Here is a 57671-nt window from a genome sequence, read left to right on the forward strand (position 1 = left end):
AGCAGCGCGTTCAGCCCAGAGTCGGTCTTCCGCATTGACCACTACCTGGGCAAAGAGACCGTCCAGAACATCATGGCGTTCCGGTTCGCCAACCAGATCTTCGAGCCAATTTGGAATAACCACTACGTCTCACATGTCCAGATCACCATGGCAGAAGACATTGGCATCGCTGGTCGTGCCGGTTACTACGATGGCATCGGAGCCGGCCGTGATGTCATCCAGAACCATTTACTGCAACTCATGGCGCTGACCGCTATGGAGGAGCCGACGAGTTTTGGCGCCGAGCAGTTGCGTGCGGAAAAAACCAAGGTTTTAGCCGCGATTCAACCCCCGGACGATATGTCCGTCCAGACCTGCCGCGGCCAATATGTGGCTGGCCGCCAGGGAGGCGAAAGGGTGCTCGGCTACCGGGAGGAAGACGGCGTCGATCCTCACTCCCGCACCGAAACCTATGCCGCTGTGCGGCTGAGCGTCGACAATCGACGCTGGGCCGGAGTCCCGTTCTACCTACGCACCGCCAAGCGGATGCCGCGACGAGTTACCGAGGTCGCCCTGAACCTGCAGCGCGCCCCGCACTTACCCTTCTCAGACACTGCAGCCCTCGGCACCAACGCCCTCGTGCTGCGTATTCAGCCCGATGAGGGAGTCACGCTGAGATTCGGCGCCAAAGTGCCAGGCACCCAGATGGAACTTCGCGATGTCACGATGGACTTCGCGTATGGGTCCTCCTTCACCGAGGCCAGCCCGGAAGCCTACGAGAGGCTCATCCTCGACGTTCTCCTAGGCGACCCGCCGCTGTTCCCCCAACATGAAGAAGTCGAATTGGCCTGGCAGATCCTTGACCCGGTGCTGGATTTCTGGGCCGAGTCCGACACTCCCCCCTGCGAATATCCGGCCGGTAGCTGGGGACCGTCAGAGGCTGACGAGATGATCGCCCGCGATGGGTTCGTCTGGCGCAGGCCTTGAGGAGGAGACATGATCATCACTCTTAACGACACCACCGCCTCGAAGATTGGTGCAGCCATCGTTGAGGCGCGTCGCACCGTCGGTTCTGGGTCAGGGTTGGTCCATACCCTCATCTGCATCTGCGACTCCTCCCACTTCGATGCCGCCTTCGAGGCAGCCAGGGATGCCGCCCGCCAACACCCGTCACGCCTCCTCATGGTCGTGACGACGCGTTCCCGAAAGGACAAGCTCGACGCAGAGGTGCACGCCGGCGAAGGCACTCCCGGAGATATCATCGTGCTGCGGTTGTCTGGGGCCATGGCGAAGCGTCCTGCCTCGGTTATCCTCCCGCTACTACTGTCGGACTCCCCCGTCATTGCATGGTGGCCTTTTACCGGCCCCGACAACCTCGCCGCCGACCCCATCGGGGCCCTCGCGGACCGCCGCATCACCGATTCGGCAGCTGACAAGGATCCATGCAAAGCCCTCATACACCGTGCAGCTCACCTCACCGAGGGCGACTCTGACCTGTGCTGGGCTCGCACCACCGGTTGGAGAGCCCTGGCCGCAGCGGCGTTGGACCAGCATCCAGCGACCGTCAAGTCCGCTCGAGTGGAGTCAGCCGCCAATAACGCGCCGGCGATGCTGCTGGCAGCCTGGCTAAGATTGCGCCTTCATGTCCCGGTCGAACAGGTAACAACCGACGCGCCCGGCATCTGTGCGATCGTCATGTCGACCTCAGGTGGTGACATCGAAATTCGTCGCCGCAGTGGCAGATATGCCGTCTACCGGATCCCGGGAGAACCGGCGCGCGGAGTGGCCCTGGACCGCCGCGAGGTACAGATGCTTATTGGTGAGGAGCTTCGTCGACTTGGCCCCGACAAGGTCTTCACTACTGTCATGACTGAAATCCACGACGGAGCGGGACACATCTGGTCGATGAATAATGGGGGTGAGTCATGACGAACCGACGCCTCATGCGGTACCAATCCGCCCAAGGGTTGGCCGAGGGGGTTGCTCACCGACTAGTCCAGACGATCGTCAGAGTTCAGGCCGCGCAAGAACGCATCGACCTGTGTCTGACCGGTGGGAGGATCGCAAACATCGTCTATGCCGCAATGGGAGACGTCCCCGAATGTGCCAAGATTCGCCCAGACCAGTTACACGTCTGGTGGGGTGACGACCGATTCGTCCCTACCGGCCATCCGGACCGCAATTCCCTGCAAGCCCTACCCCTATTGTCGTCAGCCATCCGCCTAGACCCTTCAAAAACCCATGTCATGCCCGCAGCCGACGGCAAAGCTGATCCCGACGAGGCTGCCTATTCTTACGCCCAGGAGCTCGGCGACGTCGTCTTCGACATCTGTTTGCTGGGGATGGGGACCGACGGTCACGTCGCCTCCCTCTTCCCAGGCCATCCGTCTTTCAATCCCACGGCGGGCGCACTGGCCGTTGGTGTCACGGATGCTCCCAAACCTCCTCCAGATCGTCTCTCAGTTACGATGCCGGTCATCAACAGATCGAAAAGAGTCTGGTTTCTCGTCAGTGGGTCCGAAAAAGCCGAGGCTGTCGAAAAGGTTTTTGCCGGCGACGAGTCGTTGCCGGCTACCTGGGCCAACGGCACTATTGAGACGAGTTGGATGGTCGACCATGACGCCTCGATCGGTCTGCCGAGGTACAACTGCTCGCTGTGAGGGGCGATGACTAGGCCTGCACGACGGTCGTGGCCCTCTTCTCCCACACGGCCAAGAGCTCGCAGACCAGACGTGGCGGCTAGTATCAACGACGACAGGCCGCTGAGACCAGTAGGAGGACCCCCGAAAGATGGTCACCAACAAGACGACCGCTAGCACTTCGAAACGCGCTGCGCTGCGCGCCCAACAAGAGGTTGAAGAGGCAGCCAAGAAGCGTCGCCGCATCGTTAGCGTCGTCATCGGTGTCATCGTCATCGCGGCCATCACTGTGGGCGTCGTTCTGGGGGTGAACCACAAGTCAAACAGCAGCTCGCCCGCTCAACAGATCACCCCACCTTCAGCCACCAAAGACGGTGTTTATACCCTCAATCCAGGCAAAGCGAAGAAGGGCGCCCCGACCGTCACGGTGTTCCAGGACTACCAGTGCCCCGCATGCAAGGGCGTCGAGGATGCGCTCGGCAAGCAGTTCAATGAGTTGTCGGCAAAGGGTGACATCAAGTTGCAATACCGCACCATGACATTCCTCGACCATAAACTGGCCAACGACGCCTCCAGCCGCGCCGCGATGGCCGCTGCCGCCGCTGACGTCGTCGGTAGATACGGGCCTTACCATGACGTCATCTACGCTCACCAGGCCGCCAAGGAGGGGGTCGGCTACACCGACGACCAGCTACGCAAGTCCTTCGCCGCGCAGGCCGGCATTACTGGCGACAAACTCACCAAGTTCCAGCACATTTACGACACCAGGCAGACCGAGCAGTTCGTCCAAAATGCCAGTGACCAGGGTCTACAAGCGATGCAGAAACTTGGCGCCGAAGCCACCCCGGCCTACGCCGTCAATGGCAAGCCGTGGGACGGCTGGGGGCAGCTCAGCAGCAGCACAACCTCCGACGAGCTGCTCAAGGCTATCGTGTCAGCTCAGTGAGGTCAGACGAGCGGGTGTCTGATCGTCACGGTCATCAGCTACGGGTCGTCCGCGTCGTGGATGACATATCAATTATCACGGGGGGGATCCAATTAGGATGGCAGATATGGACTCTCAACCATCGTCGCGCTCCTCCACAGTGCGCGACTGGGTGGGCCTGGCGGCCCGGATCATCCTCGGTGGCACTCTTCTCGTTGCGGGAATCCGCAAGGCCACCGACATAGACTCCACGATCTGGTCAGTGCGTACCTACCAGATCGTGCCATGGGACCTCGCCCCCATCGTCGGTTGGACGATGCCGGTCCTCGAGATCGTCGTCGGGCTAATGCTCATCTTGGGCATCGCAACGCGCTGGTCTGGTCTCCTCGGCACCCTGGCTATGGTTGTCTTCATCATCGGGATTTCCTCGGTGTGGGGACGCCACATCTCGCTGGACTGCGGCTGCTTCGGCAATGGCGGGCCAGTTGACCGAAATTGGCGCCTCACCCAGCGCACGTATGCCCTGGACATTCTGCGTGATCTCGGCCTCGCTTTGTGCGGGATATGGCTAGCTATCCGGCCCCGCTCGACGCTGTCTATGGATCACTGGATTACTAGCTGAAACATGAGTGGTCGGCCGGTTCGGTTGTCCGACCGGCTACGATCATGTGCGACACATCATCGATGGCACAGGGGGACTTCAACCGATGGCTGCTAAAAAGGCAACTGCGACCACCTCTAGACGGGCTGCCCTGCGCGCCCAACAAGAGGCGCAAGAATCGGCCAAGAAGCGTCGCCGGATCATCGGCGTTATAGCAGGCGTTGTCATCATCGCAGTGGTAGTCATCGCAGTCGTCCTCGGGCTGAACCACAAGTCCGACGACGTGCCGACCACCGGTCAGATCACTCCCCCTTCGGCTACCAAGGACGGCGTCTACACCCTCAATCCTGACAAGGTGAAGGGCGGAGCCCCTACAGTCACGGTGTTCCAGGACTACCAGTGTCCCGCATGCAAGGGTGCTGAAGATGTGCTCGGTAAGCCTCTCAATGAGCTGTCAGCCGAGGGCAAGATTAAGTTGGAGTATCACACCCTCACCTTCTTAGATCGTAATCTGCGTGACGACGCCTCCACTCGCGCCGCGATGGCCGCTGCTGCCGCCGATGTCGTGGGTAAATTCCAGGCCTACCATGACGTCGTTTACCGCCACCAGCCTCAAGAAGAGGGCGCGGGTTACACCGATGAGCAACTGCGCAAGGAGTTCGCCTCTGAGGCCGGTATTACCGGAAGTAACCTCACTAAGTTCCAGCGCATCTACGACAACAAGCAGACTGAACAGTTCGTCAAAAACGGCAACGACAAGGGGCTACAGGAATTGCAAAAGTTCGGTACTGCCGGCACTCCAGCCTTCCTCGTCAACGGAAAGTCGTGGGAGGGCTGGCAGGACTTCACCCAATCCGCTCCTACCGCCGACAAGCTACTCCAGGCCATTAAGAATGCCCACTGACATAGGGGCATCGATTTCCCATAATCCATCGTGACGAGGTTCCTCGTCACTACTATCCCGGGCGACTGGCGAACAATACTCGTCTGGCGACCTGTCCGAGTCGAACACTAGAATTTGGAATATGACCTCACAGACCTTTGTCCCCTCATCCGCCACGCCTCCGACGCGCGGTGTCGTACCCGATAAACCAGCCCTCGAAGGCCTGGAGGAGAAGTGGGGCGCGGTTTGGGAGGACGAGCAGCTATACGCCTTCGACGCTACCGCGGTTAACTCGCGCGAGCAGGTGTTTTCCATCGATACCCCGCCGCCTACCGTCTCGGGCCACCTGCACCCCGGACACGTCTTCTCCTACACCCATACCGACACTGTCGCGCGCTATCAGCGGATGCGTGGCAAGAAGGTCTTTTACCCGATGGGTTGGGACGACAACGGTCTTCCGACTGAGCGCCGCGTGCAGAACTACTACGGCGTGCGCTGCGATCCCTCACTGCCCTACGACCCTGACTTCACCCCGCCGAGCAAACCCGACCCCAAGCGTCAGGTGCCAATTAGCCGTCGCAACTTCGTCGAGCTCTGCGTCGAGCTAACCGCCGTTGACGAGAAGGCCTTCCAGGACTTGTGGCGCTCTGTTGGCCTGTCCGTGGACTGGAACCAGCTCTACACGACGATCTCGCCAGAGTCACAGCGAATCGCCCAGCTGGCCTTCCTCCGCAACCACGCCCGTGGCGAGGCGTACCTGTCTGACGCCCCCACTCTGTGGGACGTCACCTTCTCTACCGCCGTTGCGCAGGCCGAGCTCGAAGCTCGCGACTACCCCGGTGCCTACCATCGCCTCGGTTTCCACCGTCCCGGCGGTGAGGACGTCTTCATCGAAACCACCCGACCCGAGCTGCTAGCCGCTTGCTGCGCCCTCATCGCTCACCCTGACGACGAGCGCTATCAGCACCTGTTCGGCACCACCGTCACCACCCCGCTGTACGGGGTTGAGGTGCCGGTGTTGGCCCACTCGGCTGCCGAGATGGACAAAGGCGCCGGCATCGCCATGTGCTGTACCTTCGGTGATCTCACCGACGTCGCATGGTGGCGTGAGCTGCAACTGCCCACCCGCACCATCATCGGTCGCGACGGACGGATCCTTTCTGAGACCCCGCAGTGGATCATCGACGCCGGATCCGCCGAGATGTACGAGGCGATCGCGGGTAAGACGACCTTCACCGCCCGCAAACTCGTCGTTGAGGCCCTCGTGGCGTCCGGCGAGATGGATGGTGAGCCCAAACCCACCCAGCGCAAGGCCAATTTCTATGAAAAAGGCGACAAACCGCTGGAAATCATCGGCACCCGGCAGTGGTACATCCGCAACGGTGGCCGTGACGATGAGCTGCGCGACGCCTTGCTAGAGCGCGGCCGAGAACTCGAGTGGGTTCCTGAGCACATGCGTCACCGCTACGAGAACTGGGTCGAGGGGCTCAACGGCGACTGGCTCATCAGTCGTCAGCGCTTCTTCGGCGTCCCATTCCCGGTGTGGTACCCGCTAGACGCCGACGGCGAACCCGAGTATGACCACCCGCTGCTACCTGACGAATCCGCCCTCCCGGTGGATCCGGCCTCCCAGCCACCGTCCGGATACCAGGAGTCCCAGCGCGGTGTCGCCGGCGGATTCATTGGCGACCCGGACGTCATGGACACCTGGGCCACGTCCTCGCTGACTCCCCAAATCGTCACCGGTTGGGAGCGCGACGCCGACCTGTTCGCCAAGACCTTCCCCATGGATTTCGCCCCCGAAGCCCACGACATCATCCGCACCTGGGTGTTTTCCCGCGTGGTGCGGGCACATCTGGAAAACGGTGTGCTGCCGTGGAAGCGAGCCGCGATCTCGGGATTTGTCACCGACCCCGACCGCAAAAAAATGTCGAAGTCGAAGGGCAACACCGTCGTCCCGACCGAAATCATTGAGCAGTTCGGCGCTGACGCGGTGCGTTGGCGTGCCGCCATGGCTCGTCCGGGTATGGACTCCCCCTTCGACAAGGCTCAGATGAAGGTCGGACGCCGTCTGGCGATGAAGATCCTCAACGCGTCAAAGTTCGTCCTCGGTTTTGGTGCCGGCGGTCAGGTCTGCGACATCACCAACCCCGCTGATCTGTCGATGCTAGCCGGGCTGCGCCAGCTCATCGTTGAGGCCACCGAGGCATTCGACAAGTTCAACTACACCGCCGCCCTAGAGGCCTCTGAGCAGTTCTTCTGGACTTTCTGCGACGATTACCTCGAGTTGATCAAGGAGCGCGCCTACAACTCCGAGGGGGCCGACGAAGCAGGTGCGTTAAGCGCCCGGACTGCACTACGTCTAGCCCTTGACGTTATGCTTCGGCTGTTTGCCCCGTTCCTGCCTTTCGTCACCGAAGAGGTCTGGAGTTGGTGGAAGACAGGGTCAGTACACACCTCTTCCTGGCCAACCGCCGACGAGGTGCCAGCCACCGGCGACGTCGACCTCATGATCGACGTCTCGACTGCCTTGGTCGAGCTGCGCGGCGTGAAATCGACCCACAAGGTTCCGATGCGCACCCCGATCCTCTCGGCCCGTATCAGCGCCCCGAAGTCGATCATCGCGAACCTCAAGGCCGTTGAGTCCGACTTGGCCAAGGTGTCGAAGACCGAGCAGTTCACGTGGTCCGAGGGCGGGGAGGCCCTGACCCTTGATGCCGAGTTGGGAGAGCCTCCAGCCAAGCGTAAGAAGTGAGGCAATCACAACCTCCTGATCCATTTCGGAGCCAGTGAGCATCCCGGAACCAGCACAAAGGGGTCGACCGCAGCGACGGTCGGCCCCTTTCTCGTGGCGAGGTCGTCCTGTTCACGATTACATCAAGCGTTCACAAGGTCTGCACATCTCCTTGCAGCGCCCCGGCAATACTCCATAGCCTCTCCTCAACCTGTAACAACGGACTCCAGCCAAGTGGAGTCCCGAGGAAGGACAATGATGTCGCGAACCCCACGGGGCAGGTCCATCGGTGCGCTCGCCGTGTCAGCAGGCACGATGTTCGCATTGGTCGCGCCGATGGCCCCTGCACATGCCAAAACCGGATACCACCGAATCGACCAAGCAGCGATCACCGCGATTGCCGCTGACTCAGCCACCTCCACCGATCCGATTTCCAACGCCTTGGACGGCCATCCCGATACGATCTGGCGTCCCAAGTGGCACAGCGGAAGGGATCCGTTACCTCACTGGATCGTATTCAAGCTGGGCGATAAGGCCATGAATCTGGGCAAAGTGGAGATCACGCCCAGATCCAGCTCGAACAGATCAGGTCGCATACACAACTATGAGCTGTATGCGGCCGACACCAAGACCTGCAATAACGCCGCATTCTCTTCAGCAAAGCCAGTTGCAACGGGCTCCTACGACGTCTCCGACACGTCGGTACGCACAATCACCTTCGCTGCGACCAAGGCCACCTGCGTCAAGGTGAAGATGAATTCTCCCTGGGGAGGCGACGGGCCGGACAAAGAAGCCTCCTCGATGGCGGAGTTCAACGCCTTCACGGTCGATGGGTCGGACCCATCCCCGAACCTTACGTCGTCGAGGCCCCCAACCCCGGAGGTCCCAAGCGACGCCATCAGCCTGTCCGACGGCGCTGTGACAGTCAGAGTCCGTCGTGACTTCCCGCAGGTAATCGACTACACCGTCGGCCACGCGCACCTGGCCGGACGCATCGGCTCCCCGTTAACGAAGGTCAGGATCAACGGCACTGACCGCGTCGCCACTGTCTCCGCCCCCAAGACGACGGACACCTCCGCATCCTGGAAGCTCACCTTCCACGACCTGCCCGGGGTGGAACTCACCACACACGTCGAGATCGCCGATGGTGTCATGACATGGTCGATCCCACACATCGTCGACACAGCCAACCATCGCGTCAACACCGTGTCGGTGCCTGGCCTCGCCCTCGCCTCGGTCACCTCAACTGATCCGAAAGCGCAACTGAGCAGTGCAAACATCGTCGTCGACCGCAACAAAAGCGGCGATCTCTTCCAGCCCCTAGCTACTACTGACGTCTCGCGGGGCACCTCCTGGGTCGCTATGGCGAACGATTCCACACTTGCCGCCGGGTTCGAGGACAACGCAACCCAGGACGGCCTGGTCGGCTCTGCCGCCACAGTTGCCCGTTTCATCCACTCCATCTCCCAAGTCGGGGGCACCAAGGTTGGAGCTATCGAACCGGCGACCTGGGTCCACCGCGGCAAAGGGTCTGCCACCCCCTGTCCCTCCGACTCGCTCGGCAACAAGGCTGTATGCCAGTTGCCCGGCGGTGCCACCGTCAAGGACGGCATTGGCCCGGACCCCGATACCCCATACGTCCGGGTGAAAATCGTCGCTGACGCCAATGGCGACGGCAAGGTTGACTGGCAAGACGCAGCCGTCGCCACCCGGGGCGTCACCATGAAGCCGACCGGCTCGGGGGACGTGGCGAACAAGGTCGTTACCCATATTCCGTTTAACATCGTCTCCCAGGCGACTCATCCATTCCTTCGTACCTTGGATGATGTCAAGCACATCTCTTTGGCGACCGACGGGCTCGGCCAGCAGGCCCTGCTCAAGGGTTACCAGGCCGAAGGCCACGACTCGGCACACCCCGATTACGGCGGCAACGTCTCCCACCGTGCCGGCGGGATGAAGGATCTCGAGAAGCTCACTGAGTCGGGCAAGCGGTGGAACACCGATTTCGGCATTCACGTTAACCTCGTGGAGTCCTATCCTGAGGCGAATCACTTCGGCGACAACATCCTCGTCAAGCCGTACCAGAAGGCGTGGGACTGGATGGAGCAGTCCTACCGAATGGATTACGCCAAGGATCTTGGGTCTGGTCAGCTCTTCGCTCGGCTCAACTAGCTGAGAAAAGAGCTGGGAGCCAAGTCCAACCTCGACTGGTTGTACTTCGATACCAACTACCCTGCCGGTTGGCAGAACGACCGGATCGCCAACGCTCTGAACGCCGAAGGCTGGAAGATCGGTTCGGAATGGTCGTCAACCTATCCGCGCTATAACCAGTGGTCGCACTGGGCCAATGACGAGAACTACGGCACCGGCAACAAGGGATACAGTTCCCGGATCATTCGGTTCATCAACAATTCCCGCCGCGACACCTGGAATCCTGATCCGATCCTCGGCAACTCCAATGTCGTCGAGTATGAGGGTTGGACGAGCCACAACGACTACAACGCATTCATCGCGAATGTGTGGCAACGCAACCTACCTACCAAGTTTTTGCAGCGTTCGGACATCATGTCCTGGCAAGACGGCCGTATCGCTTTCGCGAACGGAACCGTGGCAACCTCGTCGAAGAAGTCCATCTCAGGTCATGAGATTCCCACCGCAAGGACCATCACCTTCGACGGTGCCACGGTCTTTAAGGAAGGCGGGGCCTACCTGCTGCCTTGGTCCAACGGTGGCGGAGACCGCCTGTACTACTGGAATCCGGGCAATGGCTCCGCAACCTGGAAACTCACAAATTCCTGGGCGACACAGAAGTCGGTGACTCTGTTCATGCTCACCGACACCGGTCGCGTCAAGGTTGCCGATATCCCCGTCACCAACGGATCCATCAGGATTCCAGCAACCAAAGCCAGGACTGCCTACGTCCTCTACCCAACGTCCAAGGTGCCTGCTGCTAAAACCCCGAATTGGGGAGAGGGAAGCCACTTCGTCAATCCAGGTTTCTACTCCGGTGACACCACTGGCTGGAATGCCCATGGAGACGTGTCGGTCAAGCACAACGACCGTGGCAACTTCCACCTCGAGTTCGGCAAGGCACAGTCGCAGATCTCCCAAATCCTCAATCTGCCTGCTGGTGACCACTCCCTGTGGGCGTGGGTCCAGATAGATCCGACCAAGACCCGTCCGGTGGGACTTGCCGTCGACGGCACCGGAGTCACCCCCATCGACCATCAGAAGGGATGCGGGGGCCACGCGGAATCCGCTATCACATCCACGACAGCCATCAACGCCACCGCTTCCGACGAGTATTTCGGCACCTACCACCAGCGGCTGCGAATTGCCTTCCACTCTGACGGCAGACCAGTCACCGTTACCTTGAAGGCGCTGGCCGGGAACGCTGTCGTCAGCGCCGATGACTTCCGAGTCGTTAGCACTGCCACACCCAAGGATCCCCACACCTGCCACCGTTCTCTTCCAAGACTTCGAGGACGTCGACACCGGATACTGGCCCTTTGTTACGGCAAGCGCAGGCATGGACGGAGATGCCCGAACCCAGTTGTCCCGCCGCCATGAGCCCTACACCCAGAAGGGTTGGAACGGTCGGGCCATGGACTCGGTTCTCAGTGGTGACTGCTCGTTGAAGATGCACGAAGAGCGCAACGGGATCGTGCTGCGCACCACCACCGCGTCCGCCCCTCTAACCGGGGATGGGACCCGATACCGCATCTCCTTCGACTACCAGGCTGACAAACCCGGGTACTCGTTCGTCACAGGTCACGACAAGGTCAGTGGAAAGTCCGTCAAAGAAGTCATCGCCGAGTCCCATGCCATGGGAGTCGCCACCTCGACAACCTCGTTCTCCACCGACATCGTCGTGAAGGACCAGCCCACCTGGGTCGGATTCACCCACCAAGGTGACGGTGACATGTCGATCGACAACCTGCGCATCGAGAAGCTCGATCCAAGACCAGCCTCCGCCGTCTCCACGCCGGCCGCGGTATTCCCGGATACCTGCACGCCGACTCCCAAACCGATCCGACCGGGGCAGCCCTCGACGACGCCGGGCTCCCCCGAGATCCCAGGAACGGGCAAACGCCCCAACCACCCTCATGCTTTGCCTCGTACTGGAGGGCTTGGCCGCAGCAATTCGAAGGCCGTAGCGCCAACAGTTGCGGGGGTTATTGCCCATCAAGGCCAGTAATGATCGGTTGAGGGTCCACACCATTTCGTGGGCCTCGCTCGAGAAAGGATCAGCCCCCGCGCTTGTGAGGCAGGGGCTGATCCTTGGCCATGTCCCGGTGGCCGTGATGAGGCAGGCTCAGCACCGACCAAATGCCGGACCGGGCAGTTCTGGCGGGGTGGCTGCTGGTTTCTCGTCGAGCTGTTGCAGGCACTCGGCAATCGCCGCGTCGAGCTGAACGTCGTTATCGGACTGCCAATCCTCCGGAGACACCGTCACGACGATGTCCGGATCGACGCCGTGGTTCTCCACACCCCAGCCATAGCTGCCATACCAGCCGGCGTACCGCGGCTGGGTCACTGAGGTGCCATCAACGAGGTCAAACCTGCCGTCGATTCCGACGACACCGCCCCACGACCTCTCGCCAATGACCTTGGCGTACCCCATCGCCTGGGTGGCGGCCGCGACGATGTCACCATCGGAGCCAGCCCACTGGTTAGTAATCATGACGATCGGGCCGCGCACAGCGTTCTGCGGATAGGTATCCGCAGTGGCATACCACCTGCTGTAATCCCACCCGACGACCCTGCGAGCTAGCCTCTCGACAACCAGCTGCGAGGTGTGACCACCATGATTGAACCTCACGTCAGCAATAACGCCCTCGTGGCGGGTGGCCTCACCGATCTGGCGGTGTAACTCGGCCCAACCATCGCAGACCATATCCGGTACATGCAGGTAGCCGAGTCGTCCGCCCGAATGTTCCTCAACATAGCGGCGACGCGACGCCACCCAGTCGTGGTAGCGCAGCGGAGCCTCGTCAGCCATGGGCACGACGGCTACCTGACGCACATCCTCGCCGCGACGTACCGTCAGCTCAACAACCCGTCCCGCTGATCCTTCCAGGAGCTCACCGAGGCAGCCATCGACGCCGACTTTCCGACCGTCTACCGCAACGACGACGTCCCCATCAGCCACCGCGACTCCAGCTGCCCGCAGCGGCGACCATGCGCGAGGATCCGACGACTCGCCAGGAATAACCCGGATGACCTTAGCCCCGCCAGCCTCGCTGCTGACGTCGGCACCTAGCAGACCAGCGCGCATATCCGGATCCCCAGTGACGCCGGGGGCCGACACGTAGGAGTGCGAGGTGTTGAGCTCAGCAACGGTCTCCCAGAGGATGTCGTGGAGGTCGTCTGCGACGTGGCACAGCTCAACGAGGGGACGGTAGCGGGCCAGGACGGCGTCCCAGTCGACCCCGTTCATGTCCTCGCGCCAATAGTGGCTCGCCATAAGGCGCCCGTTCTCATCAAACATCTGACGCCACTCAGCACGCGGATTGATGGTGCGACGCAGCCGCGTCAGGTCGACGCGGATGCATGCGGGATCGTCGTCATCAACCCTGTGAGATGAGGGGACGACGATAATGTCATCGCGATGGCGCACCACGAGACGCTCCCCATCGCCCGAAACGGAGAAGGTGTCGACGCGTTCACACAGCTTGTCGAGATGACGGGCGGACAAGTTGTAGTGCCACAAGGTGTCGCTAGGCGCTTCCCCGGTAACACCCGCGCGCGTAGCACCGAGCTCGCCACCGCGATCAGCCATCTCGATCCACACCAGGCCATCTTTGACGGCTGCCAGATCGCGGTAGGAACCCGACGATACCGGGAACGGCACCATCCTCTCCTCGAATCCGTCGGCAGCAAGATGGCAAACAACATCTAGACTCGCCTCAGCTTCGCCATTACCAGCCTCTGCGGTGGCCTTGGCTGGAGCGTCCTGCACTTCACTGATTCGCCATCCCTGGGAGGACGGGCCGAACGGAGATGCCTCGGTCGCGCTGAGTGGAACCAGCCACGGACGCTGCGTGTGGCCGAAGGACAGGTCGAAGGTCTGACCGTCATAATTCGGGTCAAAGGTGCGCGCTGAAAGCATGGCGAGGTACTTGCCATCGGCAGTGAAGACCGGGCACGAGTCGTCAAAGGTGCCGCGGGTGAGCTCAAAGGACTCCCTCATGCCCTGCTCATCCCAGCATCGGATTTGACCGATCATGGCCTCGCCAGTAGCCATCGGGGATCGCCACACTAAATAGCGGGAATCGGGAGACCATGCCAGCCCATTCGCCTCGCCTTCCGGAGACGTTCCAACCTCGCGGATGGCCCCGTCGGCAATGGTGACGATCAGGATGCGGCCGTCATGGCTAATGAGGGCAACCTTCTTGCCGTCGGGGGCTGGTGCGATATGCAGCACGCGACCAATCTGCCCCTGGGCAATACGCCGAATCTCACCAGTGCCATCAAGGTTGGCGACCTCGAGGCAGTCTTCTCCGTCGACGTCGCTGGCCCACACTCCTTGGCCGGACTGGCCAAGAACGCGCGGCTCACGGATGCGAACGCCGTCGGCTGCCGAGAGAGCTCGCGCGGGGCCGCAGCGATGGGTGAGGAAGTATGCGGCCCCTCGCCACTCAAGCAACGATCCGTCGCCACCATGATCCGAGACGACCGCTTCCAGGCGATCCGTAGGATCCAGCGGTACGCGCGGCGGGGCTCCGATACCGAGGTCAATCTCCAGACGTTCTGGCTCTGCGTCAAGGCCAGTCATCGTCCACAGCGCACCGTGGGCGTGATAAACGATCGTCGCACCGTCAGTACGCGGGTCACGAACGTAGCCCTGCTCGGGGCCATGGTGGGTGTGCTGGCGCAAATCATGTCCTCGCCCATCCACCGACCAAAGTTGGGCCTGCGCCTGTGGACAGTTGTCGTCACTCATGTCGGAGCTGAACAGCAGCCGTCCGTCGATCCAACCAACTCCGTATCGTCCGGCTGCAGCGTAGCGACCGTCGTGATCGTCATTGCCGTCACGCAGCAGGCGTAGGAATTTCTCGGCACCGGCGGGACGCAGCCAGATCTGGCCAGCGGTACCACCGCGGTAACGCTTCCACCGCGAGCAGTCGCCGGAATTCGGGGTGACAACGGCGACGGCTCCGTCTGGATTGACGGCCAGGTTCATCCCCGGTCCGTACCCAAGACGCTCGACCTGGCCGTTGAGGGAGACGGTGTACAACCATGCCAAGCCAACGTCGTTGGTCTGGTGCGGGGATGAGAACACCACGTGCTCGTCGTCCTGCCAGCCGACGACGAGGTTACGCGCTGCCCCTAGCCAGGTGAGTCGGCACTGATCTCCCGTAGCCAGGTCGATGACGAATACCTCGGGCCGCTGGCCCAGGTAGGAGGTCCATGCAATCTTGGTGCCGTCGGGGCTAAAGCGAGGATTGCGGACCATAACGTGATCGTTGGTGAGACGACTCGCTCGTCCTCCGGTGACGGGAACCAACCACACATCGTCGTCAGCGGTGAACACCACGAGGTCGCCGTGAACGTCGGGGTATCGCAGGTATCCAGTTGCCATGGGTGTCAGGGTACCGCTGTCACGGGGACCAGCAGTGTCGCGGGGACCAACAGGAGGAGCCAACGGCGGGCATACGAAGACCCACCACAGCGAGACTCGTCAGGATGACCATTGCCGCTGGAGCAGCGCACATCCGTGGCGATCTTGCAGAGCCGAGCGCACAAGCTACTCGCCGAAGACCTTGACGAGCACTGGTCTCAGGCAGATAGTCGGCCTCGGCCATGAAAAGCCGGCGAGGAGAGGTACTGACACTTCCCTTCCCCGGTGATGGCCTCCTGGGTTACCACGACTCGGGAAACATCATCGCGGGAGGGGACGTCGAACATGACGCCCATGAGAGTCTCCTCAATGATGGCCCGCAGTCCGCGTGCACCGGTCCCTCGTGCGACCGCTTTATCGGCGATCGCATTCAAAGCTTCCTCGGTAAAGGTCAATTCCACCCCGTCCAGCTCAAAGAGCTTTTCAAATTGGCGGGTCAGAGCGTTGCGAGGCTCGGTCAGAATACGGACCAGGGCTTTGCGGTCTAGCGGATGAACGGTCGTAACCATAGGCAGGCGTCCAATGAACTCTGGAATAAGCCCGAACTGGTGAAGGTCCTCTGGGCGAACCAGGCTGAGCGCTTCGGGCCCTTCAACGACCTCGCGCACACCCGGATCATTGTTGAATCCCAACGGACGGGTGCCGATCCGCTTGGTGATGATGTCCTCCAAGCCGGCGAAAGCGCCACCCACGATGAACAGAATGTTGGTGGTATCGATCTGGATGAAGTCCTGCTGCGGGTGTTTGCGTCCCCCCTGGGGCGGTACTGAGGCCACTGTCCCCTCAAGAATTTTCAGCAGGGCCTGCTGGACGCCCTCACCAGAGACGTCACGAGTGATCGACGGGTTCTCCGATTTGCGAGCCACCTTGTCAATCTCGTCGATGTAAACGATTCCCCGCTCAGCCCGCTTGACATCGAAGTCAGCCGCCTGCAGCAGCTTGAGCAGGATATTCTCGACGTCTTCACCCACGTAACCAGCCTCGGTCAGCGCGGTAGCGTCAGCCATTGCGAAGGGGACGTTAAGCTGACGGGCCATGGTCTGGGCTAGATAGGTCTTGCCGCAGCCGGTCGGCCCAAGCATGAGGATGTTCGACTTACCGAGCTCTACCCCGTCGTCTTCGGCGCGACGGGCGTGCGGCACGTCGACCTTGGACTGGATGCGCTTGTAATGGTTGTAGACAGCCACCGAGAGGGTCCGCTTGGCCTCCTCCTGGCCGATCACCCAAGTGTCAAGAAATTCGCACAACTCGCGCGGACGGGGAAGATCCTCGACACCACCGACCTCTTCAGAGGAAGAAAACTCCTCTTCGATGATCTCGTTGCACAGCTCGATGCACTCGTCACAGATGTAGACCCCGGGGCCAGCGATGAGCTTCTTGACCTGCTTCTGGCTTTTGCCGCAGAAGGAACATTTGAACAGGTCTCCGCTCTCACCAATTCGCGCCATCCGGCTTCCTCCTACTCGGCATGCTCGTGTCGATCCGTCTTCTCCGTGACGATCGTCCTCCCGAGGTGTGCGCCGTCCACCCTAGCCGTGGACGGTACCTATTTGGGACGTCGTCGTCACCCGTGTCGGGTGACGACGACCAACCCTGCAGTAACCCTCGAGGGTCACCAGAAGACAACCTCGTCAAACCTCACAGCGAGGTCAAAATGTCGTCGATGAGGCCATACTCCTTCGCGCCTTGAGCAGTCAAGTACTTGTCGCGATCAATGTCCCTGGAAATCTGCTCGACGCTCTGACCAGTCGCTGTAGCAAGCATGTTCTCCATGAGCTTGCGGATGCGCTGAATCTCGTCGTCCAAGATCTCAATATCGGTGGCCTGGCCATATGTGGCCTGGCCCATCGCCGGCTGATGGATCAGGACGGTCGAGTTCGGCAAGGACAGACGCTGCCCCTTCGCACCGGCGGCCAGCAGCACGGCCGCAGCCGATGCCGCCATGCCCAGACAGATCGTCTGAACGTCGGGACGCACATAGTTCATGGTGTCGTAGATCGCCGTCATAGCGGTGAACGAACCACCAGGCGAGTTGATGTACATGCTGATCTGACGATCCGCATCCATCGACTGTAAGCACAGCAGCTGAGCCATCACGGCGTTGGCGATGTCGTCAGTTACCGGAGTGCCAAGGAAGATGATGCGATCCTCGAACAGCTTGGTGTACGGGTCGACGCGACGTACACCGTAGGAGGTGCGCTCCTCCCATTGCGGGATGTAGTAGTCGTTGCGCGGACCTGCCGGGGCTAGCCCGCCGGGAGCAGCCTGCTCGGCCTGCTCGGCGTTCATGGCGGCCAACCGATTCTTGTCAAAGGCGTTGAATCCCATGGTCACCTCACTGATTGGGAGCGTCGCCACGCAGCTGCGACGCATTGCTGTAGACGTGGTCAATGAGACCGTACTCGAGAGCTTCCTGAGCGGTGAACCAGTGGTCCCGGTCGGAATCTTCGAGAATCTGTTCAAGGGTGTGGCCAGAGTGCTCGGCGTTGAGCTGAGACAGCTCACGCTTGGTGTCCTTAAGCATCTTGGCATTGATGGCGATCTCAGTAGCAGTACCACCAACACCGCCGAGAGGCTGGTGCATGAGGATCTTGGCGTGCGGCAGAGCGTACCTCTTGCCGGGGGTACCGGCGGTCAGCAAGAACTGGCCCATCGACGCTGCCATGCCCATCGTCACCGTCGCAACATCGTTAGAGATCCACTGCATAGTGTCGTAGATCGCCATTCCCCCGGTGACCGAGCCACCTGGGGAGTTGATGTAGAGGTAAATATCGGCCTCGGGATCCTCAGCGTTGAGCAGCAACATCTGGGCGCACAGCGCATTCGCGTTCTCGTCTTTGACCTCGGAACCGAGGAAGACGATGCGGTTGCGTAGTAGCGACTGGTAGACGTTGTCGGTCATCCCGGCACCGCCGGCCTCGGGGCCGGCCATGGCGGGCATGCCCTGGGAAGTGATCGAAGTATTATGACTCACGAATCAGAATTTACCTTGCGGACACGACAGTTACAGCGCCTTTCGCGGTCAGCACTCCCCGAACACCATCGGCATGCTAGCCCTCAGGGCTGTCCTCAAGCCCTTCGGTGGGCCGAGAAGAGATCAGCGCATTGACCCATCGAGCACCAGGGTCGTGATCGATGAGGGTGGCCTTGACGAGCAAGGAGCACGGCAAAGCGATCAGAGTCCCCAACGCCCCAAAAACCCAGCCCCACAAGAGCAGAGAAACGAAAGACATGGTTGGTGTCAGCCCCACAGCATCGCCAGCAAACTTCGGCTGGATGATCGATTGGATGACGAAGTTCAGCACCGAGTAGGAGACGACGACAGCCACTGCTGCCACCCAGCCGTCATCGAAGAGGGCTAACAGGGCTGGCGGGATCACACCGATAATGAAGCCAATATTCGGGATGTAATTTGTCAAAAAGCTGAATAGTGCCCATACTCCGGCAAGCGGAACGCCGATGATAAGCAAAGCGGCCCAGTCAAAAAGAGCGACGATAAGGCCGAATACTGTCGTCACCAACCAGTACTTACGAATCCCAGTAGCGAAGGACTCCAAAGCTAAAACGACATCTGGCTTACGGCTTCCGGCCATCCGCAGCCGATCATGCATCTGTGGGGTATCCATGACCATAAAGATCATGCCGGTGAGGATGACGATAATCATCGTCACGACGCTGGTGGTATCAGAGGCCACCGACGTCACGACCGACATCACTTGCTGAGGATCGATCTTTTTAAGCTTGTCAGCGATGACTTCCTGGGAATACCCAAGCTGGGTCGACCAGTGCAGCAGTTGCGAATAGATCTTCTCCATTTGCGGGATGTAACTTTGCAACTGATTAATCATGGCTGCCACCGACCACACCATTCCTATGACGCCAGCCGCCAACACAACGATGACGGCAGTGCCAGCTGTGGTGGCCGAGATCCACCGCGGACACTTGTGCTTCACGAGCCAGGTGTGGATCGGATAGGCAGTGATGAGAAGGTTCAAACCGAAAAACAACGGCGCGATAACGCTCGAGAGCTCGTGCAGGAAACTCAGCCCCAGCCACGCTGCAGCCAGCGTAAGCAAAACAATGGTGAGCTTCGGCAAATCATGCTTACTGGTGGCTGCCGCAGTCTTTTCTTGATCATTTGGCTGGGCTTGAAGCCCGGATTCATCTGCTTGTCTCGCGCTCGTTGCGCCATGGGTGGGCTGATCCTCAGCCTCCAATTCACCACGCTCAACCGCACGGGCCACCGCAATATCGTCAGCCACCATTTGCCGTACATCGTGCAACCGACGAGTGGCTGGGACAACAGAGATCCGGCGTCGAGGTCGTGTAGGGCGCTTGTTCATCGAACTTCCTCGGAATTGACGTGGGACCGGCGCCGTGCGGAAACCCGCACGACGCCGGCCATCAACGGATCATGTCGATCCTACGGGACGTGTAGCCCCGGATCATCACTCGGACTTATCGTCCTTGGCAGCCGTCTTCTTCTTGGCGGCAGGCTTCTTAGTGGAATTCTTCTTGGTGGTCGTCTTCTTAGCAGCAGACTTCTTGGCGGGAGCTTTCTCCTCAGCCTTAGGCTCCTCAGCTGGAGCCTCGGTAGCTTCGTTGTCAGCCTCCTCGGCGGAGCCCTCAGCCGCAGTCTCCTTCTCAGGCTGCTCGTCGGCGATGGTGCCGTCAGGCTGGATGCGGTCAAGCTCGAGGGCATTGCCCTTCGAATCGGTGACGGTAGCAGCACCCACCATGGCGGCCAAAGCCTTGCCACGACGGATCTCCTGCATCCAATCGGGCAGGTGATTGTGCTGCATCATGTGCTGAGCCTCCTCCTCAGGGGAGGTACCGTTTTGCTGGGCCTTACGGAACAGCAACTCGGTCAACTCGTTCTGCTCAACACCGATCTCGTCGTCATCGGCCATCTTGTCGAGGACGATCTGAGCTTTCAGGGCGTCCAAGGAACGCTTTTCGATTTCGGCCCAGAAATCGTCAGCGTTGTCCACCTCCTCCTCGGAGTCCTCGAGATACTCCTCAACGGTCATGCCGGCCTGGGACAATTGCTGATTGACCTGCTGACGACGGGCCTCGAGCTCAGAGTCGATGAGCTTGGTCGGCAGCTCGATGTCGATCTTGGAGATAACTTCCTCCAACACCTTGTCGCGGGCGTCCGCAGCCTGGTCGAGGCGAGCCATGTTTTCCAGAGCAGTGCGCAGGTCGGCACGCATCTCATCGACGGTGTCGAACTGACTGACCAACTGGGCGAAGTCGTCGTCAACCGCCGGGAGCTCCTGCTCACAGACCTTGGTGACGGTGACCTTAATGTCGGCATCCTGGCCGCGCAACGGGCCACCGACGAGGGTGGAGTGGAACTGTGCGGACTCACCTGCCTTGAGGCCAGTAACGGCCTCATCAAGGCCTTCCAGCATGCCCTCGGAACCGACCTTGTAGGTAACGCCGGAAGCAGTGGCGTCTTCGAGAGCCTCTCCGTCGCGGGTTCCAGCCAGGTCAATAGTGACGAGGTCATCCTTGGCGGCAGCGCGCTCGACCTCCGTATTGGTAGCGAAACGCTGGCGCAAGGTCTCGACGCGCTCATCAACGTCCTCATCGGGCACCTCAACGGCAGGCACCTCAACGGAGATCGCGGACACGTCGGGCAGATCAAAGTCAGGGCGGACGTCCACCTCTGCGGTGAACTCGACGACCTCGCCATCCTCCAGCTTGGTCACCTCGATCTCGGGCTGACCCAGAGGAACGACCGTGTTCTCCTCAATGGCCTTGCCGTAGGCAGTCGGGAGGGCGTCGTTAATGGCCTCCTGAAGGACGACTCCGCGGCCGAAACGCTGATCGATGACCGGAGCGGGCACCTTTCCCTTGCGGAAGCCGGGAACGTTCACCTGGGCGGCGATGTCCTTGTAGGCCTTGTCAAGGCTGGGCTTCAGTTCATCGAAGGGCATCTCGATCGTGAGCTTCACACGGTTGGTGCTGAGCTTCTCAAGGGTGCTGGGCACGAAGTTTCTCCTGTGGTTCCGATTCTGTCGTCCCCGTGGAGGGGAACACACATTCCCCGTAATTCTAGCGATGCAGTAGCCCCCGAGCCAGTGGCAGGTTCCCACCAGCCGGCGACAGCCACCCAAATCCGGGCATGTGGCGTCGCTTGCTGCCGATCCACAAGACATAGCTTAGGTTAAGCTACCCTTATATCTCCTGGGGTTGAGTAACAGGATCCATCGACGCAACAGCTGATTAAGAGGGGAACAGATATGAGAACTCTAAGGCTCGCCGTAGTGCTCACCGCCGGAGCGCTGGCGCTGTCGGCCTGTGGAAACAGTGCGAACAAGGACGGAAAAGATACGTCAGCAAGCTCCGCACAGGTGAAGATCGTGGCCACGACCACCCAAATCTGCGACTACGTCACCCAGATCGCCACTGACACCTCACCCAACGCGACTTTGACCCTCAACAAGACCGACCCCGCAGGAAAGAAGACCACTGTCGGAGCCGCCGAGGACAAGGCGAAGTCGACTATCAACCTCACCTGCCTGCTAGCGCCCAATGCCTCAGCCCACGAACACGAAATGACCCCCGCCCAGTCCAAAGCCCTGGCCAACGCTGATCTCATGCTTGTTTCCGGAGTCGATCTGGAGCACTTCCTTGACGACGCCGTCAAGTCAACTGGGTTCAAGGGAACTATGGGCGTGACGTCAGGCATCCTGTCCTCGAAGGACGTTGATGACATCACCAAGGTTAAGGAAGCTGAGACGTCGCTGCCCTACAAAGTGGATCGCGGCATCACGAAGGTCAACATCGCCAAGTGGCCCTTCCCGCCCGAACAGGGCGAAAGCGAGCCCGAGTTCCGCTTCGACCCGCATGTGTGGACCAGCCCACGCAACGCCAGCGTCCAGGTGCGCAACATCGGTTCTTTCCTCGATAAGGCATCCCCAGCCAACAAGGGACTATTCGACAAGCATGTCTCGGCTTACTCCAAGACCATCGACGACCTTGACGCGTGGGCCAAGAAGTCCCTCGACAGCGTGCCCGTCAACCATCGCGTGCTGTTCAGCTCCCATGACGCCTTCGGATACTTCGCCAAAAATTACGATGTGAAGTTCATCGGTGCGGCTATGAGCGACTTCAACAACCAGCAGGATGCCACCGCCGACAAGATTGCCGAGAGCGCCGCCGAGGTCAAGAAGTCCGGTGCCCGCGCGATATTCGCCGAGAACTCCAACAACTCCAAATCGATCGAGGCAGTCGCTAAGGCCGCCGGCGTCAAGGCCATCGTCGGTGACGACGCCCTCTATGGCGACTCCTTGGGTCCCGATGGTTCTGAGGGCGCCACCTACGTCGGCTCAATCGTCCACAACGTCACCAACCTGGTGAAGGCTTGGGACGGCACAGTGGCCAAGCTGCCTGGTTCCTTGAAGACCGCGACGAAGTGAGCCATGACCCCGGTCAAAGCACAACGTCCAGACGCCGTCACCTTCATCGACGCCTCATTCGGATATCGCAGAAAACCGGTACTCACCGACGTCAATGCGACCCTTCCAGCGGGCCAGGCCATGGCCCTGCTGGGCCCGAATGGGTCAGGAAAGACAACCCTACTGAGAGGCATCCTCGGAGCCGTTCAACAACTCGACGGCACGGTGGACGTCGACCGTAGCTCCATTGGTTATGTCCCACAGTCCGCGGATCTCGACCTCACCTTCCCCGTCACGGCCAGCCGCGTCGTCGAAATGGGGCTCTACCGAGAGGTGGGATCGTTTGGTCGGATCGGTCGCACCCGACGTCGTCGAGTCACCGACGCCTTGGAACGAGTCGGTATGGCCGACAAGGCCAAACGGCGATTTGGCGAATTGTCTGGTGGTCAGCGTCAGCGGGTGCTCGTGGCTCGCGCCCTTGTCGCTCATCCGACTTTGGTACTTCTTGACGAGCCCTTCAACGGGCTAGATGACCCGACCCGTCGACTGTTGCTGCGCATCATTGCTGAAATCAAGTCAGAAGGAATCGCTGTTATATCCTCCACTCACGATCTTGCGCTAGCTCGCGAGACCTGCGAAATGGTCATGCTGCTGGCCGGACATCAGATCGCCGTTGGCCCGCTAAACCAAGTGCTCACCGACGAAAATCTAAGGCTGGCCTACGGTGGGGACGTCACCGAGACGCAAACCGGCCCCGTCACTTTGACAAGCGTAACCTCATGAATTTCGCCGCGCTTATCGAAACTCTTCGGCAATCCTTAGAGCCCGTACCCGGATTCCAAGATATCGCATCAGCACCGTACATGTTTCGACCATTTATCGTCCTGATAGTACTAGGGGTCGCCGGCGGCGTGGTGAGCGTCATAGTCAATCTAAGGAAACTGGAATTCAACTCCGAGGCCACCGTCCATTCGGTATTTCCTGGGATTGTCCTCGGCGCATTCATTGGAGGTATTGATTCCATCATCCCCGGAGCTTCCCTAGTAGGAATTCTGGTTGCCTTCGCCTTGACCCAGGTAGGTCGGTCCGGCCGGGGCTCAGATGAAGCTGGAACAGCCGTCGTCTTGACCTCCTTCTTCTCCATCGGCATGGTGATCTCGCTGCGAGTAGCCGATATGTCGGGGCAATTGGAGGCCCTCATGTTTGGACGCCTTCTCGACGTCACTGACCCTCGCATGACGCAGACCTGCCTGGTGTGTCTGGTCGCCCTGCTCGTCGTGCTGCCGACATGGCGGCGTCAGATCTTTCTGGCCTTCGACCGAGATGGGGCTCGCAGCGCTGGGATGGGCGGATTCTGGGACGATTTCGCGGTCAATGCAGCCCTAGTGGCGGTGACGATCGCCGGTTCGACGGCAGTCGGGACTCTACTCATAATCGGCTATCTCGTCGTCCCAGGAGCTGCGGCTCGGTTATTATGCCGCTCAGTGCGCGCCATGGTGCCGGTAGCCATCTTCGTCGGAGTCGCGGGCGGCTGGCTTGGTTTATGGATTGCTAATCTCGACGCTCCCCGCCCCATATCGCCGCAGGCCAGTGTGGCATTAAGCGTGGTCGGACTGTTCTTCGCATGTTTGGCCGTTCGGGGAGTGCGATCCCTCGTCGCAAAGGTGGTTTCCTGAGATGTGGGATATCGTTCGTCTACCGCTGTTTGAAATCATAGTCGTGGGGGCATTATGTGGACTCTCAGGCGTTTTCGGTGTGCTCCGGAGAAGGGTGTTCTTTGCCGAGTCGATCACCCATTCCACTTTTCCTGGTGCTGTCCTCGGTGTGGTCATCGCAGGAATGTTCACTACTGACCAGAAAATGCTATCCATCTGGTTATTCATCGCGGCCTTCGCCATCTGCATTCCCATGACGGTGCTAATGCGATCCTTGACGAGAATCCCGGAACTATCAGGACAGGCAGCTGCCGGCATCGTCCTCACGTTAGGGTTCGGTCTGGGGTATTTCTTCGACCGTTGGTTCGCACCCCTACCTCTGCACGTGGATGGATTCCTCACCGGATCCCTCTTGCATGTCAACACAACCGACTTGACGGTGGCGTCCGTGGTGCTGGCCGGGGTGTTATTAGTGACTGCTGGACGGGGCCGTCACATGATCTTCCGCTGCTTCGACGCCGACGGATGCCAGGCATCCGGAATCCGGGGGGATCTGATAGACGCCATCATCTTGACGATTATCCTCGTGTCAGTCGTCGTCATCATCCCGGCAATCGGCAATATCTTGTCTATCGCCCTAGTGGCAGCCCCGGCGGCGGGACTCAAACGCCTCGTCAATACACCGACAGGTTTACTCATCGCTGCCCCAATCGCGGGAGTAACGATCGGCGTAGCGGGGCTATTCTTTGCCGTCCTCGCCAATCTGTCGGTTGGTGGCACTATCGCGGTGCTGGCCGGAATATTCCACCTCATCTGTCGCAACATCTCATGGGCACAACAATGGTTCATGAGACGATCCATGAAACATGGCCTTACATGAGTCAGGGCGATCGTTGACACGTGAAAGCCAGACTCGTGAGAAATGGAGCGGATGACGGGAATCGAACCCGCGTAGCCAGTTTGGAAGACTGGGGCTCTACCATTGAGCTACATCCGCACATCCGCGAAGGGACCTCAATAGGATACACGGATCGGCCAGCGACGTCACATCCGCGACGGCATGATGTGCCACAGGTGCCCCGAGCCCGCTCTTCAACCCCCCCAATATCAACCTTTCGGACCATGTCCACATCTAATTCCCGTGATGTGATGACACCATGACACCGTTGAAGAAGCTTGCAACCTGCGCAACCACCTGGCTAGTCATCGGCCTGCTTGGCGGAGTGTTCTACCGCGAGTTCACCAAGGCCCACGACTTCACCGGCTGGACCCAGCTCAAGGTGGTGCACACCCATAGCCTGGCGCTGGGCTTCATGCTCACCCTCATTGTCCTTCTGCTGGAACGAGCTTTCACTCTTTCTCAACACCGTGGCGCCTTCGCTACCTATTTCTGGGGATTCAACCTTGGCTTACTGCTGACGATTGCAATGCTCGTCATGCACGGCGTGATGCAGGTAAACGGGCACACGGAGGCATCGCCGGCAATGTCCGGTATTGCAGGTCTCGGACACATCGGCCTGTCTGTCGGTCTCGTCGGCCTCATGGTGGCCCTGTTCAAATCACTTCCAACGGGCAAAAATCGGGATCAACTCACGACCGACCGCTAACCCTTGAGAACATGGCGATCGCTCGTCACATAGCGTAGATATGTCGATATTTCACGATGGGGTCCGGCGGTATCCACCGGACCCGTTGTGTCACTCAGCGAGCCGATCATCGTGGCTAGATTCACCCTGGTGAAGCGAAGTTACTGAGGCGCCGGCTACATCGACAGGCCTGTTGGCGTGCCCATAGACGTTGTCCTTGACCCATTCCGGCGGTAGCTCGCTGCCCTTAACAGCTTCGAGGACAAGATCGACTTTCAGCTGATTACCGGTGATCCTGCCGTGGCACACCAAAGCGGTACCTGCGTCCTCGCACGCTTCGACGACGGGAAGAAAGTGCTGGCTCATTTGGGTCGACAACAGGCCCACCATTACGCCGCCTACCTTGACGCCTACGACCGTCCTCTCTGTCGTCTTGAGCTTCTTGATAAACGATTTCAGCTCAGCTACCACTGGCACAGAGTGCTCGCCGGCAAGCAGACCCAACAAAGCCTCGGTGTGGTTCTCCTCACCGGTGACTTGCACCTTACGGCCCTGTGGCAGGATGGCTACTGGCCCACTGGGCATTCCGACAGGAACCTTCACCTCATCGGGCAGCGGAAACTTAACACTCACACCGGCTTTAAACCCGTTTTTGCGCGTCATCCAAATCGAGGCCGGAACCAACAAACATTGGTGCGAGGAGTGAAGCTCCTCGACCACATGACGGTATGATTCTCTCGCTTCATCCGGAACCATTCCGACCTGCACATCATCAATGAAGACGGCTAGTTTGTGGTTCGGAGTAAGCCTCACTTGCGCATCGAGGTCATCGAGCCGCACCTTTTCGCGTTTACCATCCTCGCCGCAAGAGACACAGACCCGAGTGATACCAGCCTTGAACTTCTTAGTCGCGGCAAGTTTGTAGTTACGCACACAGGGTCCCCACGGTTTAACTGGCGTCTGCGTACGCGCCGTAGAGGACCGCGTACGCATCATAGCGGACACTGACGATAAGAGCTGTGGGTGAGCTGACGGCCGCATCGAAGATATGGCCTTACTCGTATCTGGGTGAGCGAGTGCCTCGCGGAGGGCGCTATTAGTCGGGATCTCAACGTATGCATCAAGAGCATTGATAACGCGTCCGTGAACATCCATCGATGTCACGCCTAGAGAGTCCCACGCTGGGGCGATATCGGCGGCAGCCCATACAGACACATAACCGATATGCCTTCCATTCACACTAACCTTGAGCGCATTCTTATGCGTGGCTATTCTGCGGCTCACGTTCAACGCATAGCACCGTAGAACCAACAGCGGACTTCGGAACCTTGTAATAGCACATTCCGAAAACGTCGTAACGGGTGACCCCATCCCCGACGTTAAGCACCATGGAGGATCCCGAAGACACTACCCTTGCATTAACCTTCGCGGCAGGTAGCGCCCTGTGCTTAGCGCAGACAGCGATAATCGCCAGCCAAGACCCTACGGCCATCCATATTCCCGCGCGTGGGATCCAGAACATAGCGGCGACGATGAGCACGCACCACCACGGGTGGGAAGCAATGAAATCCCTCATTATGTTCGCGTGGTTGCTCATGCTTCATCCCATTCACCGGTGGTCTGGTCTTCTTCGCCTGCCTCATCTTGCTCGCCGAAGCGGATGCTTGTGGAAGGCGTCATGACGTGTGCAGCCCGTCTGTCCTCAGCCGCAGCGGAAGCAGAACGGATCGAAGCCACACCCACCCGCCGTGAATTCTTCTGAGCTCCAGTTTGCGGGGTGTCACTGCTCCTTTCCAGAACCAGTGACACGACGGGTCTTGCTAAAGCGTCCTGCCGAAGGCACACCATCTCTGGCGGTGAAGGCCACTCACCCCTACCGACCCTGACTCTGGCCGTTGCCCGGACTGTCGTGGGTGGAGGACTGGCCTCACTAAAGAAATCTGACAGATCGCTCATGACTCCGATTCTCACCCTCGGCTACAATGGCGACAGGTCCCTTGTAAACACTACTGCCCACAAACTACACGAAAGCCCCTCATACAAGGCGCTTCGCAGTCGTTAGACCCGGAATCAAACAGCGCTTACAACAAGTTCTGCATCGTGCGTTCCTCGGCAGCGATGCTTGCTTAGGCAGACAACCACACAACTGCGAATCCCCATTCTCGTGATGGCTCATTGGCCGAGCGGCGGGGTTTCCACTAAGCTATCGGTGTTCTCGTTGCGGTGAGCGTAGCGGAACGGGGCGTAGCGTAGTGGCTAGCGCGCCTGCTTTGGGAGCAGGAGATCGCAGGTTCGAGTCCTGTCGCCCCGACCACCTAGTCAAGGCCACTTTGACGGCATCACTGCTTGTCAGGTGGCCTTTTTCTGTGCCCGGATAATGTATGCGGAGGCGGTCCGAGGCGATCGATAGTCACCCCAAGCGACTGTACCGAGTACAGCTGTGGCTAGGGATTTTGTCGAGGCTGTCCTATGTGATCTGTACTGAATACGACTAGGCAGCGTTGGTTGGTACGTACGTCACGGTCCCGCGGTCCTGCTTAGTCGCGTCACCTCACCACCGAACGGATGGCATCAGCGATTGCCTGTGGTCTGTCCAGCATCATGAGGTGGTGCGAGTTTTCCACCACGACCAATCTCGCGTTGAGCATCGGGGCCAGGCGTTCGTGAAGTTCCAGTTCCTGCTCCTGGCCTGAGTACACCGCCGACAACAACACCGTCGGCACGTCTGGCCAAACATGATCTGAACGCACAGCCATGAGATCCCACGCTTGTTGGTCGTACCCAATCCATTCAGTTACTGCCATCGCCATAGCGTCGGGGCTGCCATAAACCCGGTGAAGCCGGTGCTCCTGGAATTGATGCCACACCGCCGAACCTGACCTCATCGTCTGAGCCATGACGCCGAGGGCGAAAGCGTGACGACCCAACGAGCCAGCCACCGAGTCCATAACCTTATAAACTGCACGCGGCAACGCCACACTGCGACGACGTGGCGGATGAGTTGGCCACTCCACAGAGGGGTCAACGAAGACGACCCCTGCCACGACCTCGGGGTGCATCCGAGCGAACGCCTCGGCGTGAAAGGCTGCCATGGAATGGGCAACGAGAATAACCTTTCGCGGCTGCCCGACGTCCCAGTGCCCCTGAATCAGACCAACGAGATCGGCCAGGCTAGCAGTTTCTTCAGCCAACTGGGGATAGCGCCCCGGCCAGACGGTTCCACCGAGACCTGGCCGGTCGTAGGTGACGACGTCGAGGTTTTGCAGGCGATCCACGACGGGTTTCCAGAAGTCGCTCGATGCCGCAGCTCCTGCCATGAGCAGTACGACAGGGTCCTTGATGTTGTAGTCCGGCCCTTCCCCATCGTCGTATCCGACGCGGAACGACCGTCCGCCTAATTCGCGAACCGATGTTAGAGCGTCGTGAGACGAATCAAGCGTCTTGTGGCCGTGCCCGTGGGAACAACCGGCCCGGTTGTCGTTATTCATGACACTCTCCTATCTCACTGCAGGTTCTGGACCCTCACGCCCTTACAAGGCGCGCGGACGCACCAGCGGAAAACTAATCGTCTCGCGGATTGACGCATTCGTCAGCATCATGACCAGACGATCCAGGCCCATACCCATACCGCCAGAAGGCGGCATCGCGTATTCGAGAGCTTCCAGGAAGTCCTCATCGAGCTCCATCGCCTCCGGATCGCCCCCCGCAGCCAGCAAGGATTGGGCTGTAAACCTCTCTCGTTGAATCACCGGATCGACGAGCTCCGTGTAAGCCGTACCCACCTCGGAACCGAAGATGATGAGATCCCATTTCTCGGCCAGCCGCGGGTCATCGCGGTGCTGTCGTGTCAGTGGAGAGACGTCCGTCGGGAAGTCGCAGAAGAACGTTGGCTCGACGGTGACATGCTCACTCAGGTGCTCATGCAACTCCAGGACGACGTCGCCTCGACTCCACTTCGGCAAAGTCGCAATACCGAGCTTGTTGGCATACCCCATGAGCGTCTCTTTGGGAGTATCGGCAGTGACTTCCTCTCCCAAGCCACGCGAAATTCCCTCATTGACGGTGACGACATGCCATTCGTTAGCTAGATCAACCTCGTGCTCGACACCCTTGCGGTCACGCCCACGCACGACCGTCCCGCCGATAGCGTTGCGGGCTGCGGACAGGATCATCTCCCTCGTGAGGTGGCGCATCTGGACGTAATCACCGTACGCCTGGTAGGCCTCGAGCATCGTGAACTCCGGATTATGCGTGGCGTCGGCACCTTCATTACGAAAGTTCCTACCGATCTCGAACACTCGTCCTGCCCCGCCGACCATCAGCCTCTTGAGGTACAGCTCCGGGGCAATGCGCAAATAAAGGTCCAGATCGTAGGCATTAATGTGGGTGCGGAATGGACGCGCGTTCGCCCCGCCGTGGATCGTCTGCAGAATCGGCGTCTCAACCTCGATGTAGTCGTGACTCAGCAGGGTCTCTCGCACCGCGCGGATGGCGTTAGAGCGAGCGCGCAGTTGATCGCGCGCACCCGGATTAACGATGAGGTCGAGATAGCGCTGCCGAACCTTCGCCTCTGGGTCGTTGAATCCCGATCGTCTCGGCGGCAGTGGTCGCAGCGATTTCGCTGCCAGCCGCCACGACGTCGTCTCCAGACTTAACGTTTTGTTACGGGAAGCCCCAACCGTTCCAGCGGCTACCAGGTGGTCTCCCAAAGACACCGCATGACGGAAGTCCCGCAGACTGTCGACGCCCACGGCGTCACGTTCCATGACTAGCTGGCAGGCTCCCGTCCAGTCGAAGAGATCAACGAAGATGACCCCGCCGTGGTCGCGGCAAGCGCCGACTCGTCCAGAAACGGTCATCTTCTGGCCAGTCAACTCGCCAACGACGTCGCCCGGGCGGTGGTCGGGCTGACAATCAGGCGGATAGGCCTCCACTCCCGACTCAATAAGACGCTCGCGGGTCGCCATCCGGGTACGAACCTGCTCGGGAAGACGACGCTGCGGAAGAGTCGGTGTGCGTTCTTCCGCTAGAAATTCGGCGATCTCAGGGTGCCCGCTAATCGAGTAAATCGGCTGGGGCGGCGGTTCCACCGGGTAAAGCCATTTAGGAATGTCGAGCTGGCCTTCGGCGATGCCCATGGCCAGACCTACCTGGGCCAGGTCAGAAGTGTCGGTGAAATTAAGGTAGCGGGTCTGCCAGCTCGGCTTGTACTTGACGTTAGAGCGATACAACTGCTCAATCTGGAACCACTTCGATGCCACCAGTACCAGCCAACGGTTAAGTCGACGCACAGGGGAAGCACCCACGCGAGCGCCTTCTTCAATAGCTTCGCGGAACACCGCGAAGTTCATGGACACCCGCCGAATGCCAATCTCGGGCCCAGCTGCCATGAGTCCGGCGACCATAAGTTCAGTCACACCGTTATCTGCTCCGTCAAGGTCTCGCCTCATGACGTCGAGGGACAAGCCGTCATTGCCCCATGGGGTAAAGGAAAGGATGCCGGCCGTCTGACCAGCGCGGGGACCGTCATCGGGGTAGATCGCCTCCACCATGACGCATCGACCATCCAGAGGGTCCCCCAACCGGGACAACGCCATCGAGAAGCCGCGCTCGTCGCCGTTTTGACGCCATTTATCAGTCAGGTCAATCAGGCTGTGCAACTCCTGCGGATTGATGTCCTCATGACGTCGAACCCGGGTCGTGTACCCCATCGCACGCAGTTTCGTGACAGTGTGACGCACCGGCTTGAGCTCAGGATCATCGAGATTAAACGTAGCCGGGGAGATGATGGCTTCGTCACCGATACGCATAGCCCTCAGGCCCGCCTGGTTCCATACCATCGCACCTTCCTCTGAGGTGCCGATGACGGCAGGTACCCATCCATAGGTATGGGCAACTTCAAGAAAAGCGTCAATGGCTCCAGGCCACTGGTCCACCGGGCCAACTGGGTCACCTGACGCCAATGCCACTCCAGCCTCAGTGCGATAGCAGACGGCGGCGCGACCGTTGCGGGAAAAGACGACAGCTTTGTCACGGCGCAGGGCAAAATATCCCAGGGAATCAGCCGGATTCTCGTCAAGCAGGCGTCGCACTTGCAGCTCATCAAGCAGGCTCATCATCGCGATATTGCGTTGGGAACGCAGCATGACGACAAGCGCAGCCACCAGCACGACGGCCAGCAGGAATGACACCACGCCTTGCACCCAATGCGGCGACGTCGGCTCCTGCGCGATACTTGCTTCGTTGCCTTGAAGGATACGCGTGATGATATGCACCAAGCGGTTCCGCGGCCGTCCCACACCACCGGTTAGGGACACTAACAGCCACCCGATAAATCCGGTAGCCAACAGACCCCCGACAAGTACAACGACCGCTCGTCCGAGATTGGCGCGAACCGTGTGCGCAGCAAAATCGTGACGATGAGTCAGCAATGCCTCCAGGATCCAACCAACGGAAAAGACGTTGAAAAGATACCCTGCCAGATCAATGTCATTAAGGGTGTCCGTCGGCCCGCCGGTGAGAACCTCGGTGACCACGATGGTAAAGAAAGCGGCTGCCACCAGCCACATCAGCCCGAACACGATGAGGCTTATCCACCAGGCGAACCTCTTACGTCGCGACAGCGCGTCCGCAAGCACCAACAAGACCACCACGCCGGCCCAGCCGAAACCATCAATCGGGAAAATGAACACCGAGAACAGGTTGTTGGCGATAGCCACCCACGTAGTGCGGCTGAAGACCAGACGCAACACAATGAGTAGCGCGGCAATGTTCATAAACCGCGGGATGACGACAACCGGTGTAGACCGTGGATTCGAAGTCGATCGAGAACCGGTGCGTGGCCGAGCAGCGGATGCCACTCGAGTCTCAGATACAGGGTCGGACGATGTCACGCCATAACTGTGCCACGTGCACGCGACACAACCAGAACCTCACCACCGACACGGCCCAACTTGCCTACCGTAAATGGAGATTGGGAAGCAAAAATGAGGCATTTCTAACACAATGTAGTGAGCCTGCCGCCCCAACGGCACATCTGCTTGTCACCAGGTGAGCAGTGCCAGATCCTCATCGTCGAGATGCTCGCTGATGAGCAGACGACGTGCCGTACGCTGGCGCAACTCTCCCACCCGCATGGGGCCAAATGCGCTCGTCAAATCCTCTGGCCATACCGTCGTCATCGCGTAGGCGAGGGCGGCGCGACGCCGGGGCATCCGGTGCCCGCCAGCATAGAGCGGCCCTCCGGGAACCGCAGGTAGAAAGGCCCCCAATTCCCAGACCGCCTCGTCAGCATCCGGGCCACCAAAACGCCCGGTCCATATGGCTCGTTCCGCGCGTACCAGCGGATCCTCGCCACGAGGTGCGGCGACGTTGACCCAGTCTCCATCCGGAACCAGCTCAGCTAACTCAGCCGAGGCTATACACCGGGACATAAAAGTGCCTGGCTCATCCATTGGGAGCTCCCATAACCGACGCAACCCTTCGTCACGAAGCTCAGGATCACCCAAGCGGTGACCCAGCCGGAAGGCAGCGCAACAGGTCAGGAGCTTGGCTACGTGGTCGTCACCTCCCCTAAAGGGCCGTGACAAGACATTCTCTAGGCCCTCGGCAGCCATTTCGAAGGCTTCAAACGGCGCGACCCTCATGCCGACCGCATTCATAAGCAACCACGTCTGCGGACCTGAAACGATGCGTGGATCAAAATCCGACATGATCTCGTCGACACGGGCACCAACAACCGCCGCAAGCTCGGGAGACCACCCAATCATCACCCGGGTAGCACCCCGGGATTCGTAAATGACAAGGTCGTGAGCCCCCATTGATAGCGGGCCAATCGTTTCACTGGTGTGATCGGTTCCGTCGACCACCATGCCAGCATCTGGGGTGCGACACATCATTTCCTCAGGCGAGTCAACGATCGTTTCAGATGGCAACCAAGCGGGAAGACATTCCAGCGCTGCCACGACAGTGTCCGCCAGACGACCACGCCACAAAGCCATCCGAGCACTGCCTGGAGATAGCGAGATCTCGGTGCCCAGCAGACTGACCCCCTCATCAGCGGGATGGCAATCCCCCATGTCTTGACGCCACACTGTCAGCGTCGCATCGTCGCAGGCGCTTCTAGTGACGACAACTCCGCTAACCCCAGCAGCCCAGACGATAGCTGGCACCGGTTGCTCGAGAGTCCAAGTCGGACCAGGAACCGTCACGTCAGCGTCATCGGCACCGGGAGGCATAGTGATCCCGACGACGAGTTCCGCCGCGTCTCCTTGGCGCGACTGGACCGAAAGAACCGCCCCGCATGGGTGAGTCCACATCCAGGAACACTCGTGAGCGGACTCCTGGCATGACACTAATGTCCACGGCGAGCCGACGGTGACATGGTTCATCCTGACCTCCAAAGCCGACAACCGTCAGTGATGCCGACGCTGACACCGCGGGCACCAGAACAGGTGACGCCCTCCCTGTGCAACCATCCTCACCGGCGTATGGCACACCAAACAGGGCTGGTTCTCACGTCGGTAGACGTACACCTCACCGCCATGACGGTCTACCCGAGGGGGCCGCCCCATCGCCTCCGGGGTGTGCTCCGGGAGCACGGTATCGATGCGTCCTGCCTCGACCCCGGCCCGCATGAGCATGACCAGATCATTCCACATCGCCGTCCACGTAGAGTGAAAGATCTGCTTGCCGGGGGTCGCCGGATCAATGCGGTGGCGAAATAGCACCTCAGCTCGGTAGATGTTGCCAACTCCAGCCGCGACTTTTTGGTCCAACAGCAGGTCACTGATTCGTCGTGACGACCGCCGTACCTTGTCCCACGCAACCTCCGGATCTGCATCGTCGCGGATGGGGTCGGGGCCAATGGTGGCTGCGACTTTCCGCCACTCACCGTCGCTGATGAGCTCACACGTTTGCGGACCACGTAGATCAGCCGCCGTAACGCCGTCAGTGATACGTAACCGCACCTGACCAACGACTGGAACTATCGGCTCAACTACTAGCTTGCCAATCAGCCCCAAGTGGATGTGCAGCAGATGGTCAAGACGATGATCGTCGAAGTCCACAACGAGGTGTTTGCCCCATGCTTGAGCCGAGGTCAGCACTGCCCCATCCAGCATGGCTGCGGACTCGGCGAATCGTCCCTGCGGAGAGGTGACCTCAACCCGTGAACCGGCGAACGCTGAGCCAATGGCATTGGCGAGGCGATGGATGACGTGGCCTTCAGGCACGATTGTCCTCTCGGATAGTTGGTTATGGCGCCGTGGGAGTCAAACAGGGCGACGACTTGAGGCAGGATAGTTTCATGAATGCCACTGGCCACGGCACAAAGCATCGAACCCACGACCACCGACGTGGCCATGGGCCAATCCTCGATGAAAACCGCGCTATGAGGGCGCGCGAACCTGTCGAGCAGCCAGCTCCCTCTGGAGAGTCCCAGATGCCCGAACCGGGCCAGGAATGGGAGACGATACTGGCGGATCTTCGACGTCGAGCCACCGCCAGCTCCGTCAATGATTCAGGGCAGCAGAGCTCATCCCAGTGAGCCCTCATCCTCCCAGCGGGTGAGCTTGTCAATACGACGTTCGTGGCGGTCCTCGTGGGAGAAGTCGGTCGTCAAGAAGGTTTCGACAATCTGCCAGGCTTCCTCGTGGGTCTGCATCCGGCCGCCTAGAGAGACAACGTTTGCGTCGTTGTGCAGACGTGCCAGCTCGGCGATCTCGACGCTGTACGCCAGCGCTGCACGGACTCCCCTGACCTTGTTTGCAGCGATCTGCTCACCGTTACCGGAGCCGCCCAGCACGATGCCAAGCGCCCCCGGCTCGGACACCACAGCCTGAGCGCACGGGATGCAGTAGTCGGGATAATCGTCCTGGCAGTCATAGCTAGACGCGCCATGATCGACGACCTGATATCCGGCTTCCATCAGCTTGCCAACGAGATACTCCTTAAGCTCGAAGGCCGCATGGTCGGTGCCGATATGAACATGTGAAGGCTTGAAAGTCATGCCACCATCATGGCACCCGGGCCCAGCCGGTCAGTGCCGCAGAGCATCTCCGATAGCGTGAAGGCTATGGCTGAAAGCACCTCATCTGTTCAGGTCCCCGACCCCTACCGTCTGGAACTGGTCACGAGCGACGGTTCCCGCAGCGAAGCAGTCGACAATGTGCTGCGCGCGGTAGCACTGGGATTTCACCTAGCCCAACCTTCCGATGCCGAGCTCGAGCACTACGCCACCTGTGTAGCGGGCGAACAGTTGTGGACGGTCCGCCAACCTAATCCGGACCCAGAATTCCCCAGCCTTCCAGTCGCGACAATGGCCGCATACCCGAGCACCATTAACACCGGTCACGGCCATCTCGAGCCGGCCACGTTCATCACCGACGTCACCGTACGCGCCAGCCACCGCAGACGCGGTTTGCTGCGTACCCTCATGACGAATGCTCTGACCCGTTCCAAAGAGGAGGGTCTGCCATTCGCCGCCCTGACCGTCACTGAGGGCAGCATCTACGGACGGTTCGGATACGGCATCTCAACCCGTGATCAAAGCGTCGAGATCGTCGCCGACGGCCGGTTTAAGCTCAACCACACCCCGAGCGGCACAGTCTCGATGGCTGATCCACTGGCCATTGATGATCTTCGTCTCAAAGTGTTCTCCGAGTTTCACCGAACCCGACGCGGATCCCACAATCGCCAGCCGTGGCACGTCGACTACGCCTCTGGACGCTGGGATCCTCACAAGGGCGGCCCAAATCGTCGCGTCCGTTCGATCGTCCATCACAACGACGATGGCGAACCCGACGGCGTCGTCTCCTACCAGATTGACAAGGATTTCGGCTCCCAGATCACCATCCTCGATATGGTCGCCACCACCCCGAATGCCGAGGTCGCGCTGTGGGAGTTCCTCGCCTCAATTGATCTCATCGAGACCATCAAAGCACCGAAGGTTGACCCCGCCACCCCACTGCCGTGGGCAGTGGAAGACCCTCGAGTTGTGAAGTTCACCAGCCATACCGACCTCGGCTGGCTTCGCATCCTTGACGTCGAGAAGGCGATGGCGGTACGCGGCTGGGACCATCAGGGCTCAGTCACCTTCCACGTCGTCGACCCAATGGGTTATGCCGAAGGCACCTGGCGGATCGACGTCGATGCTCCGGGAGCGCCGGCGACCGTCACGAAGATCGACGACTCTACCGACGCAGCCACTGTTGATGTGGCTGCACTTGGGTCGCTGTATTTCGGAACGGGCCGGGGATTCTCGCTGGCCGCGGCCCACCGCGTTACTGGCACTGACGAGCAGATCGCAGCGGTCGACCGGATGTTCTCCACCGTCGACGTCGCCCATAACATTTCGGAATTCTGAGGCATCCTTACGTGGACCGGGTGTTTTTGCCCGGTCCACGTTGCCTTTGCGGGGAAGCAACCTCGCAAAATCGCCCCTCACCCGACGGTTGTGACGCCCTGCGGACCGTTTTCAAGCAAATACCGGAACCCGGCTTCGTCAAGGATGGGACGTCCTAGGTCTCGCGCTTTGGTCTCCTTGGACCCAGCGTTCTCCCCCACGACGACGTAGTCAGTCTTCCGGGAGACGGACCCCGCCGCTTTTCCTCCGCGCGAGACGATGGCTTCCTTGGCCTCGTCACGACTGAATCCCGCCAGACTTCCCGTGACGACCACAGTCAGCCCTTCGAGGGTCTGCTCAGGAGCCTCGTCACGATCGTCGGCCATCCGCACTCCAGCTGCGGCCCATCGACTGACGATTTCTTGATGCCAATCGACTTCGAACCATCGTTTAACCGATTCGGCGATAGTTTCACCTACCCCGTCGACTCCAGCGAGTTCCTTAATGGACGCTTCCCGGATGGCCTCAACTGACCCGAAGTGGGTGGCCAGGGCCCGGGCCGCCGTTGGTCCGACATGGCGAATAGACAGGGCGACCAGTACTCGCCACAACGGCTGCGACTTGGCCTTCGCTAACTCATCGAACATTTTCTTGGTCGTAGCGGACGGGACCGAGGGTTTCTTCGCTGTCGCCTTAGTGAAGAAATAGGGCTCGAGCTGCCAGGGTCCCGGCTCGCCGTTAACCTTCCGGCGACGCCACACCTTGACCTCAGCGAGGTCATCGGGCTGCAGGTCGAATAGACCGGCCTCGGAACTGAGCACTGCCGTCTGCCGTTGTGGAAGTCCCTCAGCGACCTCACCGTCACCTGGGCGCTGGTGTTCCGGATCGGTCAAGGCGATGGCGGCCTCCCAGCCGAGGGCCTCAATATCGAGGGCACCGCGCGACGCTAATCCGAAGACCCGCTCGCGTAGCTGCGAGGGACAACCCTTGGCATTAGGGCAGCGAAGATCCTTGTCACCGTCCTTTTCGTAGGCCAGTTTCACCCCACAGCTCGGGCAGTGATCGGGCATGGAAAACTCCCGCTCGGTGCCGTCGCGCAGCTCAACTACGGGACCTAGGATCTCCGGGATAACGTCACCGGCTTTGCGTAGCACCACGGTGTCGCCAATGAGCACACCTTTGCGCTTGACCTCGAAAGCGTTGTGGAGGGTAGCCATCTCGACGGTGGATCCGGCAACTGTGACTGGTCTCATGACCCCATACGGGGTGACGCGACCTGTCCTTCCAACATTGACGCGGATGTCAAGGAGTTCGGTGTTGACTTCTTCCGGAGGGTACTTGTAGGCGATGGCCCATCGAGGAGCTCGCGAGGTGGCACCCAGCTTGCGCTGCAAAGAAACGTCATCAACCTTGACCACCACGCCGTCGATCTGGTGAGAGGCCTCGTCGCGAAACTCACCCCAGTGAGTCACGAACTCGTGCACCTCATCGGCGTTCTCCACGATCTTGAGGTAGGGCGAAACGGGTAGCCCCCACTGCGCGAGCTTGTCATAAGCATGCCCCTGACTAGGGAAAACATGGCCTTCCAATGCCCCGATACCGTGGACGATCATCGACAAGGGACGGGACGCCGTCACCCGAGAGTCTTTCTGCCGCAGTGAACCGGCAGCCGCATTGCGCGGGTTAGCGAAAGGGCTCTTGCCTGCTTCAATGAGGGCAGCGTTGAGGTCAGCAAAGTCAGTGACCGGGAAAAACACCTCACCCCGCACCTCAAGCAGGCTAGGGATGTCGTCACCGGTCAGTTTTTGGGGTATCGCCGCGATCGTACGCACGTTCGCGGTGACGTCCTCGCCGATACGACCGTCACCTCGTGTCGCCCCGGATACGAGCTGTCCGTCCCGGTAGACGAGGTCGACAGCCAACCCGTCGATCTTGAGCTCGCAGAGGAAGTTCGGGATCATTCCGACTGCGGTGACGACCCTGCTCATCCATTCTGACAGTTCGTCCCGGGTGAAGACATTGTCCAGGCTCAGCAACCGTTCGAGGTGTTCAACCGGAGCAAAATCTGTCACCCGCTGCGGAGCTCCGACCCGCTGGGTGGGCGAGTCGGGAGTGCGCAACTCGGGATGATCGTCCTCCACCTTCTTGAGTTCGACCATGAGCTGGTCGTATTCGGCGTCAGAGATCGTTGGAGCGTCGTTGGCATAGTAGGCGTCCTGGGCATCGAGGATGCGCTGGGCCAACTCAGTCCAGCGGTGACGCGCTATGGCCCCAGCCTCGCTCGCCTCCAGCTCGCCACCTCGGGCGGAATCGTCAACCATGGTTCCATCCTTGCGCAGTTCACATGCTTGTGCACTCACCGACGTTCTGTCGGGCCGAGGCCATGCTCTGATAGTGGCAGATCCGCATGTCCTGATCGAACTCGTCATGCCTCGGCCCGAGCACCAACCCATGCCGACCGGCAGGCCGGCTCGCACCATAAAAATCAACTCTTGTCGTCATGACGCGCCCCTCGCACGTACTTACCCAGACATGCATTGTTCGCGTATGGCGCAGTATAAGCTTGGATCACAGTTGAGAATTGACGAGACAGCCAAAGGGGGAACCGATAGAGTCTCGTGGGAATTGTTGAGTGCATTTTGTGTGCTCATAACTAACGCATGTTCCACGGAGGCATGATGAGTTCGGTCAACATCACTCGCGCGGAAGCGCAGCAGCGCTCCCAAGTCATCACGGCGCACAGTTCCAAGGTGCTCGTTGATCTTTCTGGACGCGACCCCAACGGCGATCCGCTCGGCGAGCCGACCGAAACCTTCGTCTCCTCCTCAACAATTCAGTTCTCATCAACTGGCGGGCCAAGCCATCTCGACCTCATTGCTGACGGCGTCTACGCCGCAGACCTCGACGGCACCCCATTGGATCCCGCCGCATTCTCACATAATCGTTTCCCATTCACGACTGAACCGGGAACCCATGAGATAACCGTCACCGCACTGTGCCGCTACTCCCATTCTGGTGAGGGCCTACACCGTTTTGTCGACCCCGCCGACGACAAGATCTACCTGTACACCCAGTTCGAGACTGCTGACGCCAGGCGCATGTACGCCAACTTCGAGCAGCCTGACCAAAAGATGACCTTCGAGCTGCAAGTCATCGCACCTACCGGTTGGACCATCGTTTCCAACTCTTCTACCCCGGAACCAACCGAAGGCCCATGGGAGGGGATGTCGCGGTGGTCCTTTGAACCCACCCTTCCCATTTCGACCTACCTCACGGCTCTCGTCGCTGGTGAATATCATGTCGATCACGGGACAATCCATACGACGTCTGGAGAAATTGCTGCCGACATTCTGTGCCGTCAGTCAATGACGGAATACCTTGACGCCGACCGCATCCGGACCACCACCCAGCGCGGATTCGAGGTCTACGAGGCCGAGTTCGGGTACCCCTACCCGTTCGGCAAGTACACCCAATCCTTCGTTCCGGAGTTCAACGCGGGCGCCATGGAAAATGCCGCCTGTGTGACTCACCGCGACGATCTACTCTTTCGCTCCCGCGTCACTTCAGCTGCATACGAAAACCGTGACAACACCATTCTTCATGAGCTTGCCCACATGTGGTTTGGTGATCTCGTAACGATGAAGTGGTGGGACGATTTGTGGCTCAATGAGTCCTTCGCTGAGTGGGCCTCACACCACTGCCAGGAAAAGATCGTTGACAAGTATGGCGGCATCGATCCGTGGGTCTCCTTCGCCAACCAACGCAAGACCTGGGGTTACACCCAGGACCAGCTGCCCACCACCCATCCCATTGCAGCCGACATGGTCGACCTTGACACCGTCGAACAGAACTTCGACGGGATCACCTACGCCAAGGGCGCATCAACCCTTAAACAGCTGGTTGCTTTCGTAGGTGAGGATGAGTTCCTCGCCGGCGTGCGAACATACTTCGCCCAAAACGCCTTCTCAAACACCGAGCTCAAGGATCTTCTCCACCAGCTTCAGATGGCGTCGGGACGCGACCTGTCCTCATTTACTGAGCAGTGGCTGCGCACCCCCGGTGTCAACACCATCCGCGCGGACTTCGATGTGGATGCAGATGGCAACTTCACCCGTTTCGACATCGTCGAGACGGCCATCGAGAATTACCCAACCCTGCGCACACACCGTCTGGGAATCGGCATATACACCCTGACCGACGGCAAGCTGATTCGCACGGAGCGTCTCGACGTGGACATTCACGACGAACGCACCCCGATCGCGGCCCTCATCGGACACACCCGCGGCGATCTGGTGCTGCTCAACGATGGCGACCTGACCTACGCCAAGGTGCGTCTCGACGATCAATCGATGGCCACCCTTATCGACCACATTGATGCCCTGTCCGATCCACTCGCCCGGGCACTGTGCTGGAGCTCGGCGTGGGACATGTGCCGCGATGCCGAGATGCGCGCCCAAGATTACGTCGCCTTGGTTGGTAAAGGTTTGCCCAGCGAAACCGATCTCACAGCCGTAACCGCACTCATCCGCCAGGCGACCACCGCCGCGATCTCGTACAGCAGCACCGAAGATCGTCAGGAGTTGCGCGACTGTCTCGTCGCCATCCTCGCGACTGGCCTTCGAGATGCCGAGCCCGGTTCTGATCACCAGGTTGCCTACGCCAACGGTTTAGCTGCTGCGGCCACCCCGGACGCTGCAGATCTGCTCAAGGGGTGGCTGTCGGCAGAGGAAGTCCCCGAGGGACTCGATATCGACCAAGGCATGAGGTGGCGCCTGGTCACCGCACTTGCCAGGATGGGACAAGTCGGGGAGGACGAGATCGCCGCCGAACTGCAGCGAGACAACACCATCTCTGGTTCCGAGCAGGCCGCCGGGGCTCGCGCTGCGATGCCGACTACCGAAGCTAAACAGGCCGCCTGGCAGCGCGCCACCACCGACGACTCGGTGCCCAATGAGACCTACCGTCAGTTGGTCATGCAGTTCATTCAGCCTGATCAGGCCGACGTTCTCTCCCCGTATGTCGACCCATATCTCGAACTATGCCGGGCCATCGACTCCCACGAGGGTCAGTGGGCCACAGCTGGTCACGCCCAGGTACAGAACGCCTTAATGTGGCTGTTCCCGAATACCGAGGTCATCGACGCCGCCTGGCTCGACAAACTCGACAGCTGGATTTCCGATAACAACCCTGGCAGCACGGTCCGTCGCGTTCTTACCGAACGTGCTGATACCGCCCGTCGTACCCTGCGCTGCCAGGAAGCTAGCCGCGCGTGAACGACGACAGTGGCCTCGAACCATTCGTTCGAGGCCACTGTCGTTTTCGTTATCAAACAGCTGAGCGGGGATCAGTCAGAATCCTTGTTACTGCGCCCGTTCGCAAGATGGGCTCCCCACCCGATGAGGGCGAAAAGGACCGCGGTGGCGATCGGCCACACGACGCACAGCATGAGTAAGTGAATGGGGCTGTAATCGGCTTCGGGCCAGCCGGGTAAAGTTTTCATGGGCGCGAGGGCCAGCGCATCGATCATGGCCTCAGCGTAGCGTCTCGACGCGCGTGAGGAACCGAACTCATAGGGTTTAATCACGGGATTCTTAAGACCATATTGGAAAGGGTTGAGGCGCCATCAGCATGTTCCCCACGCACGCGGCGTCTCACGACCTAACCAGATTCACCCTCACCTGCATCAAAAGCCGATCACTGGAAAGATAGTGGGACGAGACACCGAGGAGGACTCGCATGAGTGACACTGCGCCGCAGACCGCCGAGGTCGGCGTCATTGGAATGGCCGTCATGGGCTCTAACCTGGCGCGCAATATGGCTCGCAAGGACTTCCGCGTCGCCATCTATAACCGCACCGCGTCACGTACCAACGAGGTGGTAGCCAAGCATGGCGACGAAGGAACATTCCTGCCCTTCCACGACCTGGCCAACTTCGTAACCAGCCTCGAACGCCCGCGCCGCATCGTCATGATGGTCAAGGCAGGTCGCGGCACCGATGCCGTCATTAAGGAAATCACCCCTCTCCTCCAGCCTGGCGATGTTCTCGTCGACGGTGGTAATGCTTACTTTGGTGATACCCGCCGCCGGGAGGCGGAAATTCGTCCCACCGGCATCCACTATGTTGGCACCGGTATTTCTGGTGGCGAGGTCGGCGCCCTTGAGGGTCCGTCGATCATGCCCGGCGGATCCACGGAGTCTTACGAAGCCATCGGACCGGTTTTAGAGAAGATCTCCGCCCACGTCGACGGCGAGCCCTGCTGCGCATGGATGGGGACTGACGGCGCCGGACACTTCGTCAAAATGGTCCATAACGGCATCGAGTACGCCGGCATGCAGTTCATTGGGGAGGCTCACGCCCTCTTGAGTGCCGCTGGTCTGTCCAACGCTGAGGCCGCCGATGTCTTCGAATCATGGAACCACGGCGACCTCAATTCCTACCTCGTCGAAATCACGTCCCGGGTGCTGCGTGCCAAGGATCCTCGAAGCACCGTCACAGATCTCCTCGATGTCATCCGCGATGAGGCGGGAATGAAGGGAACAGGCACCTGGACCGTCCAGACAGCTCTCGAGCTTGGGGTGGACGTCTCCACCATCAGCGCGGCTGTCTCCGCCCGGTCCGTTTCCAGCGCCGTGCCGCTGCGCAAGATCGGGCAGCAAGCCCTCACCGGGCCGCAACGCATCATCACTGTTGAGGACCGGCAAGCCTTCATTGACGATGTCCGTGATGCCCTATGGTCAGCGAAAGTGGTGGCCTACGCGCAGGGTCTCGACGAGATCCGTACTGCAGCCGCCGAATACCATTGGGAAGTCGATATGGGTCAAGTCGCCTCGATCTGGCGCGCCGGCTGCATCATTCGCGCACGTCTCCTCCAGCGCATCAAGGATGAGTACGCCTCCGGTGACCTCACCACCCTCCTTGAAGCCCCGTCCGTGAAGGCCGAGCTCGCGCGCTGCCAGCAAGCATGGCGCCGAGTCGTCGCCCGTGCTATCGAGGCCGGTGTTCCAGTTCCGGGATTCTCCTCAGCTCTGAGCTACTACGACCAAGTCCGAGCCCCTCGTCTTAACGCTGCCCTCACCCAGGGCCTGCGTGACCTCTTCGGTGCCCACACGTACCGTCGCGTTGACGACGAGGGTTCTTGGCACGTCAACTGGTCAGGTGACGGTCGCGAAGTTCGCGCCGACTGATCTTCCCTCCACGACGACGGCCAGCCCTGGCCGCCGTGTCTTTCTTACCCCACACAGCCCCATAAGGATCCCATGACCACTTCCCCCACGACTATCGACTGGTGGAAATCCGCCGTCGTCTACCAGGTTTACCCACGCAGCTTCGCTGACTCGAATGCAGACGGCATTGGCGACGTGCGTGGCATCATTGACCACCTCGACCACCTCGTCACTTTGGGTGTCGACGCTTTGTGGATCTCGCCGTGGTATCCCTCCCCCATGGCCGACGGCGGATACGACGTCAGCGACTACTGCGACATCAACCCGGACTTCGGCACCCTCGCCGATGCGGACGCCCTCGTGGCGCGGGCGCACGAGCTGGGCCTGAGGGTCATCATTGACCTCGTCCCGAACCACTCCTCTCAGGAGCATCCATGGTTCAAGAAAGCGTTGGCCGCAGCTCCCGGCTCCCCGGAGCGCAACCGCTACATTTTCCGTGATGGCCGTGGTAAGAACGGCGAGCTCCCCCCGAACAACTGGCCGTCAGTTTTCGGCAGCGGCGCGTGGGAGCGCATCATCGAGCCTGATGGCACCCCCGGTCAGTGGTACCTGCACTTTTTCGACGTCTCCCAGCCCGACTGGAACTGGGAGAATTCCGACGTCATCGAAGAGTTCGACCGGGTGCTGAGGTTCTGGTTCGACCGCGGGGTCGACGGTTTCCGCATCGACGTCGCCAACGCGATGGTCAAGGAATCCGGTCTTCCGGACCTCCCCGAGGGTGAAGAATTCGGCGAGCTTGTCGGGGATAGCCCGATGTGGGATCAGCCTGGACTTGCGGCAATTCAGCGACGCTGGCGTGCCATCGCCGACGAATACGCCGATACTCCTGAGGGCCCCAGGATGTTCGTCGCCGAGGCCTATCTTCCCCACGACCGTTTGGTCCGCTACCTCGAGTCAGACCGATTGCACACGTCGTTTAACTTCGAGTTCCTCATCTCGGCGTGGAAAGCCAGCTCGCTTCGCACCACTATCACCGAATCGCTAGCGGCTCACAAGTCGGTAGGCGCTAGTGCCACCTGGGTGCTTGGTAACCACGACAATTTCCGCCCGGTCTCACGCTACGGCAAGGAGATCTCCGGGTTAGATTTCTCAGATCCGTCGGCTCCTCACGCCCGGTTTCATGGCACCCCTACTGATGTGGCTTTGGGACGGCGTCGAGCCCGCGCCGCCGTCATGCTGGAGCTGGCCCTACCCGGTAGCGCCTACATTTACCAAGGTGAGGAACTTGGCCTTCCGGAGGTCGAAGATCTCCCCGAAGAAACCCTCCAAGACCCCACCTGGAAACGTTCTGGACACACAGATCGTGGCCGTGACGGATGTCGCGTTCCCATGCCGTGGAGCGGTTCCGACGCGCCCTATGGGTGGTCGACAAACGCGAAGACCTGGCTCCCCATGCCGAGTAGTTGGGCCGAGTGGACCGTCGAATCTGAGCACAACGATTCATCGTCCTTCCTTACCCTCTACCGCACCCTGCTGGCCGAGCGCCATATCAACCCAGCATTGGGGGCAGGAACGATGTCCTGGAACGAGTCCAGCGACGAGGTTCTCGACTTTTCCCGCGAGCCCGGCTTCCGGTGCATCGTCAACTTCGGCACCAAAGACGTGACAGTGGATGCTGAACTGGTCATCGCGTCGTCGACCCCGTTGGAAACCCGAGGCGGGAGGGTATCGGTTGGTCGCGACCAGGCCGTCTGGTTGCGAACCTAACCGTCGACCGTGACGAGGTGGGCCGACAAAGCCTGCCTCGTCTGGTCATCGATGGGCACCGAGGTACCCGTCTTTGGGTCAGCACAAACCAGCACGGTGGCAGCGTCGAGAGCCGATCCTTCCTCGGTGGCTATCGACCCGGCCAGCGTCATTGACGAGGTTCCCAATCGCGTCAGGGCGGTATGGACTCGGCACGTTCTCTGCGCCGGCAGGACCTGGCGGCGATACCGAATGTCCTGACGCACGACGACCCACATATGGTCCCCAGCTCGTCTCATTCCTGGCGACCACGACGTCGTCGCCAGGATCCTCGCCTCCTGCAAGTACCCGGCCAGACTCACGTTATTGACATGGCCTTGACGATCGACGTCGGACCAGCGGATTGGCACCTCGACGATGTCACCCGTTTCGGACACATCTACCACCTTGATGGGCTTCCACCGCTGCGACTCGACCTTCATGGACTCGAACGCGCCATGCTCACCCTCGGTGAGGCGTCGGGGTCGACCGGTCGCAAAGTCGAAGGGGCAGATGGTTCCCCGAGCACGAGCGACTTCAACGTCGTGGTGCCAGGCGCGATAGTCAAGGACGGTCCGGGCCGCGCCGAGCTGGGAGCAACCGACAGCTACACGCAATGGGCTACGGTCAACCACGAAAGGGGCCAAGAACTCCACATCTTGACTGACAACGACGATCCCCGTGTCAAGCATTTCCTGGGCACCGTTGGTGTAGAACGCCTGATTTCTTGATTCCTGCACAAGCTCGCTAATACGGACGTTATTGACGTGTCCCTGTGCGTCCATATCGGACCAGCGCAGTGGAATATCGACGACGACAGCTCCGGTCATGACGCGGCGCTTCCCCCTGCGGCGCCCGGTTGATCGTTTTCGTCAGCGAACATCTCGTCAAGGAGGTGGGCGTACTTTTCAGCCACCACGCCACGACGCACCTTGAGGCTGGTCGTCACTGAGTGAGAATCCTCAGTCAGGTCGTGGTCAAGAATGGCAAATTTCTTGACGGTCTCCCAGCGTTCAAGCCGCGAATTTGCACGATCGACGTACCCCTGAATACTGCGCCGCACGCGTGGGTCTGCGGTAAGCTCGGCATAGCTGGCCTCAGCTTTACCATGTCTCTTACCCCAGGTCATGAGCGCGTCTTTATCGAGGGTGAGTAGGGCGACCGCGTACTTATGTCCCTCGCCAAGCACGACGGCGTTAGACAAATATGGGCAGTTGGCCATAAGAGTGGCTTCAACCTTCTGCGGGGCGACGTATTTACCACCAGAAGTTTTGAAGAGGTCCCGCTTGCGATCAGTGATGCGCAGGTAGTTCTCCTCATCGAATTCACCAATGTCACCGGTGTGGAACCAGCCATCGGTGAACGTCTCGGCAGTTTTCTCGGGCAGGTTGTGGTAGCCGCGAGCGACGATTGGTCCAGAAACCAACACCTCGCCGTCCGCCGCGATCCGCGTCAGGCATCCCGGCACGACCGGCCCAACAGTTCCCGTGCGAATAGCGGTGGGGCCGCTAAAGAAAGCAACCGCTCCAATCTCGGTGGCCCCGTACCCTTCAACAATGGGAATCCCGGCCGAGAAAAACCATTGCTGCACCTGCTCAGAGAGCTTGGCGCCACCAGAAACCATGAACTCAATCCCGCCGAGCTTGCGGCGCAAGGTGGAGAACACTAGGGCATCAGCGATCTTGCGCTTGGCGGCGAGGGTGGCCGGCAGACGGTCGCCGGCACGGCGATACTGCTGGGCGTCCCGGCCGGTAGCGAATGCCCACCGCGAGACTCGGCTCGTCAAACGCCCCTGCGGGGCGGCCGTCATGACTCCGGCACGGATTTTCTCAAAAATACGGGGCACACCACACATGACTCGGGGTTTGACCTCGCCAAGGCTACGAGCCAACCGCGGGATGCGCGGCTCGACAGCCTGAGTCATGCCAATCTCCACGCAAATCGCGACCAGACACTTGCCGAAAGCGTGAGAAAGCGGCAACCACAGCAGATGAACGTCCCCGCCCCGCAACATGTCAAGGCTCTTCCATGCCTGCCCCATATAAGTCCAAGCCTGGTGAGTCAGTTCGACTCCCTTGGGGGTGCCAGTTGTGCCCGAGGTGTAGATGAGGGTGCACAGGTCGTCCGGCTCGATCGAGTCGATCATGCGGCGGACGAGATCTGGCTCAGCAGCCAAACGACGTCGTCCCTTAGCAATAACGTCAGCCATAGTGGTGAGGCGGTCATCGCGGACCCCGGTCTGCTCGGAGTCGTCGACAAAGCTAATGATGTGTCGGACAACCGCGTCGACTTCCGGGCGCCCCTGGATCTTGGCGACTTGGGCCGTCGAGTCGACGAACAAGATGGACGAGTCTGAGTCGACCAGGATGAAGCTGGCCTCTTGTGGCCCCGAATTCGGGTAGATCGTCGTAGTCGCGCCGCCTGCACAGGAAATGGCCATATCGGCGATGATCCACTCCGTACGAGTCCCAGAGAGCAGGGCGACGCGCCCCTCACGAGAAAGACCAAATTCGATCAGCCCGGCAGCAACCTCGTGGGCCTGGCGACGGAACTCAGCAAAGGTCATCGGAAGCCAGGTATTGGGCTCATCATCGGGGCCCGAAGGTGTCAAGAACGCAATCCGGTTGGGATGAGCATCTGCCTGACGATCAAGCATCGCCCCAAAGTTCTTTGCCGAGGCTGCGAGGAGTTTCCTCTGCACAGCAAGAGTCTCTTCGTCACTGATACGGCTCATGAACACACCCTTTCCTCAGTCAAAGAATGACTTCTGCCACGCTATTGCATGTTTCATTGGCCGATCACCACAACTCCTGACATCAGCTATGGGTGATTGTCGACAAGAGCGGATCGGAAAACATTCCCCCCGGCACGGCTACGATGATGATTATGTCGCGGGGTGGCGCTGGGCGCAGCATTCATGAAGGTGCCAACGAGGCGTCTGATGATGCCGATCCTCAGACGGACAGAGCAGCTGCGGCCCCCTGGTTGAGCATCGAGCAACAGCGTGTTTGGCGAGCATGGCTTCTTGGGTCCGCGCATATCGCCTCTCGTCTCTCGCAGGACCTGCGTCGCCATGGCCTGGAACTATGCGAATACGAGATTCTGGCGAGCCTCTCGGAGGCTGACGACTACGCGGTGCGGATGTCTGTGCTTGCCACCGAGGTGCATCAGTCGAGGTCCCGACTCACCCATACTGTTAAGCGGCTCGAAGCTCGCGGACTCGTTACACGAGAACCCGACGTCCGGGACCGTCGCGGTGTAGTAGCCCGGTTGAGTCCTGCCGGGATAGACCTGCTGCGCCAAGCGGCTCCTGACCACCTTCGTACAGTTCGTCACATTTTCGTCGACCCAGTCGATCCTGAGGACTTCGCAGCCATGGGACGGGCCATGAGAGCTGTTCTCTCCGTGCCAGACTGAGGCCATGACGGCAACCACGGATATTCTCCAGGACTTCCGATCGACGCTGAGGGATCTAGATGCCTGCGCCGTGGACATCCTCGATAGTTCCCCGCTGGCACGCGCCCTCTACTCTTCCGATGCCTCGATCTACCGCGTCGTCCCTACCGCGATCGCTCGTCCCCGTCACATTGACGAACTGTCTGCCCTCGTCACAGCCGCAAGCCAGGTAGGCCTGCCCATCACCACCCGTGGGGCCGGCACGACCTGCGCTGGCAATGCAGTTGGCCCCGGGCTGGTTATCGATACTTCGGCCCACCTCAACCGCATACTCTCCCTCGATCCTCAGGCCCGTACCGCCGTCGTCGAGCCTGGTGTCGTTCAGGACTGGTTGCAGCACGCCGGGGCCCGGCACCGGTTGCGGTTCGGCCCGGACCCGTCCACGTCAACACGTTGCACTATCGGCGGGATGATCGGCAATAACGCCTGCGGGCCGCGCGCGCTGGGATATGGCCGCACCGGGGACAATATTGTGGATCTCGATCTCCTCACCGCCGACGGTCATGTGACGACCCTGCGCCGCGGAGACCTCACTGTGCCGTTCGCCCAACGGCTGGTGGACTTGGCAGACGCGAACCTTGCGACGATCCGGACAGAATTCGCGACCTTCTCCCGCCAAGTTTCCGGATACTCCTTGGAATGGCTGCTGCCGGAACGTGGCCGCAACTTTCCTGCCTTCATCGCGGGCACCGAGGCCACACTGGGCATCGTGACGCGGGCTACCGTGCAACTAATGCGCGAGGCTGCCTACGCAGTCACAGTCGCGCTGGGATATCCGTCCATGCCCGAGGCCGCCGACGCCGTGACTGCCCTATTGCCTTTCTCCCCGGTCGCCTGCGAGGGGTTCGGACGCCGGATCGTCGACGTGGTTGCGCGTGCCGGACGCCCGGTGCCGGAGTTACCGCGCGGCGACGGCTGGATGTTCGTCGAGTTGCGAGGGGACGACGAGGCCGAGGTAGCTTCGCGAGCCCAGAAGCTGGTTGCCGCCAGCGGATGCCTCGAAGGATGGGTCGTTTCCGATCCTGGTCAGGCTGCGGCTCTGTGGAAGATCCGCGCGGATGGTGCGGGGCTCGCCGGAGTCAGCCTTAGCAAGCCGGCCTGGGCAGGATGGGAGGACTCCGCGGTTCCAGCCAACGACCTCGGGGCTTACCTGCGCGATTTCGAAGCCTTGTTGGATGACCACGGCCTGCATGGCCTGCCCTACGGACACTTCGGGGAAGGATGCCTGCACTGCCGCATCGATTTCCCCTTAGAGCAACCAGACGGCCCTCGGCGCTACCGCTCCTTCGTCACTGAGGCGGCTCACCTGGTGGCCCAGCACGGGGGCTCAGTCTCTGGGGAACACGGTGACGGCCGGGCCCGGTCTGCCCTGCTGGATTCGATGTACTCTCCCGACGCCCTGGAGCTGTTCTCCAAGGTCAAGGCCATCCTCGACCCGGACAACCTGTTTAACCCGGGTATTTTGGTGAATCCTGCACCGGTGGAGGCCAATATAAGGACCCACGAATCGGCTCTTTTCCCCATGACCATTTCTCATCCCGAATTCGCCGCCGATGTTCATCGCTGTACCGGGGTGGGCAAGTGCATCGCCCGTACCGCCCCTGGCGGGGTGATGTGTCCCTCATACCAGGCGTCCGGGCTCGAGGTTGATTCCACGCGCGGCCGAGCCAGCGTGCTCAAGGAAATGGTCAACGGCACTCTCATTAACGGCTGGGACTCTCCCGAGGTGGAACGGGCGCTGGACCTATGCATGGCGTGCAAGGGGTGCGCCCGAGATTGCCCCACCGGAATCGACATGGCCAGCTACCGCAGCACGGTTCTTGACGAAAAATACCGTCACCGCCCCCGCCCCCGCTCTCACCTGACGATGGGGCTGCTGCCCAGGTGGGAACGTTTGCTCAATCGGGTTCCAGGAGCGCCGTCGCTGGCTAACGCAGTGCTTTCGATGCCGGTCTTCGCACGTCTTGCTAGATGGACAGCCGGGGTGGATCAGCGTCGTCCCCTCCCCCGATTCCAGCCCTCGGCCAGATTGGCCAGTCCGCAGGCCGCCCCGGCTAAGAAGATTGTGGCGGATCCGGAAACATCGCCTTCATCTGCCGCCGACTCACGTTTCCAGACGCGCTGCAACCACGACAAGGGCGACGTCGTGATCTGGGTAGATTCCTTCTCCGACATGCTCGAGGGGTCGGATCTCTCGGCGGTAGTCGCAGTGCTTGCTGACGCCGGTTATCACCCTAGGGTGCTCACCGACGACGTCTGCTGCGGGTTAACGTGGATCACTACCGGTCAACTCGACGGTGCTCGACGTCGGCTGCGCGCTGGCCTTGACGTATTGACTCCCCTGTCCGACGCCAATGTCCCCGTTGTCGGGTTGGAGCCGTCCTGCACCACCGTCTGGCGTGATGACGCACTCCGCCTCCTGCCAGACGACCCACGTGTTCGGCGGGTTGCCCTGAACATGCATACCGTCGCCGAGATGTTGGAGGCAGCGAACTGGACCCCGCCATCTCTGGCCGGCCACACCATCGTCGCCCAACCGCACTGCCACCACGCATCGGTTCTCGGGTTCGGCCCGGACAAGCGACTTCTCGAGGCCGCCGGTGCCACCGTCACGGTGGTGAGCGGATGCTGTGGTTACGCCGGGAACTTCGGCGTCGAGAAGGGCCACTATGACTTCTCAGTGAAGGTTGCTCACAACGACCTGTTACCAGCTATTGAACAGGCCGGGCCCCAAGCCATCATCCTGGCCGACGGATTCTCGTGCCGACGCCAGGTCTCAGACCTGGCCGGACGACGTGCACTGACCCTCTCTGAGGTCTTCGCCTCGTACGTGAAGTAACAGCTCTCGCGTTCTATCTGCCATACCCAACTAGATAGACAGACGTACTAGCAACAGTCATGTTGTAGTCATGGAAGATAACCACTGACCGCCCGAATGGCTCAGGAGGCAACTAGTCTCGGTCCCGGGCTGGATGACAGTCCGGGACCGACTCATGCACTTCGCTCAGTCGCGGGTAAGCCGACGATGCTTCGAGGCGTGTGGACGCGCAGCCTCCGGGCCAAGTCGCTCGATCTTGTTGGCCTCGTAATCAGCGAAGTTGCCCTCGAACCAGAACCAGCGTGGGATGCCATCCTCGTCCTCACCCTCCCAGGCCAGGATGTGAGTAGCAATGCGGTCCAGGAACCAGCGGTCGTGGGAGACCACCACGGCGCAGCCGGGGAATTCCAGTAGGGCATCCTCGAGGCTTGAGAGAGTCTCGACGTCGAGGTCGTTGGTCGGCTCGTCGAGGAGCAACACGTTGCCGCCCTGCTTGAGGGTGAGGGCCAGATTCAGACGGTTGCGCTCACCACCGGAGAGTACCCCTGCCGGCTTCTGTTGATCCGGTCCCTTGAACCCGAAACTAGCGACGTAAGCGCGCGATGGCTCCTCAAAGTTCGCGACCTTAATGTAGTCCAGCCCGTCGGAGACGACCTCCCAGACGTTCTTCTCTGGGTCGATACCGGTGCGGTTCTGGTCGACGTAGGAGAAGCTGACCGTCTCGCCAACTTTGAGGGAGCCAGAATCAGCCTTCTCGAGCCCAACGATGGTCTTAAACAGGGTCGTCTTGCCGACGCCGTTCGGGCCGATAACACCAACGATGCCGGCTCGCGGCAGGGTAAACGAGAGGTCCTTGATGAGGACGCGATCGCCGAATCCCTTGGAGAGATGCTCGGCTTCCAGCACGACGTTGCCCAGACGCGGGCCCGGCGGGATGTTGATTTCGGCGGTGTCGATCTTGCGGTTGCGCTCGGCCTCGGCAGCCATCTCCTCATAGCGGGCCAAGCGGGCCTTGTTCTTGGCCTGACGGGCCTTGGGCGAGGAGCGCACCCATTCCAGCTCCTTCTCGAGGATCTTGGCGCGTTTAGCGTCTTTCTTACCCTCGATCTGGAGACGCTTACGCTTGGTGTCCAGGTACGTCGAGTAGTTGCCCTCGTAGGGGTGCAACTGGCCGCGATCTACCTCACAGATCCACTCGGCGACGTGGTCAAGGAAGTAGCGGTCGTGAGTGACGGCTAGTACGGCTCCCGGATAGGACTTGAGGTGTCCCTCCAACCAGTTGACGGACTCGGCATCCAGGTGGTTGGTGGGCTCGTCGAGGAGCAGCAGGTCAGGCTGCTCGATCAGCAGCTTGCACAGCGCGACACGACGCCGCTCACCGCCTGACAAGACGTCAACAGGGGCGTCGCCAGGGGGACACTGCAAGGCGTCCATGGCCTGCTCAAGACGGGTATCGATATCCCACGCGTTGGCGTTATCGAGCTCGGTCTGCAGCTCACCCATCTCGGCCATCAAGGCGTCAAAGTCGGCGTCAGGGTTGGCCATCTCGGCGGAGACTTCCTCGAACCGTGCCAGCTTGGCTTTGATGTCGCCAACGGCCTCTTCGACGTTCTCGCGAACAGTTTTGCCCTCGGTGAGCGGGGGCTCCTGAAGCAGGATTCCGACGGTGGCACCCTTAGCAAGGTTGGCATCGCCGTTATTAGGTTTATCGAGCCCAGCCATGAGCTTGAGCATCGTCGACTTGCCAGCGCCGTTCGGTCCGACAACACCAATCTTGGCGCCCGGGAAGAACGACAGCGTGACATTGTCAAGGATAACTTTGTCACCCACCGCCTTTCGGACGTTGTGCATGGTGTAGATGAACTCGGCCATCGGCACTCCTCCAGAATCTGCGAGAACGGGGCGGCCGGCACTTCACCGACCGCTGCACAGTATGCCAGCCGTTATAACGACTCCCGCCACCAACTCATTCCCGAATCGACCCCAATCGGCCTCAGGAGCCAACCAAGTCGACGTCGCCGTCAACCACCTCGACCTCCTCATCGACCTCCTCAGGCGAATCTTGCACCACCCGATCATCACCCAAGGGCGCCTCGGCACGTTTCTCGGGTCGACGGCACATGGCGGGCAACCGGGATAGGTCAGGTCCAACATTATGTGCAACGACAATGAGTTGCTCGTGAGAGCCCTCATCGTCGATCCAACCGCGGGTACGAAGTCGCCCGGTCACCATCACCGGATCCCCCTTACGCAGGGAAATATGGCAGTTATCAGCGAGTCGGCCATAGACGTGCACCGACATCCAGGTCGTCGTCCCATCGACCCACTCACCCTGCCTCATGACGCGAGGGGTGTGGGCAACCCGGAATCTGGCTCCCCGCCAACCCTCTCCGATTTTCATCTCGACGTCGGTTCCGAGGTTTCCGGTGAATGACACGTTTGCGTCCATCTGTGAGCTCCTTTCACTCACATACGGTTATCGGCACAACTCCCGAAATCCGCCAAACAATATCTCAGTTGTGGATAACCTCCAGGCGACACCATTCAGCAACTGTGGATAACGACGGTCAAGACGCTTTCGCCACGATCTTCGCTACCTCGTCGTGGCGAGCCAACTCGGCATTTACCGGATCAATGACCGACTGCCACGCGACGTCAGTGAGATTAGCCCGCAATTCAGAGCTGGCATGACGTGCGGCAACTCGGGCATCGGCCTGCACACCAACCTGACACAACAGAGAAACCACAATCCCCGCAATAACCCCACCCAGAACCATAAGGGTCGGCACAGGGAAGTGATGCCATCTCACCGGCGGAAGCCGAAACTGGAAGTAGGCACTCAGGACATCGACGGCGAGCCATGCCAGCCCGACTACCACGATGACCATGAGGATCCACTGCACCACGGTCACAAGCTTCCACCAGCCAGTGCCGTGGTGTACTCCCAGATCAGTGGACGCGACGGCCCGGTCGATGTCGTCGGGAAGGTTTGTGCGATGGGACAGCGATGCCGCACGCACCGCATCGGCCCAGGGGCGCGGAAGTCCTTCAGATGCTTCCGACGCCAACGCACGCACTGCGGTATCGATTTTGGCTCCAGCGACCCCAACTCGCGCCGTCAAAGCGCTGCGCTGTACATCAGTGGGTTCTGTGCCACCTGCCAGTTCCTTCTTCCGTGTGGCGCCCAAGTCCAGATGCAACCGGTGCAGCGGGTCCGGGCGAAGCCTCGATACCCACGCTGTCACCGGCCAGCCGGTAGCCCGATGCCCCCTCTTGCGATAGGCATCCCGAGTCGCTTCGACGACTGGTTCGACGCCGCCGGCGGTGCACAGAGCCGCAATCAACTGATCGACCGAGCCCTGACTCACCTGACCCGCCGCGTCTCCGGTTGCCTCCGCCAGGCATTGCGAGACATTGTCGAGATCAGCGTGCAGCCGGGCCGCTTGGGTCTTCTTGGCACGTACAGTGCGAGCCAGCGATACCCGCATGTCCTCCACGCCCTCACCTGTGGTCGCTGAAATTGCCATGATCTTGGCTTTTCCTAGGCCCTCAGAATCCAGCAGGCGACGAAGATCGCGCAGACAGTTTTTACGCTGCTCACGGTCAAGGCGGTCAACCTGATTGAGAACCACCGTCATGACCTCAGAGTGGCTAGCCAACGGCGTCAGATAGCGGGTGTGCAAAGCGGCGTCGGCATACTTCTGCGGGTCGACTACCCACACGATCATGTCGACCATCTCGACAAGCCGGTCGACCTCGAGCCGGTGCTCGATGCGCACCGAGTCGTGGTCTGGCAGGTCCAGTAACACCAAACCATCGAGAGCATCCTCACTACCCATGTGGTGACGACGAAGAACGTCTAGCCAATCCAACAAGGCCTCCGCCGATTCCGACCCCCATACCGCAGCGGTGGCCTTGGACGTCGTCGGACGCCGCACCCCAGGATCGGCCAGCTCTGCACCTGCCAAGGCATTAAACGTCGAGGACTTCCCTGAGCCCGTCGCTCCGGCAAGAGCAATGACGGTGTGGTCTCCGCCAATTCGGCAGCGCTGATCGGCCCGTTCCACAACGCCACGAGCTCGAGCCACGACGTCGTCAGGGATGCGTCCTTCAGACAGGTCAACCGCTCGGGTCAGTAGGTCGATACGTTCAGCAAGGTCGACGCGACGTCGCCTCATCATTCCTCCTGACGAGACTCGGGTTCTACAACGACCGCCGGTTCGACGATCTCAGCATCAAGGGCCGGCGTGTCCGCTGGTAGCTGCCCCTTTTCGGAAGCCGGGGATGTCTCGATTTCGGGATCCTGACGACGGGTTCGGATCGTCACCTGATCTCTGCCGGGCTCTGGCGCGTCTTGGATCTGTCGGATCTCCTTGATCGACGCGCGAATTCGGGCCGGAAGCTCAGCATCGACCCCGAAGGTGTCAAGAACAGCCTGGTACCGCGTCACCTCGTTAGCAAGCAAACCTTCAACCCGCGCGTCGAGCTGATCCTTGGCGACCTTCGCCAGACGTCGCACCGCATCGTCACCAAAGAGTGCCTCCAGTAGACGCTGGGCAACAACGGCTGAACCTCCGGCGATCCCAGCTTCGGCTCCCGATAATCCACCGGTGTGAGCGAAGACGACGAGCATCAATGCAACTGAAACACCATTGACACCGAAAGCCATGAATCGCGCCCTGGAACGTTTATTCATGCCCTCCCCGGCAACGAGCTCCATGACGTCTGCCTGCCAGGCTCTCACCATCCGAGAGGCAGCCTCATCAAACCCCTGCGACGGGCGGGACAGATTCTCGTCGGTTCCTTCCAGGACGCTGCGACCCGCCGGATCGGTCTGCCACACGGACTCAATCCGCTCACACCCGCCCTGGGTCTGCGCAAGAATGAGACTCTCCAGACCGGATTCCACTGCGACGCTGACCTTCTCGACCTCCGGCGGCGCCCCCTTGAACACCTGCACCACGCGGTCTCGGAACCAGGAAACCTTCGCCTCCATAGCGCGCATGAACTCGCCGGTCCCAACGAACTCGTGCCACCGTGCCAGTACCTCGCCGCTCAACAGAGTGCCGTCA

41 protein-coding genes, 2 tRNA genes and 1 pseudogene (2 of these 44 cut by a window edge) are annotated in these 57671 nt (G+C 60.3%); 21 read left to right on the forward strand and 23 right to left on the reverse strand.

Annotation, left to right across the window (positions count from 1 at the left end; translation table 11 throughout):
- The 8 genes and pseudogenes from zwf to A5483_RS07535 form a co-directional block, all read left to right on the forward strand.
- Nucleotides 1-966 carry the 3' portion of a glucose-6-phosphate dehydrogenase gene (gene zwf / locus A5483_RS07500; protein WP_082864018.1) on the forward strand. It extends 609 nt beyond the left edge of the window, so only the last 966 of its 1575 coding nucleotides appear in the window; its start codon lies off the left edge, out of view; its stop codon occupies nt 964-966.
- A 9-nt stretch (nt 967-975) separates the two neighbouring features.
- On the forward strand, nt 976-1908 hold the full coding sequence (locus tag A5483_RS07505) for a glucose-6-phosphate dehydrogenase assembly protein OpcA (protein ID WP_002549982.1): 933 nt from the start codon (nt 976-978) through the stop codon (nt 1906-1908).
- The gene (pgl, locus tag A5483_RS07510) at nt 1905-2639 is read left to right on the forward strand and encodes a 6-phosphogluconolactonase (RefSeq protein ID WP_002550026.1); all 735 of its coding nucleotides are present in this window, start codon (nt 1905-1907) and stop codon (nt 2637-2639) included. The genes A5483_RS07505 and pgl overlap by 4 nt, the downstream gene beginning before the upstream one ends.
- Before the next feature lie 130 nt (nt 2640-2769).
- Nucleotides 2770-3564, forward strand: coding sequence for a DsbA family protein (locus tag A5483_RS07515; RefSeq protein ID WP_063811423.1), 795 nt, complete (start codon nt 2770-2772; stop codon nt 3562-3564).
- A 97-nt stretch (nt 3565-3661) separates the two neighbouring features.
- Entirely contained in the window at nt 3662-4165 is a 504-nt protein-coding gene (locus A5483_RS07520; protein WP_063811424.1) for a DoxX family protein, read from the forward strand.
- An 85-nt stretch (nt 4166-4250) separates the two neighbouring features.
- Entirely contained in the window at nt 4251-5048 is a 798-nt protein-coding gene (locus tag A5483_RS07525) for a DsbA family protein (protein WP_042843151.1), read from the forward strand.
- Between the two features lie 121 nt (nt 5049-5169).
- Nucleotides 5170-7782: a valine--tRNA ligase gene (gene valS / locus A5483_RS07530; RefSeq protein WP_002550017.1), complete on the forward strand. Its 2613-nt coding sequence runs from the start codon at nt 5170-5172 to the stop codon at nt 7780-7782.
- 294 nt (nt 7783-8076) lie between these two features.
- Nucleotides 8077-11959: pseudogene (locus A5483_RS07535) on the forward strand (endo-alpha-N-acetylgalactosaminidase family protein).
- Between the two features lie 117 nt (nt 11960-12076).
- Here A5483_RS07535 and A5483_RS07540 read toward each other — a convergent pair.
- The 6 genes from A5483_RS07540 to tig all read right to left on the reverse strand — a co-directional run bounded on the left by A5483_RS07540 (nt 12077) and on the right by tig (nt 21381).
- Nucleotides 12077-15346 (reverse strand): S41 family peptidase, encoded by a 3270-nt coding sequence (locus A5483_RS07540; RefSeq protein ID WP_063811425.1) that lies wholly within the window; start codon nt 15344-15346, stop codon nt 12077-12079.
- 197 nt (nt 15347-15543) lie between these two features.
- Nucleotides 15544-16833 carry an ATP-dependent Clp protease ATP-binding subunit ClpX gene (gene clpX / locus A5483_RS07545; protein WP_002549978.1) on the reverse strand — a complete coding sequence of 430 codons (1290 nt, stop codon included), beginning with the start codon at nt 16831-16833 and terminating at the stop codon, nt 15544-15546.
- Between the two features lie 190 nt (nt 16834-17023).
- Complete coding sequence (locus A5483_RS07550) at nt 17024-17758, reverse strand: ATP-dependent Clp protease proteolytic subunit (RefSeq protein WP_042843132.1); 735 nt, start codon at nt 17756-17758, stop codon at nt 17024-17026.
- Nucleotides 17721-18326: a ClpP family protease gene (locus A5483_RS07555; RefSeq protein WP_042843152.1), complete on the reverse strand. Its 606-nt coding sequence runs from the start codon at nt 18324-18326 to the stop codon at nt 17721-17723. The genes A5483_RS07550 and A5483_RS07555 overlap by 38 nt, the downstream gene beginning before the upstream one ends.
- Nucleotides 18327-18435: 109 nt before the next feature.
- Entirely contained in the window at nt 18436-19650 is a 1215-nt protein-coding gene (locus tag A5483_RS07560; RefSeq protein WP_042843133.1) for an AI-2E family transporter, read from the reverse strand.
- Between the two features lie 183 nt (nt 19651-19833).
- Complete coding sequence (gene tig, locus A5483_RS07565) at nt 19834-21381, reverse strand: trigger factor (RefSeq protein ID WP_002550049.1); 1548 nt, start codon at nt 21379-21381, stop codon at nt 19834-19836.
- Nucleotides 21382-21633: 252 nt separating this feature from the next.
- On the opposite strand from tig, the gene A5483_RS07575 reads away from it, so the two are divergent.
- The 4 genes from A5483_RS07575 to A5483_RS07590 are packed head-to-tail and all read left to right on the forward strand — an operon-like array spanning nt 21634 to nt 25326.
- A complete protein-coding gene (locus tag A5483_RS07575; protein ID WP_063811427.1) occupies nt 21634-22812 on the forward strand; it encodes a metal ABC transporter substrate-binding protein in 1179 nt (392 codons plus the stop codon).
- 3 nt (nt 22813-22815) lie between these two features.
- Nucleotides 22816-23574 carry a metal ABC transporter ATP-binding protein gene (locus tag A5483_RS07580; RefSeq protein WP_002550045.1) on the forward strand — a complete coding sequence of 253 codons (759 nt, stop codon included), beginning with the start codon at nt 22816-22818 and terminating at the stop codon, nt 23572-23574.
- Nucleotides 23571-24467, forward strand: coding sequence for a metal ABC transporter permease (locus A5483_RS07585; RefSeq protein WP_082864019.1), 897 nt, complete (start codon nt 23571-23573; stop codon nt 24465-24467). The genes A5483_RS07580 and A5483_RS07585 overlap by 4 nt, the downstream gene beginning before the upstream one ends.
- A 1-nt stretch (nt 24468) precedes the next feature.
- Nucleotides 24469-25326 carry a metal ABC transporter permease gene (locus tag A5483_RS07590; RefSeq protein ID WP_063811429.1) on the forward strand — a complete coding sequence of 286 codons (858 nt, stop codon included), beginning with the start codon at nt 24469-24471 and terminating at the stop codon, nt 25324-25326.
- A gap of 43 nt (nt 25327-25369) precedes the next feature.
- Here the strand turns inward: A5483_RS07590 and A5483_RS07595 are convergent.
- Nucleotides 25370-25443 (reverse strand) — tRNA-Gly (locus A5483_RS07595).
- Between the two features lie 160 nt (nt 25444-25603).
- Between A5483_RS07595 and A5483_RS07600 the strand changes: the two genes are divergently transcribed.
- Nucleotides 25604-26053, forward strand: a complete 450-nt coding sequence (locus A5483_RS07600; RefSeq protein WP_002550051.1) for a DUF2871 domain-containing protein — start codon at nt 25604-25606, stop codon at nt 26051-26053.
- A 90-nt stretch (nt 26054-26143) separates the two neighbouring features.
- Here the strand turns inward: A5483_RS07600 and A5483_RS07605 are convergent, their stop codons facing one another.
- From A5483_RS07605 to A5483_RS12130, 3 genes are all read right to left on the reverse strand, one after another.
- Nucleotides 26144-27025 carry a hypothetical protein gene (locus A5483_RS07605; protein WP_063811449.1) on the reverse strand — a complete coding sequence of 294 codons (882 nt, stop codon included), beginning with the start codon at nt 27023-27025 and terminating at the stop codon, nt 26144-26146.
- Between the two features lie 265 nt (nt 27026-27290).
- Nucleotides 27291-27608 (reverse strand): HIRAN domain-containing protein, encoded by a 318-nt coding sequence (locus tag A5483_RS07610; RefSeq protein WP_241497693.1) that lies wholly within the window; start codon nt 27606-27608, stop codon nt 27291-27293.
- A 17-nt stretch (nt 27609-27625) separates the two neighbouring features.
- Complete coding sequence (locus A5483_RS12130; RefSeq protein ID WP_082864020.1) at nt 27626-27988, reverse strand: hypothetical protein; 363 nt, start codon at nt 27986-27988, stop codon at nt 27626-27628.
- Between the two features lie 282 nt (nt 27989-28270).
- Between A5483_RS12130 and A5483_RS07615 the strand changes: the two genes are divergently transcribed.
- Nucleotides 28271-28346: transfer RNA gene (locus A5483_RS07615), tRNA-Pro, on the forward strand.
- Between the two features lie 232 nt (nt 28347-28578).
- Here the strand turns inward: A5483_RS07615 and A5483_RS07620 are convergent.
- The 4 genes from A5483_RS07620 to A5483_RS07635 all read right to left on the reverse strand — a co-directional run bounded on the left by A5483_RS07620 (nt 28579) and on the right by A5483_RS07635 (nt 35265).
- Complete coding sequence (locus A5483_RS07620; protein ID WP_063811430.1) at nt 28579-29520, reverse strand: alpha/beta fold hydrolase; 942 nt, start codon at nt 29518-29520, stop codon at nt 28579-28581.
- Between the two features lie 42 nt (nt 29521-29562).
- Nucleotides 29563-32808 (reverse strand): bifunctional lysylphosphatidylglycerol synthetase/lysine--tRNA ligase LysX, encoded by a 3246-nt coding sequence (gene lysX / locus A5483_RS07625; RefSeq protein ID WP_063811431.1) that lies wholly within the window; start codon nt 32806-32808, stop codon nt 29563-29565.
- A 267-nt stretch (nt 32809-33075) separates the two neighbouring features.
- Nucleotides 33076-34350: a hypothetical protein gene (locus A5483_RS07630; RefSeq protein WP_042843156.1), complete on the reverse strand. Its 1275-nt coding sequence runs from the start codon at nt 34348-34350 to the stop codon at nt 33076-33078.
- A 96-nt stretch (nt 34351-34446) separates the two neighbouring features.
- Complete coding sequence (locus tag A5483_RS07635) at nt 34447-35265, reverse strand: Fpg/Nei family DNA glycosylase (RefSeq protein ID WP_063811432.1); 819 nt, start codon at nt 35263-35265, stop codon at nt 34447-34449.
- Between the two features lie 74 nt (nt 35266-35339).
- Between A5483_RS07635 and A5483_RS07640 the strand changes: the two genes are divergently transcribed.
- Nucleotides 35340-35579 (forward strand): hypothetical protein, encoded by a 240-nt coding sequence (locus A5483_RS07640; protein WP_063811433.1) that lies wholly within the window; start codon nt 35340-35342, stop codon nt 35577-35579.
- Here A5483_RS07640 and A5483_RS07645 read toward each other — a convergent pair.
- Nucleotides 35568-36041: a ribose-5-phosphate isomerase gene (locus tag A5483_RS07645; protein ID WP_002549969.1), complete on the reverse strand. Its 474-nt coding sequence runs from the start codon at nt 36039-36041 to the stop codon at nt 35568-35570. The two genes, A5483_RS07640 and A5483_RS07645, sit on opposite strands and share 12 nt — an antisense overlap.
- A gap of 66 nt (nt 36042-36107) precedes the next feature.
- On the opposite strand from A5483_RS07645, the gene A5483_RS07650 reads away from it, so the two are divergent.
- A complete protein-coding gene (locus tag A5483_RS07650; protein WP_063811434.1) occupies nt 36108-37397 on the forward strand; it encodes a GNAT family N-acetyltransferase in 1290 nt (429 codons plus the stop codon).
- A 77-nt stretch (nt 37398-37474) separates the two neighbouring features.
- Here the strand turns inward: A5483_RS07650 and ligA are convergent, their stop codons facing one another.
- Nucleotides 37475-39697: an NAD-dependent DNA ligase LigA gene (gene ligA / locus A5483_RS07655; protein ID WP_002550016.1), complete on the reverse strand. Its 2223-nt coding sequence runs from the start codon at nt 39695-39697 to the stop codon at nt 37475-37477.
- 339 nt (nt 39698-40036) lie between these two features.
- Here ligA and pepN point away from each other — a divergent pair, with 339 nt between their 5' ends.
- Nucleotides 40037-42649 carry an aminopeptidase N gene (pepN, locus tag A5483_RS07660; protein WP_063811435.1) on the forward strand — a complete coding sequence of 871 codons (2613 nt, stop codon included), beginning with the start codon at nt 40037-40039 and terminating at the stop codon, nt 42647-42649.
- A 71-nt stretch (nt 42650-42720) separates the two neighbouring features.
- Here the strand turns inward: pepN and A5483_RS07665 are convergent, their stop codons facing one another.
- A complete protein-coding gene (locus tag A5483_RS07665) occupies nt 42721-42903 on the reverse strand; it encodes a hypothetical protein (RefSeq protein WP_042843158.1) in 183 nt (60 codons plus the stop codon).
- A 209-nt stretch (nt 42904-43112) separates the two neighbouring features.
- Here A5483_RS07665 and gndA point away from each other — a divergent pair, with 209 nt between their 5' ends.
- Both gndA and A5483_RS07675 read left to right on the forward strand, forming a co-directional pair.
- The gene (gene gndA / locus A5483_RS07670) at nt 43113-44561 is read left to right on the forward strand and encodes an NADP-dependent phosphogluconate dehydrogenase (protein ID WP_063811436.1); all 1449 of its coding nucleotides are present in this window, start codon (nt 43113-43115) and stop codon (nt 44559-44561) included.
- A 72-nt stretch (nt 44562-44633) separates the two neighbouring features.
- Nucleotides 44634-46307 carry a glycoside hydrolase family 13 protein gene (locus A5483_RS07675; protein ID WP_002549992.1) on the forward strand — a complete coding sequence of 558 codons (1674 nt, stop codon included), beginning with the start codon at nt 44634-44636 and terminating at the stop codon, nt 46305-46307.
- Here the strand turns inward: A5483_RS07675 and A5483_RS07680 are convergent.
- Complete coding sequence (locus A5483_RS07680; protein ID WP_002550047.1) at nt 46304-47155, reverse strand: acyl-CoA thioesterase; 852 nt, start codon at nt 47153-47155, stop codon at nt 46304-46306. The genes A5483_RS07675 and A5483_RS07680 overlap by 4 nt on opposite strands.
- Nucleotides 47152-49059, reverse strand: a complete 1908-nt coding sequence (locus A5483_RS07685) for an AMP-dependent synthetase/ligase (RefSeq protein WP_063811450.1) — start codon at nt 49057-49059, stop codon at nt 47152-47154. The genes A5483_RS07680 and A5483_RS07685 overlap by 4 nt, the downstream gene beginning before the upstream one ends.
- Nucleotides 49060-49202: 143 nt before the next feature.
- Here A5483_RS07685 and A5483_RS07690 point away from each other — a divergent pair, with 143 nt between their 5' ends.
- Together A5483_RS07690 and A5483_RS07695 are read left to right on the forward strand one after the other, a co-directional pair.
- On the forward strand, nt 49203-49742 hold the full coding sequence (locus A5483_RS07690; protein ID WP_063811451.1) for a MarR family winged helix-turn-helix transcriptional regulator: 540 nt from the start codon (nt 49203-49205) through the stop codon (nt 49740-49742).
- 4 nt (nt 49743-49746) lie between these two features.
- Nucleotides 49747-52620 (forward strand): FAD-binding and (Fe-S)-binding domain-containing protein, encoded by a 2874-nt coding sequence (locus A5483_RS07695; RefSeq protein WP_063811437.1) that lies wholly within the window; start codon nt 49747-49749, stop codon nt 52618-52620.
- A gap of 165 nt (nt 52621-52785) precedes the next feature.
- On the opposite strand, the gene ettA is transcribed toward A5483_RS07695, so the two are convergent.
- The 4 genes from ettA to A5483_RS07715 all read right to left on the reverse strand — a co-directional run.
- Nucleotides 52786-54471 (reverse strand): energy-dependent translational throttle protein EttA, encoded by a 1686-nt coding sequence (gene ettA / locus A5483_RS07700; protein ID WP_002550030.1) that lies wholly within the window; start codon nt 54469-54471, stop codon nt 52786-52788.
- Between the two features lie 121 nt (nt 54472-54592).
- On the reverse strand, nt 54593-55048 hold the full coding sequence (locus A5483_RS07705; RefSeq protein ID WP_002549966.1) for a single-stranded DNA-binding protein: 456 nt from the start codon (nt 55046-55048) through the stop codon (nt 54593-54595).
- A gap of 118 nt (nt 55049-55166) precedes the next feature.
- Nucleotides 55167-56777 carry a YfjP family GTPase gene (locus tag A5483_RS07710; protein ID WP_063811438.1) on the reverse strand — a complete coding sequence of 537 codons (1611 nt, stop codon included), beginning with the start codon at nt 56775-56777 and terminating at the stop codon, nt 55167-55169.
- Nucleotides 56777-57671, reverse strand: the 3' portion of a protein-coding gene (locus A5483_RS07715; RefSeq protein WP_063811439.1) for a GTPase family protein. The gene runs 968 nt beyond the window's last position; 895 of the gene's 1863 nt are visible here — the last part of the coding sequence; its start codon lies off the right edge, out of view; its stop codon occupies nt 56777-56779. The genes A5483_RS07710 and A5483_RS07715 overlap by 1 nt, the downstream gene beginning before the upstream one ends.

Origin of the sequence: Cutibacterium namnetense (assembly GCF_001642025.1) — a bacterium.
Lineage (GTDB): Bacteria > Actinomycetota > Actinomycetes > Propionibacteriales > Propionibacteriaceae > Cutibacterium > Cutibacterium namnetense.

Coding starts and splice junctions, on each gene's coding strand:
- A5483_RS07580 (WP_002550045.1), top strand. CDS start 22,816: ATGACCCCGGTCAAAGCACAACGTCCAGACGCCGTCACCTTCATCGAC.
- gndA (WP_063811436.1), top strand. CDS start 43,113: ATGAGTGACACTGCGCCGCAGACCGCCGAGGTCGGCGTCATTGGAATG.
- pgl (WP_002550026.1), top strand. CDS start 1,905: ATGACGAACCGACGCCTCATGCGGTACCAATCCGCCCAAGGGTTGGCC.
- A5483_RS07605 (WP_063811449.1), bottom strand. CDS start 27,025: ATGCGTACGCGGTCCTCTACGGCGCGTACGCAGACGCCAGTTAAACCG.
- A5483_RS07685 (WP_063811450.1), bottom strand. CDS start 49,059: ATGAGCCGTATCAGTGACGAAGAGACTCTTGCTGTGCAGAGGAAACTC.
- A5483_RS07525 (WP_042843151.1), top strand. CDS start 4,251: ATGGCTGCTAAAAAGGCAACTGCGACCACCTCTAGACGGGCTGCCCTG.
- ettA (WP_002550030.1), bottom strand. CDS start 54,471: ATGGCCGAGTTCATCTACACCATGCACAACGTCCGAAAGGCGGTGGGT.
- A5483_RS07680 (WP_002550047.1), bottom strand. CDS start 47,155: ATGACCGGAGCTGTCGTCGTCGATATTCCACTGCGCTGGTCCGATATG.
- A5483_RS07600 (WP_002550051.1), top strand. CDS start 25,604: ATGACACCGTTGAAGAAGCTTGCAACCTGCGCAACCACCTGGCTAGTC.
- A5483_RS07640 (WP_063811433.1), top strand. CDS start 35,340: ATGAATGCCACTGGCCACGGCACAAAGCATCGAACCCACGACCACCGA.
- ligA (WP_002550016.1), bottom strand. CDS start 39,697: ATGGTTGACGATTCCGCCCGAGGTGGCGAGCTGGAGGCGAGCGAGGCT.
- A5483_RS07705 (WP_002549966.1), bottom strand. CDS start 55,048: ATGGACGCAAACGTGTCATTCACCGGAAACCTCGGAACCGACGTCGAG.
- A5483_RS07575 (WP_063811427.1), top strand. CDS start 21,634: ATGAGAACTCTAAGGCTCGCCGTAGTGCTCACCGCCGGAGCGCTGGCG.
- A5483_RS07585 (WP_082864019.1), top strand. CDS start 23,571: ATGAATTTCGCCGCGCTTATCGAAACTCTTCGGCAATCCTTAGAGCCC.
- A5483_RS07695 (WP_063811437.1), top strand. CDS start 49,747: ATGACGGCAACCACGGATATTCTCCAGGACTTCCGATCGACGCTGAGG.
- clpX (WP_002549978.1), bottom strand. CDS start 16,833: ATGGCGCGAATTGGTGAGAGCGGAGACCTGTTCAAATGTTCCTTCTGC.
- pepN (WP_063811435.1), top strand. CDS start 40,037: ATGTTCCACGGAGGCATGATGAGTTCGGTCAACATCACTCGCGCGGAA.
- A5483_RS07650 (WP_063811434.1), top strand. CDS start 36,108: ATGGCTGAAAGCACCTCATCTGTTCAGGTCCCCGACCCCTACCGTCTG.
- A5483_RS07550 (WP_042843132.1), bottom strand. CDS start 17,758: ATGCGTCGCAGCTGCGTGGCGACGCTCCCAATCAGTGAGGTGACCATG.
- A5483_RS07665 (WP_042843158.1), bottom strand. CDS start 42,903: ATGATCGATGCGCTGGCCCTCGCGCCCATGAAAACTTTACCCGGCTGG.
- A5483_RS07630 (WP_042843156.1), bottom strand. CDS start 34,350: ATGTGGACTCACCCATGCGGGGCGGTTCTTTCGGTCCAGTCGCGCCAA.
- A5483_RS07520 (WP_063811424.1), top strand. CDS start 3,662: ATGGCAGATATGGACTCTCAACCATCGTCGCGCTCCTCCACAGTGCGC.
- A5483_RS07505 (WP_002549982.1), top strand. CDS start 976: ATGATCATCACTCTTAACGACACCACCGCCTCGAAGATTGGTGCAGCC.
- lysX (WP_063811431.1), bottom strand. CDS start 32,808: ATGAACATTGCCGCGCTACTCATTGTGTTGCGTCTGGTCTTCAGCCGC.
- A5483_RS07610 (WP_241497693.1), bottom strand. CDS start 27,608: ATGAGGGATTTCATTGCTTCCCACCCGTGGTGGTGCGTGCTCATCGTC.
- A5483_RS12130 (WP_082864020.1), bottom strand. CDS start 27,988: ATGAGCGATCTGTCAGATTTCTTTAGTGAGGCCAGTCCTCCACCCACG.
- A5483_RS07710 (WP_063811438.1), bottom strand. CDS start 56,777: ATGAGGCGACGTCGCGTCGACCTTGCTGAACGTATCGACCTACTGACC.
- valS (WP_002550017.1), top strand. CDS start 5,170: ATGACCTCACAGACCTTTGTCCCCTCATCCGCCACGCCTCCGACGCGC.
- A5483_RS07515 (WP_063811423.1), top strand. CDS start 2,770: ATGGTCACCAACAAGACGACCGCTAGCACTTCGAAACGCGCTGCGCTG.
- A5483_RS07675 (WP_002549992.1), top strand. CDS start 44,634: ATGACCACTTCCCCCACGACTATCGACTGGTGGAAATCCGCCGTCGTC.
- A5483_RS07590 (WP_063811429.1), top strand. CDS start 24,469: ATGTGGGATATCGTTCGTCTACCGCTGTTTGAAATCATAGTCGTGGGG.
- A5483_RS07620 (WP_063811430.1), bottom strand. CDS start 29,520: ATGAATAACGACAACCGGGCCGGTTGTTCCCACGGGCACGGCCACAAG.
- A5483_RS07690 (WP_063811451.1), top strand. CDS start 49,203: ATGATGATTATGTCGCGGGGTGGCGCTGGGCGCAGCATTCATGAAGGT.
- A5483_RS07560 (WP_042843133.1), bottom strand. CDS start 19,650: ATGGTGGCTGACGATATTGCGGTGGCCCGTGCGGTTGAGCGTGGTGAA.
- A5483_RS07540 (WP_063811425.1), bottom strand. CDS start 15,346: ATGGCAACTGGATACCTGCGATACCCCGACGTTCACGGCGACCTCGTG.
- A5483_RS07645 (WP_002549969.1), bottom strand. CDS start 36,041: ATGACTTTCAAGCCTTCACATGTTCATATCGGCACCGACCATGCGGCC.
- A5483_RS07555 (WP_042843152.1), bottom strand. CDS start 18,326: ATGCCCGCCATGGCCGGCCCCGAGGCCGGCGGTGCCGGGATGACCGAC.